Genomic DNA, 57,671 nt, shown 5'->3' on the forward strand with positions numbered 1-57,671 from the left:
TAAGCCACCGCCAAAATCAATAACAAGGCTAGTATTGGCAGCTATACTTTCCAATACGCTAAGGTTTACGGGCTTCTTTGCTCTCGCACCATCCAAATCAACTAAGTGCAGGCGCTTTACACCGTGGCTCTCAAAACGCTTAGCTACCTCCAGTGGGTTGCTGTCGTAAGTGGTTTGCTGCGCAAAATCTCCTTCTGTCAGGCGAACGCACTGGCCGCCGATTATGTCTATCGCTGGTATAATTTCCATTATAGGGCTAAAAAGTTTTTCAGGATTTGTGAGCCGGCCGCACCACTTTTCTCCGGGTGAAACTGCGCTGCATAAAAGTTCTTGTATTGTAAGGCTGCTGTAAAAGGCTCGGGATAAACCGATTGCGCAATAGTATATTCGCTAAGCGGCACGTAGTAACTATGTACATAGTATACATACTCCTTCTCCTGCACCCCATTAAATAAAGGTGATTGCAATTTCTCTAGCTGATTCCAGCCCATGTGCGGTACTTTCAAGTCAGTTTCGAAATGCTTAACCGGCAGCGGTATAATGTTCAGCAGATCAGTATCGCCTTCTTCGGAGTGCTGGCAAAGTAACTGCATACCCAGGCAAACCCCAAAAAATGGCTGCTCCAGTGTTGGCAATAGTTTATCCAGGTTTCTGGCTTTTAGTTGCGCCATGGCTGAGGCCGCCTGCCCCACGCCCGGGAAAATTACCTTATCAGCTGCCTTTATAGTTTCAGCATCTGAGCTAAGGGTAGCCTGCACGCCAAGCCGTTCCAGTGCAAACTGCACCGACTGCACGTTACCTGCTTTATAATCTACTATAACTAAGTTCATTGTTTTTAATTATGAATTAGAAATTACGCTTTATGAATGGGTGCTAAAGTATAAATCCTGAGCCTCTAAATCCGAAAATCAAAAAAGCCTGACTCGGTTCGGAGTCAGGCTTTTGGATGTATAGGTTAAATACGTTTAGCAAATCCATAGGCTAGTGGCTCCGAAACTATTGCTTCGTGCATGGTGATGATGCTTATGAGCCATTGTGCCTTTCATTGCTGCAAAGATAGTGCATCGGAAGTATAATAAAAACTGTTGTTCAGGTTTTACTTGTTATTAGAAGCTCTCTCTTAACTCAAAAGCTTGGCGCATACGTTTTATCATACGCTCCGACTCCCAGAAATTCACCGTCTGCTGGGCATCCGAGAAGGCTTTCTCCGGCGTCTGGTGCGTTTCGTAGATCACGCCATCTGCCCCAGCCATTACAGCCGCCAACGACATTTGCTCTACATAATCCCGCAAACCAATGCCATGCGAAGGATCTACAATAACTGGTAAATGCGTTTTTTCCTTCAGCACCGGCACAGCGTTCAGGTCCAGCACGTTGCGGTAAGCACCTTCGTAGGAACGGATGCCGCGCTCGCAAAGCATGATTTTTTCATTGCCGTGCGAGAAGATGTATTCAGCCGCCTGCAGCAGTTCCTCAATAGTGCCCGAAATACCGCGCTTCAGTAGCACAGGCTTCTGCGCCTCGCCCAGCGAATCGAGCAGGTTAAAGTTCTGGCTGTTGCGTGCTCCCACCTGGAAAACATCCACATAATCCATCATCTCCTCGATCTGAGAAACCTGCATCACCTCTGTTATTACTTTAATGTTGTTTTCGCGGCAAATGCGGTGAAACATCTTCAGGCCATCCATGCCCATACCTCTAAAAGCATAAGGCGAACTGCGAGGTTTAAACACACCGCCACGCATAATGCGCACGTTGTTCTCCTTCAGGTGAGCCACTATGCTCTCTATCTGCACCTCACTTTCAATAGAACACGGACCAGCCATAATGCTGAAACTGCCTTCCCCGATCATTACCCCATCACCTAAATCGATGCGGGTAGGTTCTACGCGCCACTTGCGGGAAATCAGTTTATACTCTTCAGACACCCGGTGAATATCGGCTACACCAGGTAATTGACCAATATGGCGAATATCAAACTCCTTTTTGCCGATGGCTACTAAATAGTGCGCCTCCTGCGTTATTACCTCATTGGCTTTGTAACCGATTTCCTTCACCTGCTTCAGGATGTTCTCCTTCAGCTCAGCCGGGATCCCTTGCTGCAGTTGTATGATCATGTTAGTTTTTGATGCTTTGGATAAATGATGAAATATTTTCCTGCAGGCTTCTCTCCTGCTGCAATGCCTTTACAAAGGCGCTGCCGATAATGGCTCCACTGGCATGGTTACAAGCTGAGGCAAAAGTACCTTTATCGTGAATGCCGAAACCAATTACGCCCGGGTTCTGCAGCTGCATACCCGCCACCCGCTGAAAGTACGCTTGGCTCTGCTCCGCCAGTCCGATTGTTTTACCAGTGGTGGAAGCCGAGGACACCATATAGATAAAGCCGTTGGTGTGGCTGTCGATCTCACGGATGCGGGGCTCCGGGGTTTGCGGTGTTATCAGAAAAACTTTGCTCAGGTTATACTTTTCGAACAGTTCCTTATATTCCTCCACGTACTCCCGCAATGGTAAGTCCGGAAGTATGATACCATCAACACCTACTTCAGCGGCTTTCTGACAGAATCGCTCCACACCATACTGCATCACCGGGTTTAGATAACCCATCAGCACCAACGGTACCTGCGTTTTTTGGCGGATATTTTTCAGTTGCTCGAACAGCTTAGAGATAGTCATGCCGTTGTTCAAAGCTACTGTGCTGCTAGCTTGTATCGTTGGACCGTCAGCCAAAGGGTCAGAAAAAGGCATACCTACCTCAATCATATCCACGCCGTTCTTCTCCAGTTCCAGGATAATAGTCTCTGTATCGTTCAGGCTCGGGAAACCTGCTGTAAAGTATACCGACAGCAGTCCTTTTTGCTTCTGCTCAAAGAGGCTCTTAATTCTATTTTTCATCGAAATGGAAATGCTTTAGGTAAGTAGAAAGGTCTTTGTCGCCGCGTCCGGAAAGATTGATGATGACAGTTTCATTTGGTTTTGCCTGCAGCTTATCCAGTACAGCCAGCGCGTGCGCTGTTTCCAGCGCCGGAATAATGCCTTCCAGCCTCGTCAGCTCAAGAACCGCCTGCAGTGCCTCGTCGTCGGTTGCGCTCATAAAACGGGCGCGCTTGCTTACAAACAAGTGTGCATGCAACGGACCAACGCCCGGATAGTCCAGACCTGCAGAAATAGAGTATGGCTCCGTTACCTGCCCGTCCTCTGTCTGCATCAACAGAGTTCGGCTGCCGTGAATGATACCATCCTTGCCAAGCACCGATGTAGCGGCGGATTCACCTGAATCAATACCTTTACCGGCTGCCTCTACGGCTACCAGTTGCACTTCCTGCTCATCCAAGAAATGATAAAAGGCGCCCGCGGCGTTGCTTCCGCCACCCACACAGGCAATCACGTAATTCGGTAGTTCCGTGCCTTCCTTCTCTAGCAGCTGCGCACGTATCTCCTCTGAGATTACCGCTTGGAAACGGGCCACCATGTCCGGGTACGGGTGCGGACCTACCACAGAACCGATAATATAATACGTGTTTTCCGGATTGTTAATCCAGTCACGGATAGCCTCGTTGGTGGCATCCTTTAAAGTTTTGCTTCCGCTGGTGGCGGGCACAACCTTTGCACCCAGCATCTTCATGCGGGCCACATTTGGTGCTTGGCGCTCAGTATCCACCTCACCCATATAAACGATGCATTCCAAGCCCATCAAAGCGCAAACCGTAGCCGTAGCCACGCCATGTTGTCCAGCACCTGTCTCGGCAATGATGCGTTTTTTGCCCAAACGTTTTGCCAGCAATACCTGCCCGATGGTGTTATTGATCTTGTGCGCACCTGTATGGTTCAGGTCCTCGCGCTTAAGGTATATTTTGGTGTTATACTTTTCGGATAGGCGCGGCGCAAAGTATAAGGGCGTAGGGCGACCTACATAGTCCTTTAACAAATGCTGAAGTTCTTCCTGAAAGTCTGGTTCCTGCATGATACGCAGGTAATTCTGACGCAGCTCCTCCACATTGGGGTACAGCATTTCGGGCACGTAGGCTCCTCCGAACTTACCGTAAAATCCTTTTTCGTTAACGTGATAACTCATATATTTTTGAGACGTTAGTTCCGTTTCCTAGCGCAAGCGTCCGCTTGTGCTACCGTTTTATTACCAGCACAAGCGGACGCTTGCGCCATAGTTCACTACTTGCTTCTGACTAAGTCGAACAGTTTTTTAAGATCTTCAACCTTCTTTAGCCCCGGCTCCTGCTCAAAGCCACTGTTCACATCGATGGCATAAGGTTTAGGCCGTACTTTCTCTAGGTGCTTTATATTATCCAGGTTCAATCCTCCGCTTAAGAAGTATGGTTTAGGCGATAAATACCCTGATAGCAACTCCCAATCGAACGGAAAGCCATTGCCGCCATACTCATTGCCGCGTGTATCAAAAAGAAAATAGTCGGCGCAGGATTCGTAAAGTAGTGTGTTCTCAAACACAAACTTATCATCCACAGAGAAAACCTTAATCACCTCTACTCCAAATTCCTGCATCTCGGCACATTGCTTTGGGGTTTCGCGGCCATGCAGCTGAACAGCATCCAATTTATACTTTTCAATTATGGCTTGAATGTTTTCTGTGCCGGCATTTACGAATACACCCGTCTTTTTTATACTTAGAGGCAATTCCTCCAGTAGTTCAGGCATGATATACCCTTCTGCGTAGCGCTTGGAATTTTCATAGAAGATGAAGCCCATGTAATCAGGCTGCAGCGCCGCTACCTGCCTTATATTGTCTGGGTCGCGCATGCCGCATACTTTTATTTTCATGCTGGCACCTCCTGCTTCTCACGAAGCTGCTTGTACTCTTTTATAAAGTTAGCGGCGGCACGCTCTGGTCGGCTGTTGTACATAAAGCTCTCTCCAATCAGGAAACCGTTAAAACCTGCCTCACTTAGCTCAATCAGCGTCTTCGGATTACTGATGCCGCTTTCAGAGATTTTGGTGATGCCGCTCGGAATATGCTTTGCGATCTCGAACGATGTATTCACATCCGTCACAAAGTCTTTTAAATTACGGTTGTTTACTCCTACCACGTTCACATTCTCAGAAAGCGTCGCGTCCAGTTCCTCTTTATCACGCACCTCTAACAGCACCTCCAGGCCAAAGGAGCGGGCAAAGGCAGCCAGTTCTTTCAGGCGGGCAGGTTCCAGCGCGGCGGCAATCAGCAAAATGGCATCAGCTCCGATAGACTTTGCTTCCACAATCTGGTACTCATCCACCGTAAAATCCTTTCGCAAAATTGGACAGTAGTTATACTTGCGCGCCGTCATCAGGTCTTCGTTCTTGCCCCCAAAGTATGGCCCATCCGTTAGCACCGACAAAGCCGAAGCACCTGCCTGCATGTAGCCAATTGAAGTCCGCTCCACAGAAATATAAGGGTTGATGTCGCCACGGGAAGGTGATTTGCGCTTAATCTCTGCTATAATGCCGCTTTTGTCCGGGCGCAGCAGGTAGCGCTCCAAGGAGATACAAGGAGTTTCGAAGTATAAGCTTTTCTCCAGAAGTTTAACCGGGTACAGTTCTTTACGCTCTGCTACTTCCTTGTATTTGCTTGCGATTATTTCGTCTAATATGTTCATCTTATTGCTTTGCTTATGCTTTAAGCTGTTTCTATTCAATTTGTTTAATTAATTGGATACCGCCAGTCTCTGGTCCTGCACCAGGTTATTAAATAAAGTATAGGCCTTGCCCGAAAGCAGCGTTTCTTTTGCCAATGCGGCAGCATCCTGTAAGCTGAGTTCCGGACGAGCGCACTGCAGGGCCATACCGGCATTGGCAGATACCACCGCTGTTTGGGCCTCTGTGCCCTTTCCTTTCAAAACATTTATAAAAATCTCTGCCGAAGAAGCTATATCTGTTCCACCCTTGATTTGATCGTGCTGTAACTGGGGTAAACCAAGCGCTTTAGCATCTAAAAGAGCTTCGCGATCATCAGAAATTACTTTAAAAGGACTCGTAAGAGAAATTTCATCATAACCATCTAAAGTATGAAGTATGGTATAGCGGGTGTCGGTTTGCTGATAGAGGTAGCCGTACATGCGGGCCAGTTCCAGGCTGAATACTCCCACCAACTGTCGCTTTGGAAAGGCTGGATTCACCATAGGGCCCAGCATGTTAAAGAAGGTTTTCACGCCCAGCTCCTTTCGGATAGGCCCTACACTCTTCATGGCCGGGTGAAAAAGCGGCGCGTGCAGAAAGCAGATGTTATACTTGTCGATGCTGCGCTCCAAAGCATCCGTATTCGTCGTGAATTTAATACCCAGCGCCTCCAAAACGTTAGAAGAGCCGCAAGACGACGAAACGCCATAATTACCATGCTTGGCCACAGCCACACCATTAGTCGCTACTACAAAAGAAGATAGCGTAGAGATATTAAAGGTATCTTTCCCATCTCCACCCGTGCCACAAAGGTCTATAGGGTTATAAGCGTCCAGGTCCACGCGGTGGCAAAGTGCCAGCAAAGCATCACGAAAACCCTCTAGTTCTTCCACGGTAATGCTGCGCATCATAAATACTGTAAGGAAGCTGGAGATCTGGCTTTGATTGTACTTACCGGCAGCGATGTTTACCAGCACCTCGCGCGCCTGCTCCTTTGTCAGCGTTTTATGTTCGAATAAGTGGTTTAATATCTCTTTCATTTTATGCCTCTAACCAGTTCTTGATCATTTCTCTTCCGTGCTCCGTCAGCACCGACTCCGGATGAAACTGCACACCGCGTACCTTATGCTCCCGGTGGCGCATCGCCATGATGTGCCCTTTTTCATCCACTGCGGTTGGGATGAGGCACTCCGGCAGCTCCTGCTCCACCAACCAGGAATGGTACCGGCCGGTTCCGAATTGCTTCGGCAGGTTTTTAAACAGCGGCTCCTCCTCGCACACCACCTGCACCGGCGAGGCAATTCCGTGCCATACTTCGTTGCTATTGAAAAGCTTGCCGCCGTACACTTCACCTATCGCCTGATGCCCTAGGCACACACCGAACATATCTTTGCTGGCGCCATAGGTGCGGATAATTTCTTTCAGCAGGCCAGCCTCATCAGGTATTCCCGGACCAGGCGACAGCATGATCTTATCATACTGACCAACCTCTTCAAGCGAGATTTTGTCGTTGCGGCGCACCGTTACCGTAGCTCCCAGTTCCTGCAGCAGGTGCACCAGGTTGTAGGTAAATGAGTCGTAGTTATCTATTACCAGAACGTTCATATTAGTTTATCTCTTGGGCCAGTTGAAGGGCGCGGCGCAGCGCCATTAATTTATTGTCCACCTCCTGTAGTTCGCTTTCCGGGTTAGAGGCGGCCACAATGCCTGCACCTGCCTGGAAATATAATTTGTAGTCTTTGCTCAGAAATGAGCGAATCATGATGGCGCTGTTGAAATTGCCGTTAAAGTCGAGAAAGCCGATACAGCCACCGTAAAAGGCACGGTTGGTAGTTTCGTAGCGGTTGATGAGCTGCATGGCCATGTGCTTGGGTGCTCCGGAGAGCGTGCCGGCCGGAAAGGTGCTGGCCACCATCTGTAGCGCGTCTTCCTGCTTGTGCAAAGTGCCTGATACCTTTGACACTAAATGGATCACGTGCGAGTAGAACTGTATCTCCCGAAACGTCTCCACCTGCACGCTATGCCCGTTACGACTCAAATCGTTGCGAGCCAGGTCAACCAGCATCACGTGTTCGGCGTTTTCTTTCGGGTCAGCCAAGAGTTTCTCTGCCAAAGCTGCATCTGCCGCATCATCACCGGTTCTTCTAAAGGTGCCTGCAATAGGAAAAATACTCGCTTTCTGGTCTTTAATTACCAGCTGTGCCTCCGGCGAAGAGCCGAAGATTTTGAAACTGCCGTAATCGAAGTAAAACAGGTATGGTGAAGGGTTGATAGAGCGTAGGGCGCGGTATACATTAAACTCATCCCCCTGAAAGCCCTGTGCAAAACGGCGCGAAAGCACCAACTGGAACACATCGCCACGGTAGCAATGCTGCATGGCCTTCTCGATATTCTTCAGGAAATCCTCCGCAGAAATATTGTGTTCTTCTTCACCTGATGTTTTAAAAGTATAGCTCGGGATGTTACGGCTGTTCAGTAGCGCCTCAATCTCTGCAATACCATCGTCATTACCTTGATTAAAGTTGTGAGCAAAGATAAAAGCCTCGTTAGTGAAATGATTGATGGCAATAATGTGGCGGTAAACTGCATAGTATAAATCAGGAATATCGGCACGGCCTTCGCGCATGGTTAAGTTGATGTCCTCGTAGTAGCGCACCGCATCATAACTCATGTAGCCAAACAGTCCGTTGTGGATGAAGCTAAAAGCTTTATTCTCCTCCACCTCAAAGCTTCTCGAGAAGTCACCCAACAGTGCCGGCACATCTGTTTTCTTTGTGATAGCTGTGGTGCGCACGCTACCATCCGGAAAAGTCTCTGTCAGCACTTCATTCTCTGCTTTTATACTTGCCATCGGGTTGCAGCAGATATAGGAGAAGCTGTTTTCGGCGCCATGGTAATCGGAACTCTCCAGCAGTATGCTGTTCGGAAACTTGTCGCGTAGCTTCAGGTACACACTCACCGGTGTCATCGTATCTGCCAAAAGGCGTTTGAAGTTGGTGATGATTTTATACTTGCTCATAGTTATAAGGGGTGATGAAAACAAAAAGGCCTGCTGTTCTTGGTGAACAGCAGGCCTTTGATTCCTTTCGGTTAATGCTTTATATATTTTACTTCATATATGGCATAGAATGGCTGTTCACGGTACTTTGAGTAACGTGCCACCACCATGCCATATGAAGATTCTGAATCACTTTGTTTCTATACTTTTAAATGAAGCGGACACTTGATCATATCCGTGGTTGCAAAAGTAAAGGCTAAAATATTAAAAGCAAATACTTATTCTAATTATTTCTTACTGCTGATCATCTAACTCTACCTCAAAAATTTCAAGAACATATGATCTTTAGTACGAGAAAAGGCAGCAGTAGCAACTAAGAAAGTTATATTGCTTAATCGTTATAAATAAAAAATACTGTAAAATGGCAGAAAAAAAGGAAAATGCTATATGTATTACTCATAGAATAACGTTTGCAAGATAAACCGCCAATATTAGCATAAACTTTTACCAAAACATCAGCCTACAGAGTATGTGAAGGCTATTATGAAATAGGGTGCAGGTGAAGAAAAGACCGATTTTATAATATAAAAGTAGCATTATGTAAAGTTATGCATTCTTTAAATGTTATAAACCAGTACAATATATGCAGTCCGTAATTTTATAAAGTGAGTAAAAACCTTGCTTCAAAAACGATTTGGTTTGTAGTTTTGTCATCCATTCGCATCAAAAAAGTGTAGTAAATTAAAGTATTGATGAGAAACGAACTTCTTTTTAGAAATGACTTTATAGCCATAGAATATAATTCTACCGGTGATTGGATATATGTAAACTGGCGTGGTTATCAGAATTATGAATCAGTGAAAGCAGGTTGTGAAAAAATGCTGGAGCTTATGAAAATTAACGCCTGCTTTAAAATTTTAAATGACAACACCCAGGTGGAAGGTCAATGGTCTGCTGCCGCAAAATGGGGAGGTGATGTGTGGTTTCCGGCTATGCGCGAAGCTGGCTTAAAATGGTTTGCTTGGGTCTACTCTCCAAGTATGCTTAGCCGCCTATCAACAGATAAAATGATACGGCATACAATAAATCCTAACTACATCGAGATTTTTGACGATATAGACCTAGCCGAAGCTTGGTTGAGAACTAAAGTATAAACCACCCTACTAAAGCAGAAGAGGGCGCTAAGTATAATACTTGCGCCCTCTTCTGCTTTAGAAAAAGTTATAAAGTTTAAAGTATACCTTTCGTACTAGGTATAGAGTTATCGTGCAGGTCTCGGGCAATGGCCATTTTTATAGCACGGGCAAAGCCTTTAAATATGGCTTCTATTTTGTGATGTTCGTTATCACCTTCCACTTTTATGTTCAGATTTGCTTTAGCTGTATCTGAAAAAGACTTGAAAAAATGGAAGAACATTTCCGTTGGCATGTCGCCTACTTTCTCACGTTTGAACTCCGCATTCCAAACTGCCCAAGGGCGGCCGCTGAAATCAATGGCTACTTGAGCTAGTGTTTCGTCCATTGGCAGTACAAAGAAGCCGTAGCGGCTTATGCCACGTTTGTCACCCAAAGCTTTCATAAAAGCCTCACCAAGTGCTAAGCCAGTGTCTTCGATGGTGTGATGCTCATCAATGTGTAAATCTCCTTTTACATTGATGTTCAAGTCAATTTTAGCATGCTTTGCAACCTGCTCCAGCATATGGTCAAAAAAACCTACCCCCGTATGGATACTCATTTTACCAGAGCCATCTAAGTTTAAATCCACCTGAATGTCTGTTTCAGATGTGCTCCGACGAACATTGGCGGTACGCCCAGTGCGCTGCTGCTTCAGAAACTCATAAATTTCATCCCAGCTGGTAGTGGTAAGAACTGCGTCGTTTGCTTCTGATTCTCCGAGAAAAATTGCCTTTGCGCCCAGGTTCTGCGCCAGCTTTACATCTGTTAATCTGTCCCCGATCACATAACTATTAGCCAGATCATACTCTCCTGCCAAATAGTTTTTCATCATACCAATTCCAGGCTTTCTTGTTTCCAAACCTTCGTGCTCAAAGCTGCGGTCAATCAGAATCTCATCGAACTGAATGCCTTCGCTTTCCAGTATCTCCAGCATCTTGTTTTGATATGGCCAGAAAGTATCTTCCGGATAAGAATCTGTACCAAGACCATCCTGATTCGTAACCATCACAAACTCATAATCCATTTCACGGTAAATACGTGCAAGATTTGTGATAGACTTGGGTAAAAAGGCAAACTTTTCTAATGAGTCAACCTGAAAATCTGTTTTAGGCTCTATTAATATTGTGCCGTCACGATCTATAAAAAGTGCTTTTTTCATTGATAATATGTTTATAACAAAACGTAAGTAGTCAGCATCATATACCAATTGTGTAATGTAGTATGTAACGCCGGATACATGCCTCGCCTAATTAAACTCTGCTATTGCGCCTAATAATTTTTGGTTTTCTTCCAAGGTACCAACAGAGATGCGTAAACAACCCTCACACCCTTTTATGCTTGACCTGTTCCTGACTACTATCCCTTTATCAAGAAGGCAATTATACATTCTGTTCGCATCTTTTACTTTAACAAGTATAAAATTTGCTTCAGATGGATAAACATGCTCAACGGCATTAAGCTTTGGGAGTGCTTGCATTAAAAGTTCACGCTCTTGCACAATCTCTTCTACCATGTCCTTCAGCACTTCTGTTTTATCCAATGCCTGCAACACAAGTTCCTGTGTAGCTTCGTTTACATTATAAGGCGGCTTTATTTTATCCAAAATAGAGATCAACTCCTCAGAGCCGAAAGCCATACCTAAACGCAAACCTGCCATACCCCAAGCTTTAGAAAATGTCTGTAGCACCACGAGGTTAGGGAAATCTTCAAGACGGGTTGTCCAGCTCGGCGAGGCTGCAAAATCAATATAAGCCTCATCAATTACTACAACACCCTCAAAATTATCGAGCAACGTTTCAATACTTGCAGCATCTATACTATTGCCAGTGGGGTTATTCGGTGAGCATATAAACAGCAGTTTTGTTTCTGGCTTTATACTTTGCATTACTTCACGCACCGGAATCTGAAAGTCAGGAGTAAGCTGTACCGTATCTATCCGCACATCGTTTAGGTTGGCTGATACCTCATACATACCATAAGTAGGCGGCAGACAAAGCAGAGCGTCTATGCCAGGGGTGCAGAACGCACGCAGCAACAGATCAATTGCTTCATCGCTTCCGTTACCTAAAAAAATCTGATTTGGCGCTACACCTTTGATACTTGCAATAGTGGCTTTCAATTTATTTTGGTGCGGGTCCGGATAGCGGTTATAATTATCACCGGCCAGGCTGCCTAAGTTATTCTCATTTGCGTCCAGAAACACATTGGCTGTACCTTTAAACTCATCTCTCGCAGAAGAGTATGGCTTCATTTTAAGTACGTTCGGCCGAACTATACTTTCTAAGTTAAACATTGTTTATCTGTTTGAGTCTGATGGAAACTGCATTTTTGTGGGCTTGCAAACCTTCGGCCTCAGCCATTACCTCTACTGTTTTGCCCAGGTTCTGCAAACCAGTTGGCGTAATATGCTGGAAAGTTATTTTTTTTACGAAGCTATCTAAAGAGACACCGCTGTATGCGCGGGCATAACCGTTTGTTGGCAAAGTATGGTTTGTGCCGGAAGCATAATCACCTGCCGATTCTGGCGTATAATTGCCCAAAAATACTGAGCCTGCATTTACAACACCTTTCGCTATACTTTCAAAATCCTGCACAGCAAGTATAAGGTGCTCCGGGGCGTATAGGTTAGAAAATGCCAACATCTGCTCTGTATCTGGTAAAACAATGGCTATACTATTTTGCAGCGCCTGAGTGGCAAATACCTCACGCGGTAACTGCGCAAGTTGTTTTTCTACCTCAACAGTTACTGCATCAACAAACTCCTCAGAAGCCGTGAGCAGAACTACCTGCGAGTCTGCTCCGTGCTCAGCCTGCGACAGCAGATCGGCAGCTACGAAAGCGGGGTTAGCAGCCTCATCAGCCATTACAAGCACCTCCGATGGCCCAGCAGGCATATCAATAGCCACTCCGGCCCTGCTTACGAGTTGTTTTGCAACGGTTACGTATTGGTTACCAGGCCCAAATATTTTACCAACAGCCGGTACGCTTTCGGTGCCAAACGCCATGGCTGCAACAGCCTGTGCTCCTCCTGCTTTTACAATTCTGGTTATACCTAAGAGGTTAGCAGTATAAAGTATGGCAGGGTGTATACTTCCGTCTTTTGCAGGTGGTGTGCAAAGTATGATGTCTTCACAGCCAGCGAGTTTTGCAGGCACTCCCAACATCAATAAAGTAGAAAACAAAGGAGCTGTACCTCCCGGAATATATAGACCTACCTTCTGAATAGCCACACTTTTACGCCAGCATACTACACCAGGCATCGTTTCTACGGGTTGCATCTCCTCAGATTGCCGCGCATGAAACAAGTTGATATTGCTGTACGCCTGACGTATGGCAGCTTGCAGCTCTGTAGATATTTGATTTTCTGCTGCGGCTAGTTCTTCTGCAGAAGCCAATAGTTGTGCTGGTCTAACGCCATCATACTTCTCTGCCAGCTGCAAAAGCGCTTCATCACCAAGTTCCTGTACCAACCTGAATGTTTGCTTGATACCAGGCTCCAGCTCTTCCAGGTCTTTAACAGGACGCTTTGCTAAATCAGCCCAAGTACTGCGATCTGGGTTAATTATTTTGCGTATCATTTAATCATTTTCTCTATCGGTACAACTAATATCCCTTCTGCGCCAGCATCTCTTAATTTCTCTATTATTTCCCAGAAATCATCCTCATTAACTACAGAGTGCAGCGAGCTCCAGCCTTCTTCTGCTAACGGAAGTATAGTTGGCGATTTAATACCTGGTAATAGCTGAGAAATAGTGTCAACTTTATCGTTTGGCGCGTTAAGCAGGATGTATTTTGCCCGTTGCGCACGCTGCACGGCATGTATCCTAAACAACAATTTATTTAGAACCTGCTGTTTTTCAGAAGAAAGGTTTTGGTTGGAGATAAGTACAGCCTGAGATTTAAATACCCGCTCTACTTCTTTGAGGCCATTACTAATTAAAGTACTGCCTGAGCTAACAATATCGCAGATGGCATCGGCAAGGCCTATACTTGGGGCTATCTCTACAGAACCACTAATTGTATGGATGTGCGCCTGCACTCCTTTTTCATCCAGGAAGGACTGTAACAAATTAGGATAAGAGGTTGCGATGTTTTTACCGGCTAAATCAGAAATATCGTCATAATCAGCAGATTTAGGTACAGCTAAAGATAAGCGACACTTTGAAAAGCCTAGTTGCTCTACAGCCAGCTGCTGCATTCCCTCTTCTACCAGTACATTCTCTCCCACAATGCCAATATCTGCAACGCCGTCGGCAACGTAGCCCGGAATATCATCATCGCGCAGGTAGAGTATTTCAAGTGGGAAATTGGTGCACTCTGTTTTAAGTTTAAGGCTACTGTTTACAAAGGAAATACCACATTCCTTTATCAGTTTCAAAGATTCTTCACTTAGTCTGCCTGACTTTTGAATGGCAATACGAAGCATATGTATAAGTTTAGATTGATTTATATATAAATATCCTGACTTTACTCTGAGCAAAGTATAAAAGGGCATTACACCCTAAGGGGGCCATATGTTGATTGTATTCCTCTTACGAGGAATGATGGATATGATGGAAATGCACAGTAGAGCCTGTTACAGCAGGAGCTGCAAGCGTAGAAATGTTGATATGGCTCTTTGTGATGTTCATGTAGTGCTGCAAAGGTAGCAGGTTTTTCTTTTAAACTATATTTTAAATTAAAAGTTTTTCAGATTCTAATTTTACGTTCCTTAAAATGAAAAATCTTAATCAAATCAAGCATTGCAAACTTGAATATCACCTTTGCCTTTACATTGATTTTAATTCAGTTGAAATGAATTTAAATAAAGCTATCTAACTTTAAGATAGATTGTTAAATGCAAACAGGATTTTACGTTAGCAGTTTTGTACCTTTACAGTTATTTAGATTATATCAGAATTGGCAAGATTTTTTCTGTTAAAATATTATCAGAACACACAACCAAAATGTATTGTATCCCATGAATAAGTATCTGTTAAGACTACTGTTTCTTTTCTTGATTTTAACAGCAGGGTTTTCCGCCAAAGCCCAGCTACGACTTCCGCAGGCTAGCCCAGAAGCTTTTGTTAAACAAACTATTGGTTTAACTGAAATCTCGGTAAGTTATCATGCGCCCAGCGTCAAAGGGCGTCAAGTTTTCGGAGGGCTAGTTCCTTATGGCTCTATGTGGCGAGCTGGTGCAAACGAGGCTACGCTTATCACTTTCACGGACGAATTATTTTTAAATAACGAACGTGTGCCAGCTGGTACTTATTCTTTCTTTATAGTGCCTCAAAAAGATTCTACCTGGAACGTGATACTGAATAGAGATACCACCCTATGGGGCTTAGATGGATATAATGAACTGGAGGACGTTGCTTACCTACAGGTAAAACCCGACAGCTCAGAATTTCAGGAAACCATGCAGTTTAGCTTCTCTGATATTGGCTCCAATACCGGAAAGCTTAAATTAAATTGGGAGAACACAACTGTTACACTAAATATCGAGACTGAAGTAGAAAAGAAAGCCTTGGTTAATATTAACGAAGCACTTTCTAAAGCTGCTCCCGACGATTGGTATATTTGGGCTCAGAGTGCTGAATTTATGTTACCACGAAGAGAACATCATCAGAAAGCACTAGAATGGATAAACAAGTCTATTTCCATAAAAGAAAATTTCTTTAACAACTGGATAAAAGCCAGACTATATGCCCAAAACAGAGAATATGAAATGGCTGCCAATTTAACCGCTAAGGCTATTAAACTAGGAACTTCAGAACCTGACAACTATAAAACCTACTCACGGGAAATAGAGTCAGCTTATAATATCTGGAAGAAAAGACGCTAAATACTCTAAAGTATAACTAAAAAGGGAGCCATGTGCTCCCTTTTTAGTTATACTTTAGAATGTAGCTACGAAGCGTAAGTTCAGCCTGCGCCCTGTCAGGAAATTAGGAACAGCATAAGTTAACCCGTTTACATCCTGCACATACGTATAGGAAATGCGGTTATTGGCATCGATCAGATTTAGTACTTCCAAACCAATCCATAGGCTCTGCAACGATACTTTTTTACGTTCTGCCAGTTCGCTTTCAAGCACAATAACTTTAGAAAAACCTAGGTCTAGGCGCTTATAGGACTTACCGTTAAATGAATTTCTGAACTCTGGCTGCCTTGGCGGACCGAATGGTAAACCACTGCCATACACCAGGTTCAGGTACATACGTATCGTTGGGTTATCCGGTAAATGGTCTTGGAAGAAAACGCCTATATTCATTAATTGGTCTGTGGGCCTGCGCAGGTATCCCACTTCCTGCCTGCCAGTAATTTCGCCATTCGGAGCATACACAAAGGTAGAGTCGCCGGTAACGTTTTCCTTTGTCTGCATCAGGCCAAAGCTTAGCCAAGACTCTGCACCCTGTATAAACTCACCGTTCACGCGCAGATCAACACCAGTGGCGTAGGCTTTGGCATTGTTCCGGGCGTAGTATCGCAGACGCACATTATCCACGTCGTAGGGTATCACATTGGTCATGTGCTTGTAATACGCCTCAGCCGTAAACTTAAAGTCACGGCCCCACGCCTCGAAAAGATAATCAGAGCCAACTATGGCATGTACAGATCGCTGTGCCTTAATATCTCGGTTCAGAACACCTTCGAAATCGCGGAGCTCTCTGTAAAACGGTGGCTGGTAATATAAACCAACAGCTGCTTTAAACGATAGATCCGGATTTCGCCTGGTAATGAAAGAATACTGTACGCGTGGTGTAAAGGTAAACTCCTTGTTAAAATCCCAGTAGCTTGCTCTTATACCATAGGTAATGGTCTTAAGCGAGTCCAGTTCGTAGGTGTGCTGCGCATAGGAATTGTAGCGCATGCTGTTCAGGTTCAGATCAGAGTTAAGATAGTAGCTTTGATTTACGAAATCCGCAGAATCCATAAAACCATACTCCGAAAGCACATCTTCTATACTTTCAAGTCCTGCTTTTAAACCAAACTGTACATTGCTGCGCTGGCTTACTGTCCAGTTGTTTCTGCTTTCTGCTGTCGCTATACGTGCAAGCAAGGTGTTACGGGAATGGTCGAACTGGCTACCTACTCCCCTGGTCCGTTCATCTTCTCCTAAATTATTTGAGTTAGCACTCACCTCACTCAGCCTGTAACCAGCCTCCAAATCCCTGAATTCACGCTCCCTGGACTGCACCCCAGAAACTATAAGCTCACTACTAAAGCTATCGGAGAAACGATGGTTTAAATTTAAGCCAGACTGAAAAGTACGGTACTCCATCAGTTCACGCCCATCAAAAGCAACGTATAAGCGCAAAGGTGTTTGCCGGGTGCCAAATGTTGTAACCCTGTTCTCCGGTATAACCAGAAAATTATTGTGGGCATAGCTAGCCAGTACTCCAAGTGTTGTAGTACCAGCAACCGCACCTTTTTTACTCAAATCATAAGTTACATAAGCTTGGGCATCAGAAAAATTTGGACGGTAATCGCCGTCAGTCTGCAGTCCCTGTAGCATGTATTGGCCGTTTTTATGGCGCACACCCAATAGGTAGGTTACTTTTTTGTTTTTAGATGCCGACTCAAGGTGCACCGAGCCACCTGTTAAACCACCTGTAACGGAAGCAGCAAATTTCTGAGGTGTTTTATACTTTATACTTAGCACCGACGATAGTTTATCGCCATACTTTGGTTGCCAACCACCCGATGAAAACTCAATGTCCTGCACCAGGTCTGGGTTTACAAAGCTTAGGCCCTCCTGCTGCGCCGCTGATATTAGAAAAGGACGGTAGATCTCAATATTATTGACGTAAACTAGGTTCTCGTCGTAATTACCGCCTCTCACCGAGTAGGTACTTGAAAGTTCGTTGTTACTGGATACACCAGGCAGCGTTACCAGTATCTTATTAAAATCACCGTAGGCTGATGGCAGGTTGCGGGTAAGGCGCGGATCTAGTTTAGTAACACTTACCTGCTCTCTGGTATCGCTACCATTTTTACCACGCACGTTAACCAAACCAAGCTGCTGCGGATCTGGCTCAAGTTTAAAATCCAGGGCAAGAATTTGATTTGACGTTAGCTGCAGTAAACGTTCCTGTGGCTTATAGCCAACATAGCTTGTTACAAGTATAAATTGTTTAGTTGCAGGCACAGTGAGGCGGTACTGGCCCTGCGCATTGGTTTGCGTGGCGGTGGTTGTTCCTTTTATACTTACAGATGCTACCTCTAATGGCACACCTGTACTGTCTAGAACTTTACCGGTAACAATAGCCTGCTGTGCTGAAACACCTAACGGAAAAAGCATAATAAACCATACCGATAGATATTTCAGCATAAACAGGTGTTAGTAGATTACTTTAAAACGTTTTTAAGATTTGTAATCGTCTGTATTGGATCAGCGGCAGAAAACACAAAGTTACCAGCTACCAAAACGTCAGCACCTTTTTCTAACAAAAGTGGAGCATTCTGTTCGTTTACACCACCATCAATTTCAATCAAGGCAGATGAGTTGCGTGCTATGATCAGGTTCTTCAGCGATTCGATCTTACGGTAGGTATTCTCGATAAACTTTTGGCCGCCGAAACCAGGGTTTACAGACATCAGGCAAACTAAGTCAAGATCTGGTATCACATCTTCCAGTAAATTAACAGAAGTATGCGGGTTTACAGCCACACCAGCTTTTGCACCAGTAGCTTTAATTTGCTGGATAGTGCGGTGCAGGTGGTTACAAGCCTCTATGTGTACCGATATAGTATCGGCACCGGCATCGCGGAAACGCTCAATATATAACTCAGGCTCCACAATCATCAGGTGCACATCCATTGGCTTTTGCGCATGCTTTTTTATGGCTTCCATTACCGGAAAACCAAACGAAATGTTCGGCACAAAACGGCCGTCCATAATATCGATATGCAGCCAGTCGGCCTGGCTTTTGTTTAGCATTTCTACCTCAGACTGCAGATTAGCAAAATCGGAGGCAAGTACAGATGGTGCAATTATTGGTCTCATACCTACAAAGGTAAGTTTTTTGGCTAAAGGTAAAGTATGAATTTAAAGCTTATAATTTGATAAACCGTACTGTAGTGGCAGCTCCGCTGGCAGAAGTAATACGGCACAAGTATAAACCACTGCTCAGAAACTGAGGCTGCAGGTTAATACGCTGCTCCTGCTCAGGCTTAAGTATTCTTTCTTTGTGTACTACTTTCCCAGTAATATCTAATACCTGCACCTCTAGTAATTGCCGTTGCCAGTTTTGCCCCAGTATAAGCACTACAGGTTTATCAGAAACAGGATTAGTTATCAGCACCTTATCTATGGCTGGTAGTTTAGCTAAAGAAGTAATAGAACGGCTGTAATTTGGTATACCGTAACCAATGCTGTTATCAGGATTAGTTGCCTGACTACTACTCTGCCGTAACAGCTGTATAATTTCGTAGTTGTTTTTGGAAGGGTTAGCCTGCCATAAACTAGCGGCAAAGCCTGCTATTATAGGTCCTGCAAAAGATGTTCCGTTACCTTTGGTTACATTACCTGCCGTATTTAAAAAATAAACCTTCTGCCCCAGCGCTACTACATCTGGTTTTATCTGTCCATCAGCAGATGGCCCAAAAGAACTGAAACTGGCTTTTATACCAAGTGAGTCTACGGCTCCAACAGCAAGTACAGAGTCTGCATCAGCCGGCGACGCAATATACCTCCATCCACCGTTTCCTTCGTTGCCTGCACTGGTTACCACCAGCATACCAACAGCAGCAGCAACGTCTGCTGCCTTGGCTACCAACGTAGTGTTGCCATCCATTTCGCTGTAAGTATAGCTTCTGGAAGGACTATCAAAAACATTATAGCCAAGCGAAGAATTAATCACATCGGCACCAGCACTGTCCGCATACTCTGCAGCTAACAGCCAATTAATTTCTTCAATGTTATGTTCTGAGGCTGCATCTTCGGTTCTTAACAACAGGTAATTTGCCTCAAAAGCAGTGCCTATCATCTTTCCAGGCTCGAAGGCTGCCATCGTAGATAGCACAGAAGTACCATGGGAGTTTGCTCCGTATACATTGTCCTGCTTTAACACAAAGTCAAAAGTGCCTTTGATCTGCCCGTTTTGGAATAGATGTGAAAAAGCATTAATGTTATTAACACCGGGAAAGCCAGCATCAAATACTGCTATAGTTTTACCAGCACCTTTATACCCTGCATTATGCAAATTAACTACACCCAACATATCTGACTGATGAAAGGCACGTCCATAATCTTCTTTGACAAGGGTCGTACGCTCACCTGTACTGTATGTAGCAGTTTCTTGTTGAGTTATACTTTGTAAAGTGTTGCCTGTTGGAAATGCTAAGCGATTAAGTGTTTTAGTAGTTTTGACAAAAGGCAATGATTCTATTTCAGTCAGCTTTTGATCGGAGCATTGTACTACGGCAGCATTAAACCACTTGGAAGTATACCATACTGTTACCTCTTGTTGTTTCAAAGCTGCAACATAGGCAGGATTAACGGGAAGGTCACGTTCTTGTAGCGCTATACTTTGGCTTTGTCGTCGGTCCAGAGCTTTCTGCGACAGAAAAACCAGGGGCTGCTGTAACGTGTAGGGAGAGTTAGCTTTATCTGTAAAATATACCAGCCTTTTCTGCTCCTGCCCAGACTCCTGCCCCACTGCCACAAAACATGGGGCAATCAGTAGCAGAAATATGAAGAGTAGCTTTTGTGGCATATTATTTACAAAGTACCATAGTCTATTAAAGATTCATACCTTTCATGACCGTCAAGCTTGTAATCAGGGCCATACACGCAATCATCGGTAGCACAACTTGCCAGCACCACTTTGTTAAACACTCTGTAAATTTTACCTATTCCTTTCGCGTATACCTCGTTTCTATTATCGATCAACACAGAATTTGGGGAGGAGTTTTGATCCACTGTTAATGTGCTCGGATAGGTTACGCCATTTAAATCATAGGGTTTACCGACGTTGATATACCTATGCGGTATTTTGGTATCGTTAGATGTAAGACGGTCGTTGAAGGCATCTGCATACCATATCTTACCTTCTTTAATAGGAAAAACAAGCTTCACATACTTTGTGTTATCCTTTGTAAGTAAAGCATATTTATCAGACTTGGTAAGCGTCATAACGGAGTCTTCTACCCAGCCAGTATCATTGTAGCGCTTTATAGAGCGTATAATTTTATACGTGAGTGTATAGGTTTGATCATAGAAAGAGGTATCAACTACCTCCTTCATCTCAAAGCTATCTTTTGTAGCAACGTTAAACTGGTACTTAATGTCAACTACCTTATAAACCTTATAGTCACCTATATTAACAGGCAGATAATCCAGACCTAAAGCCTCAGCGTCATGCTCTTGGTATTTGGTTTCACAACTTGTAAAGCCAACTAACCCGAGCAGGGCCCAAAATAACATTGCTTTTTTCATACGTTGCTATTGGAGCACATTAAGTTTAAACTCTGTATTAATCTCCTGGTCAAGATTGTAGTTCGTCTCAATCCAACCTCCACCAACTACATCATCGCCTTCATAAAAAACAGCTGCCTGACCAGGGGCAATGGCATGTACGCCACGCAAAAAGTGTACTTTCATTTTATCACCCTCTTGCACTACTATAGCTTCTGTGCCCGGGTCGTTATAACGTACCTTAGTGATGGTTGTAATCGGCCTGTCAATCAGGTTATCATACTTGCCCATTGTTAACTTCCCTACCGTCATAGCATTTTTGGCTAACTCATCAAAGTTGCCAAGCACTACACGATTTGCCTCTTTGTCTATACGTGTAACATAAGCCGGAAAACCCAACGCCACGCCAAGGCCTTTGCGCTGGCCTATTGTATAAAAAGGATATCCTTCATGGGTGCCAACTACAGTGCCGTCTTCCAATATAAACTCACCTCCTGCTACCTTCTCTTCCAGACCCTCTACGCGGCGCTTTAAGAAGCCACGGTAGTCGTTATCCGGTATAAAGCATATCTCATAAGACTCAGGCTTGTTTACTAATTCTGTAAAGCCACGATCCAGCGCCATCTGCCTAATTTCTGTTTTATGCAGCTTGCCCAGTGGGAAAATGGTACGGCTCAGGCTCTTCTGAGAAATACCCCACAAAGCATAAGATTGATCTTTATGCTCATCCAAGCCTTTAGATATTACATAACGGCCATTCTCTTCACGAATGTTAGCATAGTGGCCAGTAGCAATAAACTCACAGCCTAACTGGTCGGCGCGACGCAGCAAAGCATCCCACTTTATATGGGTATTACAAAGCACACATGGGTTAGGCGTACGCCCGGCCAGGTACTCATCTGTGAAGTGATTGATCACATAGTCACCAAACTCTTCTCTTATATCGATAATGTAGTGCGGGAAACCAAGGTTAACAGCAATATTACGGGCATCATTGATAGAGTCTAAGCTGCAGCAACCAGTTTCTTTCTTGCTACTGCCACTAGAGGCATAGTCCCATGTTTTCATGGTCATGCCAATTACTTCGTACCCCTGCTCATGTAACATTACTGCTGCCACCGAGCTATCAATACCTCCGCTCATGGCTACCAGCACCCTTCCTTTTGTACTCATCTATATTGGATAAACTAAAATGCGAATTATTATTAATTTTTCACAAATATAGCAACAACAACAGAGTAATAAAGATTCAGGCACCCAAATATTGTAGCTACAAATAAGATTAACATCACAATTACGTTAGCGTAAGTATAAAAAATATGCAAAAAAGGTAGCATTGTTTTGTAATTGGGACTTACTTTGAAGCATCAAATTAATTTATTTATCAGAACATAAATTCAACATAAAGATATAAGTACAATGGCCCTTCGTACCTCAGTTATAGTAAACGGAATAAACAATTTAAGCGATGCACGCTATTGTGCAGGCATGGGCGTTGATATTATTGGCTTTAACTTAAAGCTGGACGACCCGCAACGTATGCAATCAGAAACGTTGAAGGAAATTATCGGTTGGGTATCAGGTGTGCAATTGGCTGGTGAGTTTGAGCGAGCCAAGCCAGATGTGATAAATGATCTTGCCGAGGAGTTTAAGTTAGACTACATTCAACTAAACACGCCATACTTGATAGATGAAATAGAGGAAATAAATCGGCCTGTAATACAGAAGATTTTCATCAATAAAGATACTGTAGACAGTGAGCTTCTGGAGATGATGGAGCTCTATAGCTCTGTTGTAGACTCTTTTATAATCTACTCCGACGACTTTACATCTGTAGACGAGACAAACACAAAGTTTCTGAAGGAAATTGCAAAGCAGTTTAAAATATATGTAGGGTTTGGTTTAGATAAGAACAACATCACTGCTATTCTTAAACAAATAAAGCCTGCTGGTATCGGCCTGCAGGGTGGCCACGAAATTAAGCCAGGCTTAAAGGATTTTGACGAACTTCAGGAAATCTTTGAGGAGATTGAAGAAGCTTAAAAGGTATAAGATTGTGAGTTAGAAGGTTTGGGTTTTAGAAGATTAATATTCTAGTTCACAACCTTAACAGTTTAAAATAAAACGGCCTGCTGAACTATAAATCAGCAGGCCGTTTTTATTTATTTCTTGATACTATAGAGTTTAATTCTTATCCAATTAACTTACCTTAAACTGCATGTACTTAATCGGAATACCATCAGCCAAGTAACGTTTTTCATAAGTAGTATAAATACCCATGGTATGCTCCTGCAGGTCTGAGTTGTACAGGTCGGGAGTATGAATTAAATCTTTTACCTTACGCTCCTGCAGCATTTCTAATGTGTACTCATAAAGACCAAGGTTATCTGTTTTAAGATGAATAATCCCACCAGGCTTCACAATGCGGCTATACATATCTAAAAACCTGGGAGAAGTGAGGCGGCGCTTAATATCACGGTCTTTGGGACGTGGGTCCGGAAAGGTAATCCAGATCTCGTCAACCTCTTGAGCAGCAAAATGCTCCTCCATCTGCTCAATAAAGATCCTCAGGAAAGCTACATTATCCAACTCCTCCTCTATTGCCATAGAACTTCCCTTCCATATGCGAGCACCTTTTATATCAGTGCCGATGAAATTTTTCTCAGGGTGCAGACGGGCCATGCCAATTGTATATTCGCCACGGCCACAGCCAACCTCCAACACTATCGGATTATTGTTCTCAAAAAACAGATCGTTCCATTTCCCGGCCAATTGCCCGTAAAGTTCATCTCCTGCTTGCAGTACGTTTTCGCGCTCTGCGATAACATTAAACTTCTCTAATTTTGATCTTCCCATTACTTATAGTTCTTGAATCTCTGCGACGACAAAGGTACTACCTCCGATAAAAATAACCTCATCAGGAGCCGCATTTGCTTTAGCCGCATTTATAGCTTCAGATACAGAAGTATAAGCTGTACCCTTTAAACCTACTTCTAAAGACTGTTTATGCAAATCTGCAACCGGCAAAGCCCTCGGAATGTCGGCCTGGCAGAAATAGTAAGTATAAACCTTGGGCAGCAGTTGCAGCACCTTCGTAATATCCTTATCGTTTACTGCCCCAAAAACCATGTGCACTTGCTTAGGCTGCAAAGCCTCCAGCTGCTGTAGTATTTGTTTAATTCCATCCTCGTTATGGCCAGTATCACAAATAGTTAAAGGACTATCATTTAGCTTTTGCCACCTGCCTTTAAGGCCAGTTATACTTTTCGCCTTCGCCAAACCAGCACGCAGAGCCTCTTCTGGTATACTGTAGCCTTTCTCCTGCAACAACGCTAACACCTGTAGTACACCAGGTAAATTATACTTTTGATATGAGCCTGTAAGATCTAATTCAAGACCAGCCAAGTATAACATTTCATTACTGTATACCTGAAAAACCTGCCGCTCAAGATCACCCTCTACCAATTCTAATCTAAATTTATCTGTTGCAAAGTATAGTGGGGCCTCTACCTTCATTGCTTTAAGTATAAATACCTCCTCTGCCTCTTCCTGCTTGGTACTGATTACAGCCGGCACGCCAGCTTTAATAATACCAGCTTTCTCAGAGGCAATAGCGACTATCGTATCGCCGAGCAGTGCCTGGTGGTCGTAGCCTATATTGGTGATAAGCGAAACTTCCGGTGTAATAATATTGGTTGAGTCTAGTCTTCCGCCTAAGCCTACTTCTATCACGGCAATGTCCACCTGCTCATCGGCAAAATATTTAAATGCCAAGGCCACCGTCATCTCGAAGAAGGATGGTTTTATACTTTCAAATAATTCTTTGTTTTGCTCTACAAACCGGATAAGGTAATCCTGTGGCAATTCCTGTCCGTTTACTTTAACCCGCTCTGTAAATGATTTAAGGTGTGGTGAAGTATAAAGACCTGTTTTATAACCTGCCTCCTGCAGCACAGCCGCCAACATATGGGAACTGCTACCTTTGCCGTTGGTGCCGCCTACATGTATACTTTTAAACTTATGCTGTGGCTGCCCCAGTGCCTCGCAAAGGTCAATTATATTGTCGAGGCTCTTCTTAAAAGCAGCATTGCCGATGCGTTGGTACATCGGCAATTGCTGGTATAAATAATCAAGACAATCTTGATAGGTCATCAAAAGGGAATTATCTGTTGGTAATAATATAGGTTATGAACCCTGTAGCTCCTGCAGTACCTGTTCTGTTTTCGCCTGTTCTGATAAATGTAGCATCTCGGTAAACGGCATCTCGGTAGATATTTGCAACCTGTGTAGATACTGTCTTCTCCACAACAACGGCATTCTCAACGGTGCCATCAGGGCTGATAGTAACTTTTATAACAACCTTACCAGTCTCTGCAGAGGCGTCTTTTATACGAGGTATATCTCCCCAGCCCCAGCCAGCCATATTAAGCGATCCACCAGCTCCTCCTCCGGGTTTACCATAAAGTGCTTTAGCCTCCAGTGTGCCTTTGGGGTCACCTTTGTCTCCTACTTTATTGGCATCGTCGCCATTGTTGTTGCCGGTTGCATTGTTAGAGGTACCGCTCTTACCAGTACCTGTATCATTTGTAGGCTTACCTGGATAAAGAGATTTAGGCTTTTCAGGCTCCTTCTTTACTACCTCCTCTTTAGGCGGCTGCACTACAGGCTTCTTCACTTCTTCCTTAACCGGTTGCTCTTTTTTAGGCTGTGGCTTCTCCACTTCTTTTGCAGTAACTGGAGCCTCTGCTGTTGTAGTTACTACTTTAGGTGTTTCAACTGCTTTAACAGGCGGTGTAGGTGTAGGAGTTGGAGCTGGCTCCGGAAGCGGGTCTGGCTGTGTTGGAGCAGGCTTGCTGTCCTCTACATTTTTAGACTCGTTTGGAGTAGCCTGTGTCTGCACATCACCGCTACCTACAGCATCCAAGCCAAAGTTTAGCTCGATTCCAAGTTCAGGTGCAGGCGGATCAGGCGCGCGCCAAGCCAGCATATAGATCAGGAAAAGCAAAATAAGCACATGCACACCAATGCTGACACCAGCGGCAATACGCTTATTCTTTTCTTCCTCTTGTGTTGGGGCAAATGCCATAGTTTTTTCTTATTCGCTTGGTACTGTTGCCAATGTAACGCTGGCATTTAAGTTTTTAGCAATACCAGCCACTTTTACAAGATGCTCTACCGGTACAGTCTTATCAACGTGTAACACTACGGCACCTTGCTCTGTTCCTCCTTGCAATAAAGCTGCCAGCTCTGGTTCAATCTGCTCCAGGGCTATTGGCTTGTCGTTCAGGTAATACTGCAAATCCTTCGAAATTGTAACACTGATCTTCTGCATAGTAATGTCAGAAGCCTTACTACTTGGTAGGCTAACAGGCAAACCAGAAGGTGTTACAAAATTAGAGGTAAGCATGAAAAATATTAGCAACAGGAAGATGATGTCCGTCATGGACGACATGCTGAACTCTGGATTGATCCTGTTTTTTGAGCGTAGATTCATTCTTACAGTTGTGGTTCTTGTAACAGATCAAGGAACTCAATAGAAGAGTATTCCATAGAGTGCACAATGCTGTCAATTTTAGAAACAAGGTAGTTATAACCCACATAGGCAGGCAAACCAATAATAAGACCAGTAGCTGTTGTTACCATGGCCTCGTAGATACCGCTTGACAATAGCTTAGGGCTTACAGACCCCTCTGCCTGTGCAATTGCAATAAAGGCACCGATCATACCCGTTACCGTGCCTAAGAAACCAAGCATTGGTGCAGCACCGGCAATAGTTGCCAAAGCAGATAAGTTCTTTTCTAAGCGGCTGATCTCGATCTTACCAACGTTCTCAATAGAGGTTTCAATGTTCTTTAACGGGCTACCAATACGGGAAACACCTTTAGAAATCATTCTGGAAACCGGGGTATTAGCTTGGGCGCAAAGCATTTTTGCTCCATTGATATCGCCGGCTAGTACCATACTTTTAATTCTGTCGTTGAAGCCTTCCGGGTTTTTAGCCGCTTTCTTTAGCGTTAGATAACGTTCAAAGAAAATATAAAGAGCCGCAAGAGAAAGAAGAGCAAGCGGGATCATGGCCCACCCACCATTCATAGCCAGATCTAATAGCGATACAGTAGTATTAGCTGCTTCAGCCCCCTCAGCTATAGCAGTAGTTGTATCAACTGGTGTAGTTGTGATTTGTAATAAGAGTGATGTCATTTTAATTTTTATATACCCAAATAGTTTCTCCGAATGTACTTTTATACTTGTCTAAGGCAGCCTGAGCCTCATCTTGTGTTCCAAAATCCGCTACAGAAACACGGAATAGTCTGCTTCCTTTGCCAGGGGCCAACAATTTCGCCTGCTCATAGCCTTTCGATTGAACAAGAAAAAGGCCATTTTCAGCGCTTAATGATGTTGAATAGCCGCCAGTGATAATATAAAAACGTTTTGAATTCTCTTTAATTGTCTGAGCTGTCTCAGCAATGCTTTTAGTAGGCTGCTCAATTACACTCTCAGATATTGCTTCCTCATTAACAGCCACTTCAGTTGATGCATCTGAAGTGTCACTTGTAGCCCAGGCATCAACTTCCTCAGTGATAAGTTCCTCAGGAGCAGCCTCTAAAACAGGAATGCTTACTGGTAATAAAGCTTTATAATTTGTAAAACGTTCCTCTGCTGTAAAAGGAACATAGTCGTCAGCAAACTTATTAGCCTCTGCTGAGTTACCAGTGTTAAAGCTTTGGTTTAACAGCAACATTGGGTTTAGGCTACTTAAATTGTAGTCAGCCTGCAATGAGAAAAAGTATAGAGCTGATGCCGTTAAGCCAGTTAAAGCCAAGCCAGCTGCCACATTATATACTCTCTTCAGGCGGCTCTTAAATGGTCGCTTTGCATGGATTAGCTCCTGCTGATTGTCTTTTTTCAGCGTGCGTAGCACTGCTGGCTCCTCAAACCTTATTGGTCTTACCGTTAGCTCAGGCAGGCCAAAACTGGCATCCAGCATATTGTCAGCCTCTACATACTCAAATTCAAGCTTTTGCTCTGTAGTATACTTAAAAGTGCCAATATCCTGCAGCACAAACCGGTTCTCCTGCTGCAGTGTGGCCTTGGCCCGGTGTACAAACTCTTTTACAAGTTGCTGCGCCTCTTCCTTCGACACCTGATTCTTATAAGCAATTGTGCTAACTAATAAACCATCGGTCATGACGAGTTTCTCGTTAAAAGCCACCTTTTTAGAAGGTGGCAGAAACGAGTGCTTTACCGGGTTGATTCGGGCAGACACATAACGAGTTATCAAACCTCCAAAATCGGGGATGATAACGCAGTCATGATCATATAGCAATGACTTTATGTGCTTCTCTACCATAGGTATTTAGAATGAATAGGTAATTCCACCTAATAGATTTATACTTTTACTCGGGTAATTAACGAACCTTTCGTACTTCTGTCCGAAGATGTTATTGGCCATCACAAACACTGTAAAGTTGTTTGTGAATTTGTAATCTGCCTTCAGGTTCAGGTCCACGATCGTATCTGTTTCGCGGAGTACTGATGTACCGTCTGGTCTGGCAATACGGCCAAATGAACTACCAATATAATAAAGTTCTGAATTAAACAGAATCTTATCGTAGAAGTTGTAGGTGGCATATACGCTGCTCATCAGCTCCGGACGGTGAAACGGTTGCTCCAGGTTATCTGTGTTATACTGGTTATAATCAGCCTTTAATCCTATGCGAAGCTCGTCTGAATAATTAAATGAACCTTCTACATAAAAATTTAAAACATTTGTTACGCCGTCGTCATAAACTAGATCAAATTTGGTAGAATCGCTTACGGAGTTATTGTAGAAGTATAGATTTCTGAAGTTCTGGTAAGCTACACGACCTGTAAGGTGCACGTAATTGGCAATATTTGCCTGAAAACCACCATAAACTTCTAAGCCTTTATTGATATCGGCTACTTGTACATTAGGGGCCAGCCAAGGGTTCTCCTGCGTTAAGCCATATAAAGTAACTCTTTGCAAATCGCCACCTAAACCTGCGTAAATCTGCAAGTTATCCTTGATAGGTTCAATAGCAACTCTGGCCATCGGATACACATTGAATTTACGTGCATCGTTAATGGTATCCCCAGTGTAAGCTATATTAGCACCTAAGGTTAATTTTACAGCATTAAACTGGCGTTGATACGACGGGTGCACCTTCACAAAATTTCGTGTAACGCTCAATTTATCCTTGTGCGTCAGGAACGATACATCAGCATCTACTTTAAAGGCAGAAACATCATCGATACCATACTCTGTTCTAAGTCCTGCAGCCACATTAACCTCCGACATATTGTAATGGTCGTTCAGGTAAGTAGCCTTTAGGTTGGCATTGTAAAGGAATGGGGCACCAGACGTCTGGTTATGCAATGTGCCTTCTGCACCTACTCTGTTGAATACCTGCTGAATATTATCCTTATCGATGGCAGTCTCTTGGTTTGGTGTGTAACCATAGAAATGGTATTTGTCACGGCCATAGTTTAACCGGCCTCCCAAAGTAAGCCCTTTCAGGTAGCGTTCGCCATGTACTCCAATCGCACTGTTAGATACAGCTGAGTTACCTTTGTCTACAGGGCCACGGGCAGAACTGATGTGGCTGATTTCAGCACCATAGTCAGATTCTTTGCTGCGCTTATTATGGAAATACCCTTTCAGGTATAAACTACCATAATTACCAAGCCCAGCTTTAATATAGTTGCCGTACAGCTTTGTAAGCTCATCCTGCTTTATGGTCAGCACGCGCATCTGCAAGTTTATATCCTGAGATGGCAAGCGGTAATCAGAGTAGCGGTAATAGACATTACGGTCACCGGATTCCGGTGCAGGTATTCTGAATTTCTCAAAGTTACGGGCAGCCTGCGGCAGCTCGATTACACGGTTCTTTTCAACTACAACCTCTGCATCTTCCAGCTTGGCACCTTCTCCCCAACCCTGCGCTTGCGCCTGGTTCATATAACTAAACCCCACACTCAGAACAACTGCAAGAGAGGCTAATCTTAATTTATTTTTCATGGTGATGATTCTGTTCTTGATGATCTGAAAAGGATGATCTTCTGTTACTGCTGCCCTGTTGTATCATTAGCAGGAACCTGCTGTTGCTGCTGATTTTCCGGTGTGCTTTTGCCTTCCAGCTTGGCCAGCTTCTGCTTCGCTTCTTCTACAATTTCTGGGTTCGGGGCATTTGTAATGATAGAGTTAAGCGTTGAGGTTGCCTGGAACATCTCATTCTGTGCAGCATAGTTGTCAGCGATCAAAAGGAAAGTCTTGCCTAACCAGTAATCATAGTTAGAAAACCTGTTATTGAACTCAAAAGACTTATCCAGCGACTCCTTATACTTCTTCTGCTTAAATAGTATCTCCGACACCAAGTAGTGTGCCTCAGCACCATTCACATCAGAAGCTTCTTTGGCGGTCTCACTCAACTCCTTCAGTGCCTGATCCAGGCTGCCTTGCGCATATGTAGCCTTACCTCTGTAAAGCAGTGCTGTATTATAAGCGTTAAGAGAAGCATTTCCCTGGCTAATCAACTCATTGGCTACACGCTTCGTACCTGCATAATCATTAGTAACGAAGTAGCTCTTCATTAAACCTGTTAAAGCAGTCTGCTGCTCTTTACGGTTAGAGGCAAGGTCGCGCAGACGGCTATAATATTTAATAGCTTCTGGGTAGTTTTTCGCTTCAAATTCCAAGTCTGCTACACGCTGTATACCACGGTTCAGGTACTCTGACCTGTTTTCTGTGATTACCTCTTTCATGCGCTGCAAGCCTTCCTGCATACGGTTGGTGCGCAGGTAAGAATCGGCCAGGAAGTAGCGGGCATCAGGAACAAATGAACTTTTTGGATACTGTACTATAAACTTCTCAAACTTTGGTAGAGCCTGCTCATAGTTCTGAGCAAAGTATAAATTTTTGGCAGAGTTAAACTCAACACTTTCCAGCGCATCGCTTTCAGGGTTAGCTGACTTATACTTATCAAGGTATGTGTCGAATTCATTTGTACGGTTCTCGGCACCTAATACTTCTTGTAAGCTATATAGAGCACCGCTAGCTACCTTAGAGTCCGGGAATTCGTTAAGTACACGCTGCTGGTCGGCAATGGCTTGGTTGTTCTGGCCTAAGTTAGCGTAAGCTATACCACGTTTCTGCAAAGCGTTTGGTACAAGCCTGCTATTAGGCATATTGTTAATAAGCGTTGTAAAGCCTTTCACTGCAGCCTGGTAGTTTCCACCTTCAAAGTCGATCAGGGTGCGCTGGTACTGAGCTGCTTCAGCGTAACGCGACTGAGGAAACTTAGAAATTACTTCCTGTAAAGCTTCAGCTGCTCTGTCGTTACGGCCAGTTATACTGTTAATTACACCTTTTTGGAATAGTGCATAATCACGATCAGGAGAGCTGGAAGAAAGCACACGCTCATACAGTTTTAAGGCCTCATTGTAATTTTTACTTACATAATAAGTATCTGCCAGACGAAGTGTAGCATCGTTGTAATTCGGGTTACTTGGCTTAACAGCATCTAAGTAAGCCTTAAAATGCGTGAGGGCCTTATCATACTGCTTGGTGTTATAGTAAGCGTATCCAATGCCATAACGAGATTTAGTGTAATAATCCTCCTTAGCATTCTGCGTAGTACGGAAAACAGCGCCGTAGCTATTGATGGCATCTTGGTAACGCTGCCCAATGGAGTAAGCCTCACCTTTCACAAAGTGGCTGGCTGCTGTTACGTCTTTATCATAAGGGTACTGTAACGACTTGTCCAGCATAGCAACTGCCGCCGGAAATTTTGCATCGTTAAACAGGTTTACAGCATGGTAATACGTTACACGCTGATAGGTCTGAAGTATACGCCAGCTTTTCTTCTCCAGACTCTCTATATGGCGAATCGCATCTGCATAGTTGTTAGAGCCAAAGTATGACTCACTCAGCAATTTATCCGCTTCCTCAGCCTGACTGGAATTAGGGTAATTCTTGTTGAAATCTGCCAGTGAGTTAATCACTTCCCTAAAGTTACCCAGTTCGTAGTTTACCTGCGCATACTTTAATGTAGCAGCCTCTGTAACGTCCTTATCCAAATCGCTCTTTCTGGCTTGATCAAAGGCAGTTAAGGCAAATTGCTTGTTGTTTTCCTTTAAGTAACTGAGGCCAAGGTAATAGGCAGCATTTTGGCCTAAAGCATCCTTTTTAAGGGCAACAGCTTTAAAGTTAGTAATTGCCTCCTTAAAGTTATTGTTCTTATAGTCTGTAAAAGCAATCTTATACTGCACCACAGGGTCCATTGTTTTCTTGCCTTCAGCAAACTGATCAAAGTACTTATCAGCAGTCTTGTAGTCAGCTTTCTGATAATAGGCATCACCAACCAACAGTGCAATTTCATCGGCTTGCTGCACTGGCGGCTTTTTTGCCAGAGCTGCCTCACCATAACGTATTACCTCATACACGTCATTCTCCTTGTAAAGAATCTCCGTGATCATGTAAGGTACAATATTAGCGTAAGCCTCGTTTTTCTCAGCTACCTTCAGATCAGCTTTAGCTGCTGCGTAATCGCCTTTTCGATATGAAATATAACCAGCATAATAACTGGAGGCATAGGCAAATCGGTGCTCATCTTCTCTAAAGCCGGTAGTTTTATTTTTATCAAACCAAATTTTGGCGTTATCAAAATCCTTGGTGGCAAAGTATGAGTAGCCTAGTTTAAATTCCAGCTCTTTGTTTTGCTTTATACTTAGCAGGTGCGTCGGGGCCAGTTGTAGCAGTTCGGCTGCACGCTTGTAGTTTTTCTGTTCAAAGTAGTATAAACCTAGCTCGTAATTAGCCAAGGCAGTTTTAGGGTGCGTCGGAAAAGTCTTTGCAAAGTTCAGGATAAGCTGCTCTGCGTCGGGGTGCAGCAGGTATAAACCGCTTAGCGCGTAATAGTATTGTGCATCCGCAGTTTTAGCGTTGTCACCAATCAGGTTGATATACTTCCTGAAGGCTTCCTGAGCGGCACCATACTTTGCGCGGTCAAAAAGCTCCACCCCTTCGTGATAATAATTTTCACCAGAAGTAAAAGCCTGCGTGTGCTGCGCCACTACCACATGAGAGCCGCCGGCAAGTACCGAAGCAAGTGCAACTTTGTAAGCTAATTTCATATGTTTTTTATTACCCATCGGGATAACCAGATTTGTTCGTTAAAGTATAAAAAAGCGTTTACTACAGTTAAAAGTAAGCTTCTAAAGCAGTATACACTAATCTCAAAGTTACTAAAAAATTAGTAGCAGAAGCTGCCTTTAACGCTTTTCTTATAAAAGTAGTTAGCACACAAGTATCGCATAACACTAATATAAAGTATAAGAGCTCTAAATATTGTGTGCCGCAAAAACTTTAACAATTACGATGCAAGCGCCCTCGGTACTGGATGAAGAATTTTAAAAACCAGCTCGCGTAAAATATCTGCGTCAGACATATCGCCGCCCGTTATACCTTTCACTTGGAGATCAGCAACTCTGATAAAATGAATAATATCTACACAGCGAGGAGCCGGGTAGGCACGCATGGCATTCATGTAATCCTTTACTTTCCAGGCCTGATTGCCTAAGCTCTTCTTCAAGCCTGCTTCTGATTTATCGGCTTGTGTGTGCAGCGTCAGCAGTTTGGTAAAAAAATTAAAAAGCATTGACAGGTTCGGGATTAGCGGGTTATTTTTTGGGTTTGATTCAAAATAATGAATTATACGGTTAGCCTTAAGCGCATCGCGTGTGATAAGGGCTGCCTGTAGCTCAAAGATGTTATACTCTTTGCTGATACCCACATTCTCTTGTACTACACTTTCGTCTATAGTAGCGCCAGGACGCAGGTTGATCAAGAGCTTATCTATTTCGTTGGCTAAACGCGAAAGGTCCGACCCAATATATTCGCTGAGTAACTGTACAGCCTGTGGCGTGGCTTTTATACTTTTCTGTTTAAGGTAACTGGTAACCCAGGCAGGCACCTGGTTGTCGTAGAGCTTTTTGGTAGTAAGCAGCACTGCATGCTTGCTTACGGCCTTTGCCAGGCCTTTGCGACCATCCATTGTTTTATGCTTGTAGCAGAATACCAGTATAGTAGAAGGCAAGGGATTTTGAAGGTAAGCCTCCAACTGCTTCATTCCCTCCTCCTTTTCAATATCCTGAATGCTTTGCGCCTCCTTTACTATCACTACCGATCTCTCTGACATCATCGGATAACGCTTTGCCTGAAGTAGTACCGTTGATACATCTACATCCTTACCATACAATACCACTTGGTTAAAACCTTTTTCGTGTTCCTGTAGAGCGTGTTTTTCTATATACTCGGCAATGGTATCGATATAGAAAGACTCTTCGCCCTGTAAAAAGAATACAGGGGCAAACTGCCTTTGCTTAAGTTTTTCTAAAATGCCTTCGGGTGTCTGCGACATGATGGAGGATAATGTATAGTAGCTTAAAAGAATCAGAGCCTGTCAGCTCCTCTCCTACAAATTTAAGGCATCAGCAGGAAAATAAAAGCCCGAGTCTAAGTATTAGCTGATCTTTTAAGTGTAATGCCACAGTTATAAATCATACTTTACCAGATGCTTTCACCATAATTAGTCTAGGGATGCCATCGCCATAATAATCTGAAACACTATGATGCTCTACAAAACCTAGCTTTTTGTAAATGTTAATGCCTTGCTTATTATCCGGATGCACTGTTAAGTAGCTGGTATTAGCTCCTTTGGCCTCAACTTCTGCAAGTAAAGTATGAGTAAGCTTCTCTCCTATACCCTGTCCCCTATAAGCTAGTAATACACCCAGCGATAATAACCAAGCCTGCTTCGCTTCTGAATTATAATGCCCAATCGCATAGCCAACCACCTTATCATCAAGCAAAGCAACTTTAAACAAACCCTCTGTAATATCCAGCATTTGCCTTAATGCAAACAACGGATAAGTGTCTTCTCCGAATAAAGCTTCGTCAATCGCTTTAACAGCCTTTAAATCCTCTACAGTTGCTGCTCTTAAGTATAGTGCCATGATAATAAAGTATAAATAAAAAGTATAGCTTGTACATCCTCTTGCATATCTGGTGTAAGTATACTGTTGATTTACAAATGCACTCCAATAAACTGCTAACTCTTTTTTATATTTGCCTTGAACAGACAAACTGGTGTAAATGAATCTTATTGACGAATTGAGATGGAGAGGCATGCTCCACGATTTCATGCCGGGCACAGAGGAACAACTTGCCGCTGAAATGACAACAGGCTACATTGGCTTTGACCCAACGGCTAAATCTTTGCACATCGGTAACCTGGCTACTATCATGTTACTCGTACATCTTCAGCGTGCAGGCCATAAACCTGTAGCTTTGGTTGGTGGTGCAACAGGTATGATTGGCGACCCGTCAGGTAAATCAGCTGAGCGTAACCTGTTAGATGAAACAACACTACGTGAGAACCAGGAAGGTATAAAAAAACAATTAGAGAAGTTCTTGGATTTTAATTGCGGCGCAAATTCTGCAGAGATCGTGAATAATTACGATTGGTTCAAGGACTTCAGCTTCCTGGGCTTTTTACGTGAAGTGGGCAAGCACATTACTGTAAACTACATGATGAGCAAAGACTCCGTGAAGAAGCGCATTAGTGCAGACGAGGAAGGTGACCGTGCAGAAGGCCTATCTTATACTGAATTTGCTTACCAGCTGATACAGGGATACGACTTCTACCACCTTTTCAAAAACAAAAACGCAAAGCTGCAAATGGGTGCGTCTGACCAGTGGGGTAATATTACCACAGGCACAGAGTTGATTCGCCGCATGGATGGTGGTAAGGCTTTTGCTTTAGTAGGCAAACTGGTTACAAAATCAGACGGCACTAAGTTTGGCAAATCGGAAGGCGGCAATGTATGGCTCGACCCGAACTTTACCTCTCCTTACAAGTTTTACCAGTTCTGGCTAAACCTGTCAGATGAGGAGGCGGAAAAACTGATTAATGTGTATACTTTGCTTCCGGAAGATGAAATTGCACGATTGACAGAAGAGCACAAACTAGCCCCTCACCTGCGCGTTCTACAGAAAGCCTTGGCTAAAGATGTTACAATTCGTGTACATTCCGAAGAGGATTATAATTCTGCTGTAGAAGCCTCAGAAATTTTATTTGGGAAAGGCGATTTAAACACCTTAAAGGGCCTTAAGGAGGATGTTTTACTGTCTGTGTTCGAAGGCGTGCCTCAGATAGAGATACCCAAGGAAAGTTACGAAAGTGCGGGTACTGTAACCGACCTGCTTTCTGAAATTACAAGCGGCCAGATCTTCGACTCGAAAGGTGAAGCGAAGCGCATGATCAAAAACGGTGGTGTAAGTATAAACCGCCAGAAGATTGCCGGACCAGAAGATGCTGTAAACTTTGAATTATTGCAGGATAAGCACCTGGTAGTGCAGAAAGGGAAGAAAAACTACTATTTAATTATAGTTAAGTAATTGCAGATCAATAGCTTACAAATAAAAAAGGTGGCCTTTTCAGGTCACCTTTTTTATTTAATTTAGTCTGTCTGATTACTATTTTTGATCAGCAGTGCTGTTTTTCATGTCCTGAACTTCCTTACGGATGTCCTGAGCCATGTTTTTAAGATCCTGCATGCCTTTACGTACACGAGTACCTGCAGCAGCGTTACCTTTATCGTAGAATTTTTCGAAATCAGATTCCAACGACATTACAAGGTCTCTCAGTTTGCTAAAGTTGTTGTTCATTAGAGCTATTTGTTATAGTGAAACAATTGTTTTTACTGCTCTAATATACACATTTGTTACAAACAAGCAAAAATTAGCAATTTTTAATATATGCCTTTTAAGCCCGTTAGGCGGTAACAGCAGGACTTGCATACAAGCCTTTGTCCAATTTTTGTGCAATTTTCTCGAATGCATTGATGGTCTCTTCCACATCAGCTAAAGTATGTACAGCCGTAGGAATCAGGCGCAGCATGATCACGTCTTTAGGTACAACTGGATACACTACGATAGAGCAGAAAATGTTGTAGTTTTCGCGCAGGTCCAGTGTCAACTGAGTAGCATCCGGAATCTGACCGTTTAGGAATACAGGCGTAACCGGAGACTCTGTGCCACCAATGTTAAAGCCTTTCTCGCGCAGGCCAGACTGCAGTGCGTTTACCACCGTCCAAAGCTGTTCTTTCAGCTCTGGCTTGGTGCGCAGCAACTCTAAACGCTTAAGCGCACCAACAACAAGTGGCATTGGCAACGACTTAGCGAAAATTTGTGAACGCATGTTATAGCGTAGATACTCTACTACCTGCTCGTTAGATGCCACAAAGGCACCGATGCTAGCCATAGACTTGGCAAAAGTTGAGAAGTATACGTCAATACCATCCTGGCAACCTAAGTGCTCGCCAGTACCGGCACCAGTTTTACCCATTGTACCAAAGCCGTGGGCATCATCAACTAACAAACGGAAGTTGAATTTCTCTTTTAGCGCAACTACTTTATCCAGGCTACCCAGTTTACCAGACATTCCGAATACGCCTTCTGTAATAACAAGTATGGCACCGCCAGTATTCTCAGCCCAACGTGTTGCACGCTCCAGCTGCTTCTCCAGGCTTTCCATATCATTGTGGCCGTAAACAAAACGCTTGCCCTGGTGCAGACGCACACCATCAATTATACAGGCATGGGACTCCGCGTCATAAACGATAACATCGTGTCTGTCTACCAGCGCATCAATAATGGATACCACACCCTGATAACCGAAGTTAAGAAGTAAAGCATCAGGCTTCTGAACAAACTCAGCAAGCTCAGACTCCAGTTGCTCGTGCAGGTTAGAGTTACCTGACATAATTCGAGCACCCATTGGGTAAGCCATACCCCACTCTGCAGCAGCCTCAGCATCTGCCTTACGTACCTCTGGGTGGTTAGCAAGACCTAAATAGTTGTTTAAGCTCCAGGTAAGCACTTCTTTACCCCTAAATTTCATGCGCGGCGCAATCTCCCCCTCTAGCTTTGGAAATGTAAAATAGCCATGCGCGTAATGAGAGTGGCTTCCTAATGGACCTCTGTTGGTCAACAACTTTTCAAATAAATCCACTTGTGTAATAATTTGGTTATCAGAATAATTTCACGTTATAAATTGCATGCTTTACCCATTGCATGAAGTATAGCTACAAGTTTCGCAAATTTAGGCTTTTACATCATCATATACAATGTATATATACTATATCCGAAACACCTTTTTATACATACAACTTTTAACTTTGGCCTTAAACCGCTTTCTTTGAAGACTGAAATAAAAAAGCAACTGCATGAAAAAAATAAATAAGATACTGGTAGCCAACCGTGGTGAAATAGCCTTGCGTGTAATGCGCACAGCTAAAGAAATGGGAATCAAAACTGTGGCTGTATACAGTGAGGCTGATCGTAATGCGCTGCATGTTAGGTTTGCAGATGAAGCGGTTTGCGTGGGCGGTCCTAAATCAAGCGAATCATACTTGCGCGGCGATGTTATTGTTGAAGTTTGCAAGCAGTTAGATGTTGACGCTATTCATCCGGGCTACGGTTTCTTGTCAGAAAATGCAGGCTTTGCCAAAAAAGTAAAAGAAGCTGGATTGATATTTATCGGTCCGTCGCCGGAAGCTATTGAGTTAATGGGCAGCAAACTAGCCGCCAAAGCAGCAGTAGCCAAGTATAACATACCCATGGTACCTGGCACAGAGGATGCCATTACAGATGTAGAAGAGGCAAAACAGATTGCCAAACAAGTTGGTTTTCCTATACTTATTAAGGCAAGTGCAGGTGGCGGCGGTAAAGGCATGCGTGTAGTAGACAGTGTTGAGCAGTTCGAAGAACAGATGCAATTGGCTGTTAGCGAAGCAACATCTGCCTTCGGTGATGGCTCCGTTTTCATTGAAAAGTATATCGGTTCGCCGCGTCACATCGAGATACAGGTGCTTGGTGATACACATGGTAATATTATACACCTATTCGAGCGTGAGTGCTCTATTCAGCGTCGTCACCAGAAAGTAATTGAAGAAGCCCCTTCGGCTGTACTTACACCTGAACTGCGTGCAGAAATGGGACGTTGCGCTGTAAACGTAGCAAAAGCCTGCGACTATGTAGGAGCTGGTACTGTAGAGTTTCTGGTAGATGAGAATCTGAACTTTTACTTCCTGGAAATGAATACACGCTTGCAGGTAGAGCACCCCGTAACGGAACAAATAACAGGCCTAGACTTGGTAAAAGAGCAGATCTTGATTGCAGAGGACAACCCACTTAGTTTCGCACAGGAAGACTTAGAAATATACGGACACTCTTTAGAACTACGCGTTTATGCTGAAGATCCGACGAATAACTTCTTACCAGATATCGGAAGATTAGAAACTTATAAGCGTCCGCAAGGCTTAGGCGTGCGAGTAGATGATGGTTTTGAGCAAGGTATGGATATTCCGATTTATTACGACCCGATGATTGCAAAACTTGTAACGTTCGGTAAAGATCGTCAGGAAGCCATCGATAAAATGCTGCGTGCGATTGATGAGTACCAGATAACTGGTATTGAGACTACACTCCCATTTGGTAAGTATGTGTTGCAGCACGAAGCATTTGTAAGCGGCAACTTCGATACTAAATTTATTGAGCGTTATTACACACCGGATGTACTTAACCTACAACTTGATTCTGCAGCAGAAGAAATCGGTGTTGCGTTAACAGCCATGCTTTTAAATGATAGCAAGGGCAGAACAACAAACAATGCTACTACAAGCAACGGACAAAACGCATCTAACTGGAGAAAAAACAGAACAAAGTAAAAGTACAGTCCCAGAGCAAGTATAAAAAGAGAGGGTGCCATAAACTGGCACCCTCTCTTTTTATACTTGCTTATACTTTAAAGGCAAAGCAGCTATACTTAAATAAGATCGAAAAAGCTTTTGACACCTATGTTACGTTCTTTTGTAAAACCTTCTCCGTAGGTTACACCAATTGAGTGGCCCATTTCTTTAGCTCTTGCTTCTATAAACTCCAAAAACTCCGGAGAAGAAATGTAGGTATTCGGAGATGAATCGTCGGGATTGTAAAACTGCGACTTAAAAGCACGAATAGTCTCCATCTTTTTACCCCAATGTGCAGTTACATCAACTACAACATCCGGAGAAATAAAGCGATCTTGAATGTAGTGGTAAACAGCTTTAGGTCTCCAAGCTTCCTGATCTTCTCCTTTCTCATCTTGTGTTTTGATCATCTTCAGCCCAGACTTAAAGCATGATTCAGAAACCAAGTCAGCCCCTCTCTTATGATCAGGATGCCGATCATAAACCGCATTCATGATAACAAGTTCTGGTTTATACTTGCGTATCTTCTCTATAACCTTAAGTTGATGCTCTTTATCATTTTGAAAGAAACCATCTGCAAATCCAAGATTTTCACGAGCGGCTAAACCCATTATCTTGCTAGCGGCTTCAGCCTCCTCTATTCTCGTTTCCGGAGTTCCGCGTGTACCCAACTCACCTTGGGTTAAATCTACAATACCTACTTTTTTCCCATCTGCTACATGTGCTATCAATGTACCTGAGCAGCCAAGTTCAATATCATCCGGGTGTGAGGCAAAGGCAAGTATATCTAATTTCATAGGTTACAGTATAGTTATCTGATTCGGAGCTTACGTCCAACTCTTAAAGTAGTACGGGTACTGATTCCATTTAGCCTAGCAATTTGTGATGCAGATACGCCATATCTTTTACCGATACCAGATAATGTGTCGCCGCTTCTAACTGTGTGGTATGATGTTCTGCGGCCTGCGCTAGAACTACTTTTTGACCGATTATAATAGTTGAATAAAGCTGAAGTAATGACAAGGTTATCTCCTTTTATGAGGTAATCAGGAAAATCATACATGTTCTCTGGGTCAATTGGGTTACCCTGATACCGAACTTCGTAATGCAAGTGAGGACCTGAGCTACGTCCTGTACTTCCTCCTAATCCTATTAAGTCCCCGGCTTTAACAAATTGCCCTGTTTGTGCTATGGTTCTGCTCATATGTCCGTACAGCGTCTCCAACCCGTTATAATGGCGCACAACAATGTAATTACCATAGCCACCGCCATCCCACTTATTTATTCTGATTACACCATCAAATGCTGCGAAAATAGAGTCTCCAGTATTAAGATCAATGTCAGTGCCATAGTGCCAACGCCCGCTTCTGGCGCCAAAATGACTAGTTACAGGTGTTTCTACCAAAGGCATTTTGTAATTCCGGTTACTGCGAGGGTCATAAAGCTTAATATCAACAGTATCCTTCAGCTGACGGCCATCCATACGATAAGGGTTGATATTACGTGTGTCCCAAATGGCGTAATAACCTGCAATTCTGATCCATGTAGAGTCTACCAAGACTTCTTCAGACATTTCAACGATATGCTGCTCTCCAAGGTCTAACTCTGAAGTGTCTTCACTAACAATGGACAGCTCTTTCTTTGGGTTGAAGAAGATAGATTGATCAGCGTCAGAGTTTTCATCAGGGAATTCGTCATACTTAATAAGTATAGCCGTATCTGGCCTGACATACTGTATTTTAGGAGACTTTGTCTTAAACAGGTCTTTAACCTTACCCTGCGCAACTGCTTCAGAAAAGTTGCCTACAAAGCAGCATAAGAAAAATACCAGAAATAAGGGTAATCGTAATTTTGACATACCTTTCATTTTAGCTTACCGCTATTTATTGCTTTCGCATGATAAACTTTAGTAAAGCTATTTTATTGTAATGCTCCAGACACCGAGCTATAAATTATAGTGCAATTACAGGAGCTACTCATTTAGAATTTAGTGCAAATCGTTGGCAGCTAAGTAACGTTCTGCATCAAGAGCAGCCATACAACCTGTGCCTGCTGCAGTTACAGCCTGTCGGTATGTAAAATCCTGCACGTCGCCACATGCAAAAACGCCATCAATATTTGTTTTCGATGTCCCAGGAATTGTTCGGATATAACCGTTTTCATCCAGGTTAAGGAATTCTTTAAATATATCGGAGTTCGGTTTATGACCAATAGCAACAAAGAAGCCTTTAACAGGTATTTCACGCATTTCACCAGATACCACATTTTTCACGCGAACTCCCTCAACGGTTTGATCACCTAAAATTTCATCTGTAACTGAATTCCATAAAATTTCTATGTTTTTGGTCTTTTTCACGCGCTCCTGCATAATAGTAGAGGCACGCATTTCATCGCGGCGTACAATCATATATACTTTCGTGCAAAGATTGGCAAGGTAAGTGGCCTCTTCAGCAGCTGTATCACCAGCACCCACAATAGCCACATCCTGTCCTCTATAAAAGAAACCGTCACATACGGCACAAGCAGAAACACCGCTACCATTCAACCTAGACTCAGAGTCCAACCCAAGCCATTTGGCAGATGCACCAGTAGAAATAATAACAGTATGCGCTTCAATTACCTTCTGATCATCGATAGTTACTTTGTGAGGCTGCGACGAAAAATCAACAGCTGTAGCAATACCATACCGTACATCTGTGCCAAATCGTTCTGCCTGTTTCCTGAAGTCTTCCATCATCTCAGGGCCCATAACACCCTCAGGATAACCAGGATAATTCTCTACATCATTAGTTATAGTTAACTGACCACCTGGTTGCAAACCTTGATATAGAACTGGACTAAGCCCAGCTCTAGAAGCATATATTGCAGCTGTATAACCAGCAGGACCAGAACCAATGATCAGGCATTTTACTTTTTCTATTTCCATTTTTATTTAAGTGCTGAAGAATTTTGGTTGCAAGTATACAAAATTTCTAGCCTATGCCTTCATTTGAGCTTGCAAAATTGTACTGCTTGCCACATAAAAAAAGCCCTGCCATTCCTGACAGGGCTTTTTTTATGTGCAATGTTATTAACCTAAGTATGGCTTAAGCGCTTTACTTCTGGATGTATGACGAAGTCTTCTTATCGCTTTTTCTTTGATCTGGCGAACACGCTCACGTGTTAGATTAAACTTCTCTCCTATTTCCTCTAGTGTTAACGAATGCTCTCCGTTAAGGCCAAAGTATAACGTAATTACATCAGCCTCTCTTTTGGTAAGTGTCGAAAGCGCACGCTGTACCTCTTTACGAAGCGAATCGTTCATCAAACCAGTGTCTGGAGACTCTTCATCTTCATTTTCTAGTACGTCTAGCAGGCGGTTTTCCTCACCTTGCACAAACGGTGCATCCACAGATACATGGCGACCTGATATTTTAAGAGTGTCAACTACCTCGGCAGTAGTTAATTCTAGTACTTCGGCAATTTCTTCAGGCGATGGCTCACGCTCAAACTTCTGTTCAAGCTCTGAGAATGATTTAGAGATTTTGTTTAGTGATCCAACACGGTTAAGCGGAAGTCGTACTATACGCGACTGCTCTGCCAAAGCCTGTAAAATTGATTGGCGAATCCACCATACGGCATAAGAAATAAACTTAAAACCACGTGTTTCATCGAAGCGTTTGGCTGCTTTAATCAGGCCCAGGTTACCTTCATTGATAAGGTCACCTAAAGAAAGGCCTTGGTTTTGATACTGCTTAGCCACCGATACTACGAAACGCAAGTTGGCTTTTGTTAACTTCTCAAGCGCAAACTGATCTCCTTCTTTAATTCTCTGTGCCAAAGACACCTCTTCGTCCGGAGTAAGCAAATCTACTTTACCAATCTCCTGCAGGTATTTGTCCAGCGATTGGCTTTCACGGTTGGTTATCTGTTTGCTTATCTTGAGTTGTCTCATCAGAGTATATTGTTATTGCAAAAAATGTTAAAATTTGGTATTTGGCTCGGTGACTTAACATCAAAAAACCGCGCAAAGTTCTTACATCTTCTAAATAAAATCAAGACGTTTTTATTTGCACAGTAAAAAAGAAAAAAACTCTTGGCGCCTTATTACCACAAAAGGTAAGACACCAAGAGTTTAAACTAAAATTTATTGTTGCTGAGAAGCCTCTGGTTTAGGTAGTATAGCCTTACGAGAAAGCTTGAATTTACCAGTCTTCTTATCGACATCGATAAGTTTAACTTTAACTTCCTCTCCTATCTCAAGTACACCGTCCATTGTTTCAAGGCGCTCGTGCTTAATTTCAGAGATATGAAGTAAGCCGTCTTTACCTGACATAAACTCTACGAAGGCTCCGTAAGGCTGAATTGATTTAACCTTTCCGATGTATACTTCCCCGATCTCAGGCTGGGCTACAATTGCTTTAATCTTAGAAACCGCACTGTCCATGGCATCCTGGTTATTAGCAAAGATGTTAACATGGCCTTTCTCGTTTTTCTCTTCGATAATTATCGTAGCACCAGTATCTTTCTGGATCTGCTGGATTACTTTACCACCTGGTCCGATAACAGCACCAATAAATTCTTTATCGATAACTATGTTGTAAGAACGTGGTGTATGTGGTTTGTAATCTGCATTAGGCTCAGAAATAGTTTTAGACATCTCGTTGAGGATGTGCAGACGGCCTGCGTTAGCCTGAGCAAGTGCCTGGCTAAGCACGTCGTAAGATAATCCGTGCACCTTAATGTCCATTTGGCAAGCTGTGATACCATTTCTAGTACCAGCAACTTTAAAGTCCATATCGCCTAAGTGATCTTCATCACCTAAAATATCAGAAAGAACAGCGAACTTACCTGATTTCTCGTCGGTAATTAAACCCATAGCGATACCAGATACAGCACCTTTAACAGGTACACCTGCATCCATAAGTGCCAGAGAGCCGGCACAAACAGTAGCCATAGAAGAAGAACCGTTAGATTCCAGAATATCAGAAACGATACGTATTGTATATGGGTTCTCAGACTCTGAAGGAAGTACTTTCTTCAGAGCACGTAAGGCCAAGTTACCATGCCCAATCTCACGACGGCCTGGCCCTCTATTTGGTCTTACCTCACCAGTAGAGAAAGCAGGGAAGTTATAGTGTAATAAGAATTTATTTGTACCTGAAATCATGGCACTGTCGATCAATTGCTCGTCGAGTTTAGTTCCAAGAGTTACAGTTGTTAAAGATTGTGTTTCGCCACGTGTAAACACCGCAGATCCATGCGTAGCTGGCAAGTAGTTAACCTCAGACCAGATTGGACGAATTTGATCTAATGCACGGCCATCCAAACGCATTCTATCGTTCAGAATCATGTTGCGCACAGCTTCTTTCTCTACATCGTGGAAGTATGTTTTGATCAGCGTCATGTCATACTCATGGTCTTCACCAAGTGACGCCACAAACTCTTCTAAAACAGAAGCAAAGCCTTCTTTGCGATCAGATTTAACGTCGCTGCCTCTTTTAGCAACTTCATAAGCTTTTGCATAAGTAGCTTCGTATACTTTCTGGCGCAGTTCTTCATTATGAGTTTCATGTGAGTACTCACGCTTCACAGTCTTGCCTACTAATTCAGTTAACTCGATCTGTGCCTGGCAATGCACTTTAATGGCATCGTGTGCAAACTGAATTGCTTCCAGCATCTCTGCCTCAGAAACCTCATTCATTTCGCCCTCTACCATCACAACGCTATCAATAGACGCACCTACCATCAGGTCGATATCAGCTCTTTGCAGGTCTGTAACAGTTGGGTTGATAATCAGTTGTCCATCGATACGAGCTACGCGAACTTCAGAGATTGGCCCGTTGAAAGGTATGTCAGAAACTGCCAATGCAGCTGAAGCAGCAAGTGCTGCAAGCGCATCTGGCATGATCTCCGTATCAGCAGAGATCAGGTGTATAGTCATTTGGGTCTCAGCATGGTAATCGTCCGGGAAAAGCGGGCGCAATACGCGGTCAACTAAGCGAGACACTAATACTTCATAATCAGATAATCTTGCTTCTCTTTTCAGGAAGCCTCCAGGTATTTTACCTGAAGATGCAAACTTTTCCTGATAGTCTACAGAAAGAGGCAAGAAGTCAACTCCCTCACGGGCATCTTTATTCGAAACAACCGCAGCTAGCAGCATGGTGTTACCCATTTTAACTACTACAGATCCGTCGGCTTGTTTGGCTAGTTTACCAGTTTCAATTGTTATCTCCCTGCCATCAGGAAGAAGAATGGTTTTGTTAATCGCTTTGTAAGACATCTTCAATTATTTTTACATCTAAAAACAGGGCTGCCCTTTGCGGCCACTGTCGGGTACTGGCAAAAAGGAGGAAAGAGAGGGTACTTAGAAAAAGATTAGGGAATCCCCATTGTGAATTCCCTAACTTGAAAGCTTTATTTTCTGATACCAAGCTCAGCAATAATTGCTCTGTATCTTTCAATGTCGTTCTTCTGAAGGTAGTTAAGAAGTCTTCTTCTTTTACCTACCAGCTTCAACAGGCCTAAACGAGTAGAGAAGTCTTTTCTGTGAACTTTAAGGTGCTCTGTAAGATCAGCAATGCGCGTAGTGAACAGCGCAATCTGAGCTTCTGGAGAACCTGTGTCAGTCTTAGACTTTGCCAGGCCGTGCTTTTCAAAAATTTCTTGTTTCGCTTCAGTAGTTAATTTCATTGCGTATAATAAATATCAATCTGTGTTTTTTCGTTCGTAAGATTGCTGTATAAGGCGCAAAGATAATAAATATATCTAAATAAAAAATAGTTCCCCTATACTTCTTTTATACATCGAGTTTGTTTCGGCGTAGGCGCGTCATAAGCTTACGCCAGAAATCAACTTCTAGCAGACTGGAATCGTTCCGGGCCTGGTACAAAAAGAACAATCCGATTGGCAAAAGTATAATGTTAGCACCCCACATACCTACACCTACAGGTATGAGGCCTTCTCTAGCCCACTTTTCTCCAAGTATGGCCATCACATACATGGATATGAAAAATATTATGGAAATAATAACCGGCACACCCAAACCGCCTTTTTTGATGATAGCACCCAAAGGCGCGCCAATCAAGAACATAATAAGTATGGCTGCTGACTGCGTATACTTGCGCCAGATCTCGATTTCGTAATTATTGGCATCTCGCAGTGTCGTATTAATACGCTCTACATAACTACCAGTAAAAGCTTTAATGTTTCTTGCCTTATTTGTTGCCATTGCAACAGTATTAGTACTTACTTCAGGCAGTTCTTTTTCTACAAGCGTATCTTTAAGGCTCAAACCATTTTTTACAACACCAGAATCTGCTTTAAAGTACATAAAAAACGGATCTACGTTAGGCGCATACAGTTGCTGCTCACGATTTGCATACTTGCGCAACGAGTCTGTTACAACTTCCAGCTGATTTATGTCCTTCATCATTTTATTATCTGAAAAGAGCTCCTCACGCGTCCTGTCCAGATCAAACGATGCAAGGCTCACGATGATTTTGCTCTCATCAAACTCCTGTCGCACAAACTGCTCATTAGAGTTTTTAAATCCACCTGACTGCTCATCTACATAAGTATTGCCATCATAAAGCTCCATTACAAGATAAGCATCATTAAAATCAGTATACATTCTGCCAGAGTCGGCAAGTATAACCCTAGAGTTGGAGCCACCCTTAGAGTGATCGTAAATCATGATGTCCTTCATGGCACCATCATCATTTACCTTCTCGTTTATCTTTATGCTAAGCCCCGGCAAACCATTGTAAAAGGCACCTTCCTTAAAGTTCATGGCTGGTTTTTTCTGCCTTATATCCCAAAGCAAACTATAAGCTTTCAGATTGGCCTTTGGCACAATCACGTTATTGAAGAAGAATGCACCAACAGTTAACCCCGAAACAAGTAAAAATACAGGAAGAAGTATACGTGTAAGGTTTATACCTGAAGTTTTAATGGCTGTCAGTTCATGGTGCTCTCCCATAGTACCAAAGGTCATTAAAGCAGAGAGCAGCACAGCAAGCGGAAGAGCTACAGGAGCCATGTTAAGGCTAAAGTAGAACAAAAGCTCCCCGAATATATCTGCACCTAAGTCCTTCCCTACTAATTCGTCTAAGTACTTGAGCATATACTGGGTTAAAAGTATAAACTCCACTATTGCAAACGTTAGCAAGAAAGGCCCAACAAATGAGCGTATTATTAGCTTATCTAGTTTTTTCATGTGAGCCGTTAATGGGCAATATAACGTTTGAACACCACATTGCTTAAAACAAACAAATGGCTTTCAAAAAACGTGCAAAGATAAGCAGATAGAGTTGTATAGGCACTACCCTCCTACAATTTCCTTTAGATTCTGAAACAGATTATCCCAAAGCTCCTCAAGTTCTTCAACATCCTCTTCATCAGAGTAATCTACTATTTTTAAGAACTGCTCTTGAGTAAGCTCACTGGATTCTATTGAGAAATCTATATAGGAACCATCTACCATGTGCTCCTTTTTGTCACCAAGGAAAAGGAAACGGACAGATTTATTTGTACGGTGGCCCGTCATTTCAGCATAGTGGCTACGTCCATCCCATTTAAAGTTGTATACTTTATCTTCATCAACGATTACGTCGTCGCAGAACCATTGCGCCAAACCACTGGCCGAACTCAGATAAGGGTATAAAAGTTTAGCCGAAGCATTAATCGGATACTCTCGTACAAACTTTGTTTTTGTAGCTCTCGTCATAAACAGGTAGTGTAAGTGTCTGAGTAATTATAGTATTAATTTTTGATTCTTTATATATTAAGAAAACAAAATATTTTTTTTTGAGACTTTGCTTGCATATTTGAACTCTAACCCCCTATATTTGCACCACAATTCGGCGGGGTAGCTCAGATGGTTAGAGCGCAGGATTCATAACCCTGAGGTCGGCAGTTCGATTCTGCTCCCCGCTACAAATAAAAGCCTGCTGGTGAAAACCGGCAGGCTTTTTTATTTACAGGCTATTTTAAATCAACAACATAACGCCTTTAGACAAAAGTGCTATTGGTTTAAAAGCGGCTATTGGTCTAGTAGTTCACCTCAAGTGCAGGCACATCTACAAGTATAAGCTCAGCACCTGCCACTCCATGTATACTTACAAAGTCAGAGTCTTCAATACGCACCTGGTCACCTTTATCTGCCTCTACATTGTTAATAAGTACCCTGCCTTCTAATACATAAACCAAGGTTTTCCTTATTTTAAAGGTTTTAAACTCTATGTCCTTGCCCTGTCCCAGTTTGCTGTAGTATACAGTAGAGTTAGAGTTCATGTACGGAACATTCTCCAGCACGCGCTGCCCTGTAATAAGCGGAGTAAGCGCGTCATCCTTGTCCAGGAAATCCAGAGGCATATGCTCGGAAGCAGGTGCTACACCTTTTTTGTTGGGTAGGAACCACAGTTGCAGAAAATGAGCAGAAGCCTCACCTTCGTTATTTGCCGAATGCGAAATGCCTGTACCAGATGACATCCGCTGCACATCTCCGGCTTTTAACTTTAACTCATTCCCAAGACTATCAAAATGCGTTAGCTCACCATCCAGCAATACCGTTACCACCTCCATTTCTGCATGCGGGTGTTCTGGCAACGAGGACTTCCCCTGCATCACATTATCGTTGAACACTTTTAACGGTCCAAACTGAATATTAGAAGGATCATAATAATCAGCAAAAGAAAGCAGGTAATGAGAAGAAAGCCAGTCTCCGACTTTGGAAGTATGGCGCTCATTAGCAGTCATTAGTTTTATCATTTTATCGTATAGTTTATCGCATCAAACAAAAGCAACAGTTATCGCTATGCTCTACGGATAAACTAATTAGCTAGTTAATTAAACACGCTTAGTTGTACTATACACCAATAAATAAAGAGGTCCTGCCGCATTGGCAGGACCTCTTTATTTATTGGTGTATAGTACAAGTATGTTAATTAATCAACCTTCTTTAGTTTCTGCATCTCCTTCTGTAAATCAAGTACAATAGAAGACAATTTATCAAGAGATAGGTCAGCAATCGGAAAAGATGAACTAATATAAGACTTTGCCTCCCATATTTCTATGACATCTTCTACACCGATTTCATAAGGTGAATATACTGGGTTATCAGAGTGCAGACGCAACATAGAGGCATCTTTTATTTTGTTGTAGATGCGCTTAAATACAACACCTTCTTTCTGGCTAACTACAATACATGGCGATCCATCTTTTATACTAGACCAGTCTTCCACAAAACGACCAACAATTACAGCACCTGAAGCAATAGGCAGCATCGAGTCTCCGCTTATTTCAAAAGCACGATAAGTACCACCCGCGCCAAGCATCGGTAGCTTAAAACGTGGCAGTTCTTCAATGAACTCTGAGTCAGCATAGCCATTTAAATAACCGGCACTTGCCTTGTAAGGCACAAGCTCGATATTTTCGCGCTGCTGCTCATCTACTGTGATAGCTAAAACCCTTAGTCTACCGCCAACCTTAGCAGAAGCGGGCTCTATGGACTCAGAAGGGTTAGACAAATCCTTGGTAATAAGATCATCTAACGTTATATCAAAAAGCCTTGATATATTTACTAGAGTTGCAAGTTTAGGCTCAGCTCTCCCCTCTTCATAAGCTCCAACTAATGAACGCTTTATCTCTAATTTATCGGCAAGCTGAGCTTGAGTATAGCCAGCGCTCTTTCGCAAATGCCTAATATTTGAAGTAACCATACTGCTGATCTGCCAAATCTGTTAGCGAATTAATAGATAATAAAGATAGAATTTATAATTCTTTTGTAAAGATAAATATTATAAAGATGAATTACTAAATAAATTAGCAAATAATTTTACTAATCAAAAAAATATAATTTCTAAAGTTTATTTACAAGTGTAATAATCACATTTTATTTAAATTTCTATATTACTTTAGAACTTTAGAGATATTATACTTTTATGTCAAAACATACTATTGCAGGTGTAATTTTATTCACGTAGATTGGTCAATAGTTAATCTTTTTGATCTTAAAGTCTTAATTCATACTTATTAAAAATAATGCAGCAATAATCACTTATGCCAAAAATATGTAGAAATTAAAGCAAAACACAGTGCAACTATTTTTTAGAATTTTATAAATAATATTCTAAAAAAAATTAAATTCTAGTTTAGCCAGTAATATTGGCATTAACATGAACTTTTTAAGTAACCGGCGGGTTACGAAATTTCATAAAAAATGTTACCCAAAAAATTTCAACTTTTTAGCCAAAGTTTATGATTACACGTGGGTTCAAGAGAACTGTGCCATTTTTGGCATTAGCCTCTACCATTATTTTCACCAGCTGCCAAAAAGAAGAGCTGATGGAGAACCAGTTTGAGAACAGTGTATCAGAATCAGCTGATACAGAAAGCACCGTTGTTGAAGGACAATATATTGTTGTATTCAAAAACGGTTCTACAGGACTTAATGCCAGCCATTCCAACGACTTGTCTACTTCGGAACGCTCCAACTACACTGGGCTAAGGAACCGCTTAATGTCGGATGCCAGAATCCCTGCCGAAGAACTTATTCAGAGTTATGATGGTGTTGTAAATGGTTTTGCTGCTCGTTTATCTCCTATGCAACTCGAGGCTCTTAAGGATAACCCATATGTAGAGTATATTGAGCAGGACAGAACAATAATACTCGGCAAAGGGAAAAAGAAAAAAGTTAAATCAAGCACAACAACTTCTCCTTCTACTCCGGTATCTCCTGTAACAGAACCAGATCCCAATAGCTATAAAACCATTACGCCTCTTAACGGCGAGCACATACCATGGAACATACAGCGTGTCGGCTACGGCGATGGTACTGGTAAAACTGTATGGATCATAGATTCAGGAGTTGATACAGATCACCCTGACCTTAACATAGACCTCAGCAGAAGCGCTTCTTTTATATATGGAAATACTTCTGTAGAAGATGGTCATGGGCATGGCACTTCTGTAGCAGGTGTAATAGCAGCAAAAAACAATGGCTCAGGTATGATAGGTGTAGCTTCTAATGCTACTATTGTGCCACTTCGTGTATTCGATGATGCTGGTGCGGGAACAGTTTCTAGGGCTATATCAGCTGTAAACCATGTAAGTAATAATGCTAAGCCAGGTGATGTGGTGAATATTAGCCTTGGCAGCGGCATTTCATCTACTCTGGACAATGCAGTTAAAGCAGCTGCATCTAAAGGTATATTTTTTACTATTGCAGCTGGCAACAGTGGCGTTGACTGCGCCAGCACTTCACCTGCACGCGTAGATGCGCCTGGGGTTTATACTTTATCTGCAATGGATTCTTACAACCGCCTTTGGGCATCATCAAACTATGGAGTTACTGTAGATTTTGCGGCACCTGGTGTTAATGTTACCGTTACCATGAAAGGAGGCGGAATTGGCAGCGGTGCAAACGGTACATCTTTTGCAGCACCACATGTAGCCGGCATACTGCTGCTACGTGGCAAAGTATACAGCCAGGGCACTATAACCGGCGATAAAGATAACACTCCAGATCCGATTGCATCTGTAGAGTAACTATATAACCGTATAAAAGCAAAGGGGCAGCTAATATTAGCTGCCCCTTTGCTTTTATACGGTTATATGTTGGCAAACTCTTTTTTATAGAGTGAGATAGAGAGCCTTATTTTATAATATTCATACTTCTCCTCTAGGAACTCGAACAGGTCTTTTAACTTTGCATCTGGCCCAAATTTTTCTACAGCTTTAACAATAGCCTTATATTCGCCTTTCGATACATACTTGTAGAGGTCTACATCATAGCCTTGCTCAAATAAGGTGGCAATATGTGAGAAAACAGTTACGGGGTTTAAATTCCTCTGAATAGCTATTTGCTCTATATTGTATCCCTGCTTTAGTAGCTCGAAAGTAGCAATATGTGTGGCACCCTTCATCTTGCTACCTTTTGCCTGCTCTTCGTTTATAAAATCAATAATCTCGCTAATAAACAGGTCGCCGTAACGCTCATACTTTAACGACCCGACACCTGAAACAGAAAGCATCGCAATTTTAGTAGTAGGGCGCTCTGCAGCCATTTCCTGTAAGGTAGCATCTGTAAATACAACATAAGGTGGTACTCCGGCCTCATCTGCTATATTTTTCCGTAATGCTCTCAGGCGGTCAAATAAAGCATCTTTAATAAGCTCTCTCTTCGGACGTGCCTTCACAGCTGGCTCTTCCTGCTTCACATCTTCAAACTTAACTAGTTGTACTTTACGCCCCTCAAACAAAACCTGCTTACTCTGCTCAGTAAGCTTTAAAGTATAACCTTGATCGTAGGCCATTTCCATAAAACCTTCGTTTAGCAGCTGGTGTAAATAGCGGGCCCAGTCTAGGGTGCTGATGTCGCGGCCAGCACCATAAGTCTTGATTCTGTCGAAACCTGCTTGCATTACTTGGCTGGTTCGTGCGCCCCTTAATACCTCGATCAATAAACCCATATTAGCTTGCTCCTGTGTGCGAGCTATGGCAGAAAGAGCTTTTTGGGCTAGCAAAGTACCATCAAAGCGTGTAGGTGGATTACGGCAGATGTCGCAGTTACCACAATCTTTCTTCATGGTTTCACCGAAGTACTGCAGCAAAATTCGCCTGCGGCAAGCTGAGGCCTCAGCAAACTGTTGCATTCGCTCCAGCTTCACCAACTGCAGTTCAGTCTGCTCTTCCCTGCTTTGGTTTTCGAGAAGCATATTGCGCATATTCATCACATCTGCGAAGCTGTAAAAAAGCAATGCGTCAGAATTCGCGCCGTCACGGCCTGCACGGCCTATCTCCTGGTAATAGCCCTCGATGTTCTTAGGTAGGTTATAATGAATCACCCAACGCACATTCGATTTATCGATACCCATACCAAAGGCAATAGTAGCACAGACAATCTGCACGTTATCCCTCAGAAAATCTTCCTGTGCCTTTGCCCGCAGGTTAGGCGACATGCCTGCATGATAGTAGGTTGCACTGTATCCATTGGCTTTCAGTTTAGAAGCAAGTGCCTCCACTCCTTTCCTGCTGAGGCAATAAATTATACCCGGCTGTTTGTGATGGCGGTCCAGGAATTCGGTAATCTTATTAAACCTGTCTCTGCCAGGTTTAACCGTCAGGTTTATATTAGGTCTGTCGAAGGAAGCTACAAATACATTTGGATGATGCAGGTAGAGCTGCTCCTGTATATCTTTTTGGGTAAGCTTATCGGCAGTGGCAGTAAGTGCTATCACAGGAACAGCAGGAAACTGCTGTTTCAAGACTTTTAATTGGGTATACTCAGGTCGAAAATCGTGGCCCCACGCAGATATACAGTGTGCCTCATCTACAGCAAAGAGTGAAATCTTTATACGCTTTAGAAAAGCGAAGAAACCCGGAGAAAGTAATTTTTCAGGAGAAACATACAGTAGCTTCAACTTCCCATCCAGGCATTGGTTTTCGATCTGATACTGTTGCTCAGCTGTTTGAGAGCTATTAATATAAGCAGCTGGTATTCCATTAACGAGCAATGCCTCCACTTGGTCTTTCATGAGGGCTATAAGCGGCGAAACAACAACACAAAGCCCCGGCAACACTACAGCAGGCAACTGGTAACATACAGACTTGCCACCTCCGGTTGGCATTAACACCACTACGTCCTTGCCCTGCAGTACCCCCTCAATAATCTGCTCCTGCATCGGCCTGAACTGTTCATAGCCAAAGTATAACTTTAGTGCCTCTCTTGCTTCCCGAATCGTAACCATACTAACTATTTAACCACAGGCATGTACCTGCTTCTACTGCTTTTATTTATACTTCAAAGTTAAGTATAACTGCGGCCAATAACGAGTTATACTTTTAATAAACATTTACATTAAGGTAAATTGATCAGCTAACAATAATGAACTACAAAGTGCTCCCTTGGCCAAGTATGAAAATTAAAAAACTATGAATTTTTACCACCGTACCTATTTACATTATACATTAAATTAAAAGCTATGAAATCAGAAAGAACAAACGAACTGGAGCATGTACTTATAAAATGTATTACTGCCTGCGAGACCTGCGCCACTGCCTGCCTACATGAAGATGATGTAAAAATGATGGCAAAGTGTATTATGCTTGACCGAGATTGTGCAGACATCTGCATAATTACTGCCAGGTTTGTAGCACGCGACTCAGCTCATGCCAAACATGTGATGAAGGAATGTATTGAGATATGCAGGCTATGCGAAGAAGAATGCCGTAAGCACAAACATGACCACTGCCAGAAATGCGCTGATGCATGCCGTGAATGTGCTGAAGCCTGTGAAGCTTGGATGAATCGGTAGAACATACCATAAAGTGCTAAATAAGTGCGGCCGTAGAATATTCTACGGCCGCACTTATTTAGCACTTTAACATAACTAATCTTACTAATTGTCTTTTAGTAATTTATATTAAAATATAAGATCAAGTATAGATTCTATAATTGCTAATACAAGACTAAAAAGTAAGGCAGCAAAAAAACCGCTTGTATCAAACCCTGTCACAAGCGAATCAGCGAGTAGTATAATTACAGCGTTTATAACTAACAGGAAAAGGCCGAGTGTAAGAACAGTAACAGGTATAGTCAGGAAAATTAAAATAGGCCTTATAATGGCATTAAGTATGGCAAGTACCAATGCAAGTATAAGAGCAGTAATAAACCCTTCGATATGTACTCCTGGCAAAATATAAGCAGCAATCATAGCCGCCGCACCAGTAATCAATAATTTAAAGATAAATCCCATTGATTTTAAAATTTAATTTAGAGTATGCCTATACTTTACGTTTGATTAGAATATTGAGATAGCTTAATTCTATCATAACAAAAATGCCCGAAAGAAATATCTCTCGGGCATTTTTAGCATTTCATAAAATCGGCTAAGGTTAAAATTGCGCTTGCAATCTGCCTTGTGATACAGCCATCCAGTTACAAAGCTTTTGTAACACACGAGCTCCAACGTTACCGTTCCACTCGCTATCACCAGGAGCAACTTCGCAAAGGTCAAACCCAATAATCTCACGACCTGATTTCACCAACTGCTTGATTAGGAATACTGCCTGCTCAAACTCAAGGCCACCTGGTACCGGTGTACCAGTTGCCGGACAAAGCTTCGGATCAAGACCATCAATATCAAAGCTGATGTATACTTTCTGCGGCAGCTGTGCAATAATCTTCTTGCATTCTTTTTTCCAACTGTCACCGGCATACATGTTCTCCTTCAAAACAGCATCATAGAATATCGTTATTCTGCCATTAGATTGATCAGCAAGTTCTGCCTCAGCCTGGCAAAGATCGCGTATACCTACCTGTACCAGTTTCTTTATCTGAGGTAACTTAAGCGCATTAAACATGATAGAAGCATGTGAATACTCAAAACCTTCGTAAGCATCACGTAAATCAGCATGAGCATCTATCTGAAGTATACCATACTCTTCATGTTTTTCAGCCAGCGCGTGCATCAGGCCAAGCGGCGTGCTATGGTCGCCACCAAGTACAGCCACCATTTTACCTTTATTAAGGTAATTTAGCGACTTTTGCTTTAGCCACTGCAGAAACTCCTCTCCTTTTGCTGTTACCTCTGCGGTTATATTACCGAACTGCTCTCTGCTTTCTTCAGGACTGCCTGCTTCAAGCCAGTTAATGTAAGCTTCTGCTTTCTGGCGAAGTTCATCACTCACAGCCTGCCACTCTTCTGAAACATCTTCCATGGCAATACCTAACTTCCAGGCGTCCGGAATAGCTGTTTCAAACAGGTCTAATTGAGGCGATGCATCCATAACAGCTTGTGGCCCCTGTGCTGTACCAGCGCTATAAGATACAGTAACTTCCCAAGGTGTAGGGATAATAACTAATTCAGATTCATCTACAGTAAAGGGTAACCCAAAAACACCGCCACTAATATCGCCTACACCATTCGGATCGAAGTTGGCTATCTTTTGCTCTTTGCTATTCATTTGTTGGTTCTGCAGAATATTGTTCTATTACTTGCTGTGTGCCTTTACTCAAAAGTTCTTTCACGAAGTTAGGTAAAGCAAATGCAGCAGCATGAATATCCTCGTTGTAATACTTTAAGCCCTGCGCATTAGAGAATTGAGCAGCAGCAGCTTTATCATAATTAAATGGAGTAGAATCACCCTTTGATGAATAGGAGAAACTCCAGGTACCAGTTGGATATGTAGGGATAGCCGCCAAGTAACAATGAACCTTATCTTTCCCAAAAATCTTCTTGTACGTATCGTAAATCTCTACAAACACGCCGCTGTTAAATCTAGGCGATTCAGACTGTGTAATCATAACACCATCAGCTGTCAGGCAACGGTATACTTCCTGGTAAAACTCCGCTGTAAACAAGCCTTCTCCTGGCCCTACAGGATCGGCAGAGTCAATAATGATCAGGTCGTAGCGGCCATCCTCACACTCATTGATATACTTGATACCATCCTCAACTAACAGGTTCAAGCGAGGGTTATCAAAAGCAACAGCTGTTTCTGGCAAATGCAGTTTGCAGGCTTCAATTACTAATTCATCAATCTCTACTAGTGTCACCTCTTCCAGTTGCTCATGGCGCAGCAGCTCTCTAACTGTACCGCCGTCACCTCCTCCAATTACAAGGGCACGCTTCGCTTTACGGTGGCTGAACATT

General features: G+C 42.9%; 52 protein-coding genes and 1 tRNA gene (2 of these 53 only partly in view). 8 read left to right on the forward strand and 45 right to left on the reverse strand.

The window, feature by feature from the left end:
* From hisA to WG943_RS10170, 10 genes are all read right to left on the reverse strand, one after another.
* Nucleotides 1-249, reverse strand: the 5' end (the start) of a protein-coding gene (hisA, locus tag WG943_RS10125) for a 1-(5-phosphoribosyl)-5-[(5-phosphoribosylamino)methylideneamino]imidazole-4-carboxamide isomerase (RefSeq protein ID WP_340408682.1). It extends 471 nt beyond the left edge of the window; 249 of the gene's 720 nt are visible here — the first part of the coding sequence; the start codon lies at nucleotides 247-249; its stop codon lies beyond the left edge, outside the window.
* Nucleotides 249-830 carry an imidazole glycerol phosphate synthase subunit HisH gene (gene hisH, locus WG943_RS10130; protein WP_340408684.1) on the reverse strand — a complete coding sequence of 194 codons (582 nt, stop codon included), beginning with the start codon at nucleotides 828-830 and terminating at the stop codon, nucleotides 249-251. Before hisH ends, hisA begins: the two co-directional genes overlap by 1 nt.
* A 276-nt stretch (nucleotides 831-1,106) precedes the next feature.
* Nucleotides 1,107-2,117 carry a bifunctional 3-deoxy-7-phosphoheptulonate synthase/chorismate mutase gene (locus tag WG943_RS10135; protein WP_340408686.1) on the reverse strand — a complete coding sequence of 337 codons (1,011 nt, stop codon included), beginning with the start codon at nucleotides 2,115-2,117 and terminating at the stop codon, nucleotides 1,107-1,109.
* 1 nt (nucleotide 2,118) lies between these two features.
* Entirely contained in the window at nucleotides 2,119-2,895 is a 777-nt protein-coding gene (gene trpA, locus WG943_RS10140) for a tryptophan synthase subunit alpha (RefSeq protein ID WP_340408688.1), read from the reverse strand.
* Entirely contained in the window at nucleotides 2,885-4,075 is a 1,191-nt protein-coding gene (gene trpB, locus WG943_RS10145) for a tryptophan synthase subunit beta (protein ID WP_340408689.1), read from the reverse strand. Before trpB ends, trpA begins: the two co-directional genes overlap by 11 nt.
* Nucleotides 4,076-4,170: 95 nt before the next feature.
* Nucleotides 4,171-4,794 carry a phosphoribosylanthranilate isomerase gene (locus WG943_RS10150; RefSeq protein ID WP_340408691.1) on the reverse strand — a complete coding sequence of 208 codons (624 nt, stop codon included), beginning with the start codon at nucleotides 4,792-4,794 and terminating at the stop codon, nucleotides 4,171-4,173.
* The gene (gene trpC, locus WG943_RS10155; RefSeq protein WP_340408693.1) at nucleotides 4,791-5,606 is read right to left on the reverse strand and encodes an indole-3-glycerol phosphate synthase TrpC; all 816 of its coding nucleotides are present in this window, start codon (nucleotides 5,604-5,606) and stop codon (nucleotides 4,791-4,793) included. The genes WG943_RS10150 and trpC overlap by 4 nt, the downstream gene beginning before the upstream one ends.
* 48 nt (nucleotides 5,607-5,654) lie before the next feature.
* On the reverse strand, nucleotides 5,655-6,665 hold the full coding sequence (trpD, locus tag WG943_RS10160; protein ID WP_340408694.1) for an anthranilate phosphoribosyltransferase: 1,011 nt from the start codon (nucleotides 6,663-6,665) through the stop codon (nucleotides 5,655-5,657).
* A gap of 1 nt (nucleotide 6,666) precedes the next feature.
* On the reverse strand, nucleotides 6,667-7,230 hold the full coding sequence (locus tag WG943_RS10165; protein WP_340408696.1) for an anthranilate synthase component II: 564 nt from the start codon (nucleotides 7,228-7,230) through the stop codon (nucleotides 6,667-6,669).
* Nucleotide 7,231: 1 nt separating this feature from the next.
* Complete coding sequence (locus tag WG943_RS10170) at nucleotides 7,232-8,644, reverse strand: anthranilate synthase component I family protein (protein ID WP_340408698.1); 1,413 nt, start codon at nucleotides 8,642-8,644, stop codon at nucleotides 7,232-7,234.
* Nucleotides 8,645-9,375: 731 nt separating this feature from the next.
* On the opposite strand from WG943_RS10170, the gene WG943_RS10175 reads away from it, so the two are divergent.
* The gene (locus tag WG943_RS10175; protein WP_340408700.1) at nucleotides 9,376-9,777 is read left to right on the forward strand and encodes a hypothetical protein; all 402 of its coding nucleotides are present in this window, start codon (nucleotides 9,376-9,378) and stop codon (nucleotides 9,775-9,777) included.
* Nucleotides 9,778-9,853: 76 nt separating this feature from the next.
* Here WG943_RS10175 and hisB read toward each other — a convergent pair whose 3' ends face one another.
* From hisB to hisG, 4 genes are all read right to left on the reverse strand, one after another.
* On the reverse strand, nucleotides 9,854-10,957 hold the full coding sequence (hisB, locus tag WG943_RS10180) for a bifunctional histidinol-phosphatase/imidazoleglycerol-phosphate dehydratase HisB (RefSeq protein ID WP_340408701.1): 1,104 nt from the start codon (nucleotides 10,955-10,957) through the stop codon (nucleotides 9,854-9,856).
* Nucleotides 10,958-11,044: 87 nt separating this feature from the next.
* Nucleotides 11,045-12,091 carry a histidinol-phosphate transaminase gene (hisC, locus tag WG943_RS10185; protein ID WP_340408703.1) on the reverse strand — a complete coding sequence of 349 codons (1,047 nt, stop codon included), beginning with the start codon at nucleotides 12,089-12,091 and terminating at the stop codon, nucleotides 11,045-11,047.
* Nucleotides 12,084-13,376 (reverse strand): histidinol dehydrogenase, encoded by a 1,293-nt coding sequence (gene hisD, locus WG943_RS10190; protein WP_340408706.1) that lies wholly within the window; start codon nucleotides 13,374-13,376, stop codon nucleotides 12,084-12,086. The genes hisC and hisD overlap by 8 nt, the downstream gene beginning before the upstream one ends.
* A complete protein-coding gene (gene hisG, locus WG943_RS10195; RefSeq protein ID WP_340408707.1) occupies nucleotides 13,373-14,224 on the reverse strand; it encodes an ATP phosphoribosyltransferase in 852 nt (283 codons plus the stop codon). Before hisG ends, hisD begins: the two co-directional genes overlap by 4 nt.
* A 534-nt stretch (nucleotides 14,225-14,758) precedes the next feature.
* Here hisG and WG943_RS10200 point away from each other — a divergent pair.
* Nucleotides 14,759-15,625, forward strand: a complete 867-nt coding sequence (locus WG943_RS10200) for a DUF2911 domain-containing protein (RefSeq protein ID WP_340408708.1) — start codon at nucleotides 14,759-14,761, stop codon at nucleotides 15,623-15,625.
* Nucleotides 15,626-15,679: 54 nt separating this feature from the next.
* On the opposite strand, the gene WG943_RS10205 is transcribed toward WG943_RS10200, so the two are convergent.
* The 5 genes from WG943_RS10205 to mnmA are packed head-to-tail and all read right to left on the reverse strand — an operon-like array spanning nucleotide 15,680 to nucleotide 22,374.
* Nucleotides 15,680-18,115 carry a TonB-dependent receptor gene (locus WG943_RS10205; RefSeq protein ID WP_340408709.1) on the reverse strand — a complete coding sequence of 812 codons (2,436 nt, stop codon included), beginning with the start codon at nucleotides 18,113-18,115 and terminating at the stop codon, nucleotides 15,680-15,682.
* A gap of 17 nt (nucleotides 18,116-18,132) precedes the next feature.
* Entirely contained in the window at nucleotides 18,133-18,789 is a 657-nt protein-coding gene (rpe, locus tag WG943_RS10210; RefSeq protein WP_340408710.1) for a ribulose-phosphate 3-epimerase, read from the reverse strand.
* Between the two features lie 49 nt (nucleotides 18,790-18,838).
* Nucleotides 18,839-20,500, reverse strand: coding sequence for a S8 family serine peptidase (locus WG943_RS10215; protein WP_340408711.1), 1,662 nt, complete (start codon nucleotides 20,498-20,500; stop codon nucleotides 18,839-18,841).
* A gap of 5 nt (nucleotides 20,501-20,505) precedes the next feature.
* The gene (locus WG943_RS10220; protein WP_340408712.1) at nucleotides 20,506-21,222 is read right to left on the reverse strand and encodes a hypothetical protein; all 717 of its coding nucleotides are present in this window, start codon (nucleotides 21,220-21,222) and stop codon (nucleotides 20,506-20,508) included.
* Nucleotides 21,223-21,228: 6 nt separating this feature from the next.
* Nucleotides 21,229-22,374 (reverse strand): tRNA 2-thiouridine(34) synthase MnmA, encoded by a 1,146-nt coding sequence (gene mnmA / locus WG943_RS10225; RefSeq protein ID WP_340408713.1) that lies wholly within the window; start codon nucleotides 22,372-22,374, stop codon nucleotides 21,229-21,231.
* A 246-nt stretch (nucleotides 22,375-22,620) separates the two neighbouring features.
* Between mnmA and WG943_RS10230 the strand changes: the two genes are divergently transcribed.
* Nucleotides 22,621-23,244, forward strand: coding sequence for a hypothetical protein (locus tag WG943_RS10230; RefSeq protein ID WP_340408715.1), 624 nt, complete (start codon nucleotides 22,621-22,623; stop codon nucleotides 23,242-23,244).
* A 156-nt stretch (nucleotides 23,245-23,400) separates the two neighbouring features.
* Here WG943_RS10230 and trmB read toward each other — a convergent pair whose 3' ends face one another.
* From trmB to WG943_RS10280, 10 genes are all read right to left on the reverse strand, one after another.
* Nucleotides 23,401-24,057 carry a tRNA (guanosine(46)-N7)-methyltransferase TrmB gene (gene trmB, locus WG943_RS10235; RefSeq protein ID WP_340408717.1) on the reverse strand — a complete coding sequence of 219 codons (657 nt, stop codon included), beginning with the start codon at nucleotides 24,055-24,057 and terminating at the stop codon, nucleotides 23,401-23,403.
* A gap of 3 nt (nucleotides 24,058-24,060) precedes the next feature.
* On the reverse strand, nucleotides 24,061-25,353 hold the full coding sequence (locus WG943_RS10240; protein WP_340408719.1) for a bifunctional folylpolyglutamate synthase/dihydrofolate synthase: 1,293 nt from the start codon (nucleotides 25,351-25,353) through the stop codon (nucleotides 24,061-24,063).
* A gap of 10 nt (nucleotides 25,354-25,363) precedes the next feature.
* A complete protein-coding gene (locus tag WG943_RS10245) occupies nucleotides 25,364-26,287 on the reverse strand; it encodes a hypothetical protein (protein WP_340408720.1) in 924 nt (307 codons plus the stop codon).
* Between the two features lie 9 nt (nucleotides 26,288-26,296).
* The gene (locus WG943_RS10250) at nucleotides 26,297-26,695 is read right to left on the reverse strand and encodes an ExbD/TolR family protein (protein ID WP_187065806.1); all 399 of its coding nucleotides are present in this window, start codon (nucleotides 26,693-26,695) and stop codon (nucleotides 26,297-26,299) included.
* A gap of 2 nt (nucleotides 26,696-26,697) precedes the next feature.
* Entirely contained in the window at nucleotides 26,698-27,402 is a 705-nt protein-coding gene (locus tag WG943_RS10255) for a MotA/TolQ/ExbB proton channel family protein (protein WP_340408722.1), read from the reverse strand.
* Nucleotide 27,403: 1 nt separating this feature from the next.
* A complete protein-coding gene (locus WG943_RS10260) occupies nucleotides 27,404-28,552 on the reverse strand; it encodes an HU domain-containing protein (protein ID WP_340408724.1) in 1,149 nt (382 codons plus the stop codon).
* Between the two features lie 6 nt (nucleotides 28,553-28,558).
* Nucleotides 28,559-30,241: a hypothetical protein gene (locus WG943_RS10265; RefSeq protein ID WP_340408726.1), complete on the reverse strand. Its 1,683-nt coding sequence runs from the start codon at nucleotides 30,239-30,241 to the stop codon at nucleotides 28,559-28,561.
* A 44-nt stretch (nucleotides 30,242-30,285) separates the two neighbouring features.
* Complete coding sequence (locus tag WG943_RS10270; protein WP_340408727.1) at nucleotides 30,286-33,354, reverse strand: tetratricopeptide repeat protein; 3,069 nt, start codon at nucleotides 33,352-33,354, stop codon at nucleotides 30,286-30,288.
* A 239-nt stretch (nucleotides 33,355-33,593) separates the two neighbouring features.
* Complete coding sequence (holA, locus tag WG943_RS10275) at nucleotides 33,594-34,640, reverse strand: DNA polymerase III subunit delta (protein WP_340408729.1); 1,047 nt, start codon at nucleotides 34,638-34,640, stop codon at nucleotides 33,594-33,596.
* A 139-nt stretch (nucleotides 34,641-34,779) separates the two neighbouring features.
* On the reverse strand, nucleotides 34,780-35,235 hold the full coding sequence (locus WG943_RS10280) for a GNAT family N-acetyltransferase (RefSeq protein WP_340408731.1): 456 nt from the start codon (nucleotides 35,233-35,235) through the stop codon (nucleotides 34,780-34,782).
* 139 nt (nucleotides 35,236-35,374) lie between these two features.
* On the opposite strand from WG943_RS10280, the gene tyrS reads away from it, so the two are divergent.
* Nucleotides 35,375-36,679, forward strand: a complete 1,305-nt coding sequence (gene tyrS / locus WG943_RS10285) for a tyrosine--tRNA ligase (protein ID WP_340408733.1) — start codon at nucleotides 35,375-35,377, stop codon at nucleotides 36,677-36,679.
* A gap of 78 nt (nucleotides 36,680-36,757) precedes the next feature.
* On the opposite strand, the gene WG943_RS10290 is transcribed toward tyrS, so the two are convergent.
* Nucleotides 36,758-36,949: a histone H1 gene (locus tag WG943_RS10290; RefSeq protein ID WP_340408734.1), complete on the reverse strand. Its 192-nt coding sequence runs from the start codon at nucleotides 36,947-36,949 to the stop codon at nucleotides 36,758-36,760.
* 106 nt (nucleotides 36,950-37,055) lie between these two features.
* Nucleotides 37,056-38,294, reverse strand: a complete 1,239-nt coding sequence (locus tag WG943_RS10295) for an aminotransferase class I/II-fold pyridoxal phosphate-dependent enzyme (protein ID WP_340408735.1) — start codon at nucleotides 38,292-38,294, stop codon at nucleotides 37,056-37,058.
* Between the two features lie 214 nt (nucleotides 38,295-38,508).
* Between WG943_RS10295 and accC the strand changes: the two genes are divergently transcribed.
* Nucleotides 38,509-40,011 (forward strand): acetyl-CoA carboxylase biotin carboxylase subunit, encoded by a 1,503-nt coding sequence (gene accC / locus WG943_RS10300; protein ID WP_340408737.1) that lies wholly within the window; start codon nucleotides 38,509-38,511, stop codon nucleotides 40,009-40,011.
* Nucleotides 40,012-40,109: 98 nt separating this feature from the next.
* On the opposite strand, the gene bshB1 is transcribed toward accC, so the two are convergent.
* From bshB1 to WG943_RS10340, 8 genes are all read right to left on the reverse strand, one after another.
* Nucleotides 40,110-40,829: a bacillithiol biosynthesis deacetylase BshB1 gene (gene bshB1 / locus WG943_RS10305; protein WP_340408739.1), complete on the reverse strand. Its 720-nt coding sequence runs from the start codon at nucleotides 40,827-40,829 to the stop codon at nucleotides 40,110-40,112.
* A gap of 14 nt (nucleotides 40,830-40,843) precedes the next feature.
* Nucleotides 40,844-41,890 (reverse strand): M23 family metallopeptidase, encoded by a 1,047-nt coding sequence (locus WG943_RS10310; RefSeq protein ID WP_340408740.1) that lies wholly within the window; start codon nucleotides 41,888-41,890, stop codon nucleotides 40,844-40,846.
* A gap of 129 nt (nucleotides 41,891-42,019) precedes the next feature.
* A complete protein-coding gene (gene trxB, locus WG943_RS10315) occupies nucleotides 42,020-42,958 on the reverse strand; it encodes a thioredoxin-disulfide reductase (protein ID WP_340408741.1) in 939 nt (312 codons plus the stop codon).
* A 144-nt stretch (nucleotides 42,959-43,102) separates the two neighbouring features.
* Nucleotides 43,103-43,966 (reverse strand): sigma-70 family RNA polymerase sigma factor, encoded by an 864-nt coding sequence (locus tag WG943_RS10320; RefSeq protein WP_007656436.1) that lies wholly within the window; start codon nucleotides 43,964-43,966, stop codon nucleotides 43,103-43,105.
* A 192-nt stretch (nucleotides 43,967-44,158) separates the two neighbouring features.
* Nucleotides 44,159-46,297 (reverse strand): polyribonucleotide nucleotidyltransferase, encoded by a 2,139-nt coding sequence (gene pnp, locus WG943_RS10325; protein WP_340408744.1) that lies wholly within the window; start codon nucleotides 46,295-46,297, stop codon nucleotides 44,159-44,161.
* A 134-nt stretch (nucleotides 46,298-46,431) separates the two neighbouring features.
* A complete protein-coding gene (gene rpsO / locus WG943_RS10330) occupies nucleotides 46,432-46,707 on the reverse strand; it encodes a 30S ribosomal protein S15 (RefSeq protein ID WP_340408746.1) in 276 nt (91 codons plus the stop codon).
* A gap of 106 nt (nucleotides 46,708-46,813) precedes the next feature.
* Nucleotides 46,814-48,232 (reverse strand): LptF/LptG family permease, encoded by a 1,419-nt coding sequence (locus WG943_RS10335; RefSeq protein WP_340408748.1) that lies wholly within the window; start codon nucleotides 48,230-48,232, stop codon nucleotides 46,814-46,816.
* 105 nt (nucleotides 48,233-48,337) lie between these two features.
* On the reverse strand, nucleotides 48,338-48,742 hold the full coding sequence (locus WG943_RS10340) for an START-like domain-containing protein (protein ID WP_340408749.1): 405 nt from the start codon (nucleotides 48,740-48,742) through the stop codon (nucleotides 48,338-48,340).
* A 135-nt stretch (nucleotides 48,743-48,877) separates the two neighbouring features.
* On the opposite strand from WG943_RS10340, the gene WG943_RS10345 reads away from it, so the two are divergent.
* Nucleotides 48,878-48,951, forward strand: a tRNA-Met gene (locus WG943_RS10345).
* Between the two features lie 114 nt (nucleotides 48,952-49,065).
* Here the strand turns inward: WG943_RS10345 and WG943_RS10350 are convergent.
* Nucleotides 49,066-49,785, reverse strand: a complete 720-nt coding sequence (locus tag WG943_RS10350) for a pirin family protein (protein ID WP_340408750.1) — start codon at nucleotides 49,783-49,785, stop codon at nucleotides 49,066-49,068.
* Between the two features lie 176 nt (nucleotides 49,786-49,961).
* Complete coding sequence (locus WG943_RS10355) at nucleotides 49,962-50,735, reverse strand: XRE family transcriptional regulator (protein ID WP_445323627.1); 774 nt, start codon at nucleotides 50,733-50,735, stop codon at nucleotides 49,962-49,964.
* 538 nt (nucleotides 50,736-51,273) lie between these two features.
* Between WG943_RS10355 and WG943_RS10360 the strand changes: the two genes are divergently transcribed.
* Nucleotides 51,274-52,563 (forward strand): S8 family serine peptidase, encoded by a 1,290-nt coding sequence (locus tag WG943_RS10360; RefSeq protein WP_340408754.1) that lies wholly within the window; start codon nucleotides 51,274-51,276, stop codon nucleotides 52,561-52,563.
* A gap of 62 nt (nucleotides 52,564-52,625) precedes the next feature.
* Here WG943_RS10360 and recQ read toward each other — a convergent pair whose 3' ends face one another.
* Complete coding sequence (gene recQ, locus WG943_RS10365) at nucleotides 52,626-54,764, reverse strand: DNA helicase RecQ (protein WP_340408756.1); 2,139 nt, start codon at nucleotides 54,762-54,764, stop codon at nucleotides 52,626-52,628.
* 234 nt (nucleotides 54,765-54,998) lie between these two features.
* Between recQ and WG943_RS10370 the strand changes: the two genes are divergently transcribed.
* The gene (locus WG943_RS10370) at nucleotides 54,999-55,331 is read left to right on the forward strand and encodes a four-helix bundle copper-binding protein (protein WP_340408757.1); all 333 of its coding nucleotides are present in this window, start codon (nucleotides 54,999-55,001) and stop codon (nucleotides 55,329-55,331) included.
* A gap of 108 nt (nucleotides 55,332-55,439) precedes the next feature.
* Here WG943_RS10370 and WG943_RS10375 read toward each other — a convergent pair whose 3' ends face one another.
* From WG943_RS10375 to speE, 3 genes are all read right to left on the reverse strand, one after another.
* On the reverse strand, nucleotides 55,440-55,772 hold the full coding sequence (locus WG943_RS10375) for a phage holin family protein (RefSeq protein ID WP_340408758.1): 333 nt from the start codon (nucleotides 55,770-55,772) through the stop codon (nucleotides 55,440-55,442).
* Nucleotides 55,773-55,911: 139 nt separating this feature from the next.
* The gene (locus WG943_RS10380) at nucleotides 55,912-56,982 is read right to left on the reverse strand and encodes an agmatinase family protein (RefSeq protein WP_340408760.1); all 1,071 of its coding nucleotides are present in this window, start codon (nucleotides 56,980-56,982) and stop codon (nucleotides 55,912-55,914) included.
* On the reverse strand, nucleotides 56,975-57,671 hold the 3' portion of the coding sequence (speE, locus tag WG943_RS10385; protein ID WP_445323628.1) for a polyamine aminopropyltransferase. The gene runs 578 nt beyond the window's last position; 697 of the gene's 1,275 nt are visible here — the last part of the coding sequence; its start codon lies off the right edge, out of view; its stop codon occupies nucleotides 56,975-56,977. The genes WG943_RS10380 and speE overlap by 8 nt, the downstream gene beginning before the upstream one ends.

This window comes from Pontibacter sp. H249 (assembly GCF_037892465.1).
Classification (GTDB): Bacteria; Bacteroidota; Bacteroidia; order Cytophagales; family Hymenobacteraceae; genus Pontibacter.

Excerpts from the sequence above, each read along its gene's own strand:
- hisH (WP_340408684.1), bottom strand. The coding sequence starts at position 830 with ATGAACTTAGTTATAGTAGATTATAAAGCAGGTAACGTGCAGTCGGTG.
- WG943_RS10135 (WP_340408686.1), bottom strand. The coding sequence starts at position 2,117 with ATGATCATACAACTGCAGCAAGGGATCCCGGCTGAGCTGAAGGAGAAC.
- trpA (WP_340408688.1), bottom strand. The coding sequence starts at position 2,895 with ATGAAAAATAGAATTAAGAGCCTCTTTGAGCAGAAGCAAAAAGGACTG.
- trpB (WP_340408689.1), bottom strand. The coding sequence starts at position 4,075 with ATGAGTTATCACGTTAACGAAAAAGGATTTTACGGTAAGTTCGGAGGA.
- WG943_RS10150 (WP_340408691.1), bottom strand. The coding sequence starts at position 4,794 with ATGAAAATAAAAGTATGCGGCATGCGCGACCCAGACAATATAAGGCAG.
- trpC (WP_340408693.1), bottom strand. The coding sequence starts at position 5,606 with ATGAACATATTAGACGAAATAATCGCAAGCAAATACAAGGAAGTAGCA.
- trpD (WP_340408694.1), bottom strand. The coding sequence starts at position 6,665 with ATGAAAGAGATATTAAACCACTTATTCGAACATAAAACGCTGACAAAG.
- WG943_RS10165 (WP_340408696.1), bottom strand. The coding sequence starts at position 7,230 with ATGAACGTTCTGGTAATAGATAACTACGACTCATTTACCTACAACCTG.
- WG943_RS10170 (WP_340408698.1), bottom strand. The coding sequence starts at position 8,644 with ATGAGCAAGTATAAAATCATCACCAACTTCAAACGCCTTTTGGCAGAT.
- WG943_RS10175 (WP_340408700.1), top strand. The coding sequence starts at position 9,376 with ATGAGAAACGAACTTCTTTTTAGAAATGACTTTATAGCCATAGAATAT.
- hisB (WP_340408701.1), bottom strand. The coding sequence starts at position 10,957 with ATGAAAAAAGCACTTTTTATAGATCGTGACGGCACAATATTAATAGAG.
- hisC (WP_340408703.1), bottom strand. The coding sequence starts at position 12,091 with ATGTTTAACTTAGAAAGTATAGTTCGGCCGAACGTACTTAAAATGAAG.
- hisD (WP_340408706.1), bottom strand. The coding sequence starts at position 13,376 with ATGATACGCAAAATAATTAACCCAGATCGCAGTACTTGGGCTGATTTA.
- hisG (WP_340408707.1), bottom strand. The coding sequence starts at position 14,224 with ATGCTTCGTATTGCCATTCAAAAGTCAGGCAGACTAAGTGAAGAATCT.
- WG943_RS10200 (WP_340408708.1), top strand. The coding sequence starts at position 14,759 with ATGAATAAGTATCTGTTAAGACTACTGTTTCTTTTCTTGATTTTAACA.
- WG943_RS10205 (WP_340408709.1), bottom strand. The coding sequence starts at position 18,115 with ATGCTGAAATATCTATCGGTATGGTTTATTATGCTTTTTCCGTTAGGT.
- rpe (WP_340408710.1), bottom strand. The coding sequence starts at position 18,789 with ATGAGACCAATAATTGCACCATCTGTACTTGCCTCCGATTTTGCTAAT.
- WG943_RS10215 (WP_340408711.1), bottom strand. The coding sequence starts at position 20,500 with ATGCCACAAAAGCTACTCTTCATATTTCTGCTACTGATTGCCCCATGT.
- WG943_RS10220 (WP_340408712.1), bottom strand. The coding sequence starts at position 21,222 with ATGAAAAAAGCAATGTTATTTTGGGCCCTGCTCGGGTTAGTTGGCTTT.
- mnmA (WP_340408713.1), bottom strand. The coding sequence starts at position 22,374 with ATGAGTACAAAAGGAAGGGTGCTGGTAGCCATGAGCGGAGGTATTGAT.
- WG943_RS10230 (WP_340408715.1), top strand. The coding sequence starts at position 22,621 with ATGGCCCTTCGTACCTCAGTTATAGTAAACGGAATAAACAATTTAAGC.
- trmB (WP_340408717.1), bottom strand. The coding sequence starts at position 24,057 with ATGGGAAGATCAAAATTAGAGAAGTTTAATGTTATCGCAGAGCGCGAA.
- WG943_RS10240 (WP_340408719.1), bottom strand. The coding sequence starts at position 25,353 with ATGACCTATCAAGATTGTCTTGATTATTTATACCAGCAATTGCCGATG.
- WG943_RS10245 (WP_340408720.1), bottom strand. The coding sequence starts at position 26,287 with ATGGCATTTGCCCCAACACAAGAGGAAGAAAAGAATAAGCGTATTGCC.
- WG943_RS10250 (WP_187065806.1), bottom strand. The coding sequence starts at position 26,695 with ATGAATCTACGCTCAAAAAACAGGATCAATCCAGAGTTCAGCATGTCG.
- WG943_RS10255 (WP_340408722.1), bottom strand. The coding sequence starts at position 27,402 with ATGACATCACTCTTATTACAAATCACAACTACACCAGTTGATACAACT.
- WG943_RS10260 (WP_340408724.1), bottom strand. The coding sequence starts at position 28,552 with ATGGTAGAGAAGCACATAAAGTCATTGCTATATGATCATGACTGCGTT.
- WG943_RS10265 (WP_340408726.1), bottom strand. The coding sequence starts at position 30,241 with ATGAAAAATAAATTAAGATTAGCCTCTCTTGCAGTTGTTCTGAGTGTG.
- WG943_RS10270 (WP_340408727.1), bottom strand. The coding sequence starts at position 33,354 with ATGAAATTAGCTTACAAAGTTGCACTTGCTTCGGTACTTGCCGGCGGC.
- holA (WP_340408729.1), bottom strand. The coding sequence starts at position 34,640 with ATGTCGCAGACACCCGAAGGCATTTTAGAAAAACTTAAGCAAAGGCAG.
- WG943_RS10280 (WP_340408731.1), bottom strand. The coding sequence starts at position 35,235 with ATGGCACTATACTTAAGAGCAGCAACTGTAGAGGATTTAAAGGCTGTT.
- tyrS (WP_340408733.1), top strand. The coding sequence starts at position 35,375 with ATGAATCTTATTGACGAATTGAGATGGAGAGGCATGCTCCACGATTTC.
- WG943_RS10290 (WP_340408734.1), bottom strand. The coding sequence starts at position 36,949 with ATGAACAACAACTTTAGCAAACTGAGAGACCTTGTAATGTCGTTGGAA.
- accC (WP_340408737.1), top strand. The coding sequence starts at position 38,509 with ATGAAAAAAATAAATAAGATACTGGTAGCCAACCGTGGTGAAATAGCC.
- bshB1 (WP_340408739.1), bottom strand. The coding sequence starts at position 40,829 with ATGAAATTAGATATACTTGCCTTTGCCTCACACCCGGATGATATTGAA.
- WG943_RS10310 (WP_340408740.1), bottom strand. The coding sequence starts at position 41,890 with ATGTCAAAATTACGATTACCCTTATTTCTGGTATTTTTCTTATGCTGC.
- trxB (WP_340408741.1), bottom strand. The coding sequence starts at position 42,958 with ATGGAAATAGAAAAAGTAAAATGCCTGATCATTGGTTCTGGTCCTGCT.
- WG943_RS10320 (WP_007656436.1), bottom strand. The coding sequence starts at position 43,966 with ATGAGACAACTCAAGATAAGCAAACAGATAACCAACCGTGAAAGCCAA.
- pnp (WP_340408744.1), bottom strand. The coding sequence starts at position 46,297 with ATGTCTTACAAAGCGATTAACAAAACCATTCTTCTTCCTGATGGCAGG.
- rpsO (WP_340408746.1), bottom strand. The coding sequence starts at position 46,707 with ATGAAATTAACTACTGAAGCGAAACAAGAAATTTTTGAAAAGCACGGC.
- WG943_RS10335 (WP_340408748.1), bottom strand. The coding sequence starts at position 48,232 with ATGAAAAAACTAGATAAGCTAATAATACGCTCATTTGTTGGGCCTTTC.
- WG943_RS10340 (WP_340408749.1), bottom strand. The coding sequence starts at position 48,742 with ATGACGAGAGCTACAAAAACAAAGTTTGTACGAGAGTATCCGATTAAT.
- WG943_RS10350 (WP_340408750.1), bottom strand. The coding sequence starts at position 49,785 with ATGATAAAACTAATGACTGCTAATGAGCGCCATACTTCCAAAGTCGGA.
- WG943_RS10355 (WP_445323627.1), bottom strand. The coding sequence starts at position 50,735 with ATGGTTACTTCAAATATTAGGCATTTGCGAAAGAGCGCTGGCTATACT.
- WG943_RS10360 (WP_340408754.1), top strand. The coding sequence starts at position 51,274 with ATGATTACACGTGGGTTCAAGAGAACTGTGCCATTTTTGGCATTAGCC.
- recQ (WP_340408756.1), bottom strand. The coding sequence starts at position 54,764 with ATGGTTACGATTCGGGAAGCAAGAGAGGCACTAAAGTTATACTTTGGC.
- WG943_RS10370 (WP_340408757.1), top strand. The coding sequence starts at position 54,999 with ATGAAATCAGAAAGAACAAACGAACTGGAGCATGTACTTATAAAATGT.
- WG943_RS10375 (WP_340408758.1), bottom strand. The coding sequence starts at position 55,772 with ATGGGATTTATCTTTAAATTATTGATTACTGGTGCGGCGGCTATGATT.
- WG943_RS10380 (WP_340408760.1), bottom strand. The coding sequence starts at position 56,982 with ATGAATAGCAAAGAGCAAAAGATAGCCAACTTCGATCCGAATGGTGTA.